The 57671-nt window shown below is 49.5% G+C and carries 53 protein-coding genes (1 of these 53 running past the window's edge); 40 read left to right on the top strand and 13 right to left on the bottom strand.

The window, feature by feature from the left end; translation table 11 throughout:
• The 7 genes from odhB to glnS form a co-directional block, all read left to right on the top strand.
• A protein-coding gene (gene odhB / locus WG68_RS16600; RefSeq protein WP_046558846.1) for a 2-oxoglutarate dehydrogenase complex dihydrolipoyllysine-residue succinyltransferase crosses the window boundary here: on the top strand, positions 1-945 show its 3' portion. The gene continues 267 nt to the left of window position 1, outside the view; 945 of the gene's 1212 nt are visible here — the last part of the coding sequence; its start codon lies beyond the left edge, outside the window; its stop codon occupies positions 943-945.
• A 147-nt stretch (positions 946-1092) separates the two neighbouring features.
• A complete protein-coding gene (gene sucC / locus WG68_RS16595) occupies positions 1093-2259 on the top strand; it encodes an ADP-forming succinate--CoA ligase subunit beta (protein ID WP_046558845.1) in 1167 nt (388 codons plus the stop codon).
• A 10-nt stretch (positions 2260-2269) separates the two neighbouring features.
• Entirely contained in the window at positions 2270-3142 is an 873-nt protein-coding gene (gene sucD / locus WG68_RS16590) for a succinate--CoA ligase subunit alpha (protein WP_046558844.1), read from the top strand.
• 215 nt (positions 3143-3357) lie between these two features.
• On the top strand, positions 3358-6330 hold the full coding sequence (locus WG68_RS16585; RefSeq protein WP_046558843.1) for a TonB-dependent receptor domain-containing protein: 2973 nt from the start codon (positions 3358-3360) through the stop codon (positions 6328-6330).
• Between the two features lie 148 nt (positions 6331-6478).
• Positions 6479-7267: a hypothetical protein gene (locus WG68_RS16580; RefSeq protein WP_046558842.1), complete on the top strand. Its 789-nt coding sequence runs from the start codon at positions 6479-6481 to the stop codon at positions 7265-7267.
• A gap of 31 nt (positions 7268-7298) precedes the next feature.
• Positions 7299-8927, top strand: a complete 1629-nt coding sequence (locus WG68_RS16575) for a tryptophan halogenase family protein (RefSeq protein WP_052749148.1) — start codon at positions 7299-7301, stop codon at positions 8925-8927.
• Between the two features lie 133 nt (positions 8928-9060).
• Positions 9061-10725, top strand: coding sequence for a glutamine--tRNA ligase (gene glnS / locus WG68_RS16570; RefSeq protein WP_046558841.1), 1665 nt, complete (start codon positions 9061-9063; stop codon positions 10723-10725).
• Positions 10726-10817: 92 nt separating this feature from the next.
• Here glnS and WG68_RS16565 read toward each other — a convergent pair whose 3' ends face one another.
• Positions 10818-11012 (bottom strand): DUF3185 family protein, encoded by a 195-nt coding sequence (locus WG68_RS16565; RefSeq protein ID WP_046558840.1) that lies wholly within the window; start codon positions 11010-11012, stop codon positions 10818-10820.
• Positions 11013-11194: 182 nt separating this feature from the next.
• On the opposite strand from WG68_RS16565, the gene WG68_RS16560 reads away from it, so the two are divergent.
• The 9 genes from WG68_RS16560 (at position 11195) to WG68_RS16520 (ending at position 18078) form a co-directional block, all read left to right on the top strand.
• Positions 11195-12049 carry a type 2 periplasmic-binding domain-containing protein gene (locus WG68_RS16560; RefSeq protein WP_152663142.1) on the top strand — a complete coding sequence of 285 codons (855 nt, stop codon included), beginning with the start codon at positions 11195-11197 and terminating at the stop codon, positions 12047-12049.
• Positions 12050-12074: 25 nt separating this feature from the next.
• Entirely contained in the window at positions 12075-12698 is a 624-nt protein-coding gene (locus WG68_RS16555) for a LysE family translocator (RefSeq protein WP_046558838.1), read from the top strand.
• A gap of 19 nt (positions 12699-12717) precedes the next feature.
• A complete protein-coding gene (locus tag WG68_RS16550; protein WP_046558837.1) occupies positions 12718-13245 on the top strand; it encodes a hypothetical protein in 528 nt (175 codons plus the stop codon).
• A complete protein-coding gene (locus WG68_RS16545; protein WP_046558836.1) occupies positions 13245-13613 on the top strand; it encodes a hypothetical protein in 369 nt (122 codons plus the stop codon). Before WG68_RS16550 ends, WG68_RS16545 begins: the two co-directional genes overlap by 1 nt.
• Positions 13614-13632: 19 nt before the next feature.
• Complete coding sequence (earP, locus tag WG68_RS16540) at positions 13633-14841, top strand: elongation factor P maturation arginine rhamnosyltransferase EarP (protein WP_235357761.1); 1209 nt, start codon at positions 13633-13635, stop codon at positions 14839-14841.
• A 13-nt stretch (positions 14842-14854) separates the two neighbouring features.
• Entirely contained in the window at positions 14855-15415 is a 561-nt protein-coding gene (efp, locus tag WG68_RS16535) for an elongation factor P (protein WP_456059090.1), read from the top strand.
• A gap of 76 nt (positions 15416-15491) precedes the next feature.
• Positions 15492-15974 (top strand): YehS family protein, encoded by a 483-nt coding sequence (locus tag WG68_RS16530; protein ID WP_046558834.1) that lies wholly within the window; start codon positions 15492-15494, stop codon positions 15972-15974.
• Entirely contained in the window at positions 15975-16526 is a 552-nt protein-coding gene (locus tag WG68_RS16525; protein WP_046558833.1) for a PH domain-containing protein, read from the top strand. It begins immediately after the preceding gene.
• The gene (locus WG68_RS16520; RefSeq protein ID WP_052749147.1) at positions 16513-18078 is read left to right on the top strand and encodes a PH domain-containing protein; all 1566 of its coding nucleotides are present in this window, start codon (positions 16513-16515) and stop codon (positions 18076-18078) included. Before WG68_RS16525 ends, WG68_RS16520 begins: the two co-directional genes overlap by 14 nt.
• 18 nt (positions 18079-18096) lie before the next feature.
• On the opposite strand, the gene WG68_RS16515 is transcribed toward WG68_RS16520, so the two are convergent.
• From WG68_RS16515 to WG68_RS16495, 5 genes are all read right to left on the bottom strand, one after another.
• Positions 18097-18759, bottom strand: coding sequence for an exonuclease domain-containing protein (locus WG68_RS16515; RefSeq protein WP_046558832.1), 663 nt, complete (start codon positions 18757-18759; stop codon positions 18097-18099).
• Positions 18760-18761: 2 nt separating this feature from the next.
• Positions 18762-20588 (bottom strand): DUF294 nucleotidyltransferase-like domain-containing protein, encoded by a 1827-nt coding sequence (locus WG68_RS16510; RefSeq protein ID WP_046558831.1) that lies wholly within the window; start codon positions 20586-20588, stop codon positions 18762-18764.
• Positions 20589-20607: 19 nt separating this feature from the next.
• Positions 20608-21135 (bottom strand): hypothetical protein, encoded by a 528-nt coding sequence (locus WG68_RS16505; protein WP_046558830.1) that lies wholly within the window; start codon positions 21133-21135, stop codon positions 20608-20610.
• A gap of 92 nt (positions 21136-21227) precedes the next feature.
• The gene (locus tag WG68_RS16500; protein WP_046558829.1) at positions 21228-23009 is read right to left on the bottom strand and encodes a sodium:solute symporter family protein; all 1782 of its coding nucleotides are present in this window, start codon (positions 23007-23009) and stop codon (positions 21228-21230) included.
• 5 nt (positions 23010-23014) lie between these two features.
• Positions 23015-23278 (bottom strand): DUF4212 domain-containing protein, encoded by a 264-nt coding sequence (locus tag WG68_RS16495; protein WP_046558883.1) that lies wholly within the window; start codon positions 23276-23278, stop codon positions 23015-23017.
• A gap of 155 nt (positions 23279-23433) precedes the next feature.
• Here WG68_RS16495 and WG68_RS16490 point away from each other — a divergent pair, with 155 nt between their 5' ends.
• A complete protein-coding gene (locus WG68_RS16490; protein WP_046558828.1) occupies positions 23434-26985 on the top strand; it encodes a PAS domain-containing hybrid sensor histidine kinase/response regulator in 3552 nt (1183 codons plus the stop codon).
• Positions 26986-27014: 29 nt separating this feature from the next.
• Here WG68_RS16490 and WG68_RS16485 read toward each other — a convergent pair whose 3' ends face one another.
• Both WG68_RS16485 and acs read right to left on the bottom strand, forming a co-directional pair.
• Positions 27015-27689: a LuxR C-terminal-related transcriptional regulator gene (locus tag WG68_RS16485; protein WP_046558827.1), complete on the bottom strand. Its 675-nt coding sequence runs from the start codon at positions 27687-27689 to the stop codon at positions 27015-27017.
• Between the two features lie 103 nt (positions 27690-27792).
• Positions 27793-29748, bottom strand: a complete 1956-nt coding sequence (gene acs / locus WG68_RS16480; RefSeq protein ID WP_046558826.1) for an acetate--CoA ligase — start codon at positions 29746-29748, stop codon at positions 27793-27795.
• Between the two features lie 230 nt (positions 29749-29978).
• Here acs and WG68_RS16475 point away from each other — a divergent pair, with 230 nt between their 5' ends.
• Entirely contained in the window at positions 29979-31160 is a 1182-nt protein-coding gene (locus tag WG68_RS16475; protein WP_046558825.1) for a DcaP family trimeric outer membrane transporter, read from the top strand.
• A gap of 76 nt (positions 31161-31236) precedes the next feature.
• On the opposite strand, the gene rne is transcribed toward WG68_RS16475, so the two are convergent.
• A complete protein-coding gene (gene rne, locus WG68_RS16470) occupies positions 31237-34440 on the bottom strand; it encodes a ribonuclease E (RefSeq protein WP_046558824.1) in 3204 nt (1067 codons plus the stop codon).
• A gap of 482 nt (positions 34441-34922) precedes the next feature.
• Between rne and rluC the strand changes: the two genes are divergently transcribed.
• Together rluC and WG68_RS16460 are read left to right on the top strand one after the other, a co-directional pair.
• Complete coding sequence (gene rluC / locus WG68_RS16465) at positions 34923-35876, top strand: 23S rRNA pseudouridine(955/2504/2580) synthase RluC (protein ID WP_046558823.1); 954 nt, start codon at positions 34923-34925, stop codon at positions 35874-35876.
• Positions 35877-35892: 16 nt separating this feature from the next.
• Positions 35893-36537: an HAD family hydrolase gene (locus WG68_RS16460; protein WP_046558822.1), complete on the top strand. Its 645-nt coding sequence runs from the start codon at positions 35893-35895 to the stop codon at positions 36535-36537.
• A 46-nt stretch (positions 36538-36583) separates the two neighbouring features.
• Here WG68_RS16460 and WG68_RS16455 read toward each other — a convergent pair whose 3' ends face one another.
• The gene (locus WG68_RS16455) at positions 36584-37189 is read right to left on the bottom strand and encodes a Maf family protein (protein ID WP_046558821.1); all 606 of its coding nucleotides are present in this window, start codon (positions 37187-37189) and stop codon (positions 36584-36586) included.
• 149 nt (positions 37190-37338) lie between these two features.
• Between WG68_RS16455 and yceD the strand changes: the two genes are divergently transcribed.
• The 19 genes from yceD (at position 37339) to prpF (ending at position 55410) form a co-directional block, all read left to right on the top strand.
• Positions 37339-37866, top strand: coding sequence for a 23S rRNA accumulation protein YceD (gene yceD, locus WG68_RS16450; protein ID WP_046558882.1), 528 nt, complete (start codon positions 37339-37341; stop codon positions 37864-37866).
• Positions 37867-37881: 15 nt separating this feature from the next.
• Positions 37882-38046 carry a 50S ribosomal protein L32 gene (gene rpmF, locus WG68_RS19455; protein WP_019675618.1) on the top strand — a complete coding sequence of 55 codons (165 nt, stop codon included), beginning with the start codon at positions 37882-37884 and terminating at the stop codon, positions 38044-38046.
• Between the two features lie 6 nt (positions 38047-38052).
• Positions 38053-39093, top strand: a complete 1041-nt coding sequence (gene plsX, locus WG68_RS16445; RefSeq protein ID WP_200897620.1) for a phosphate acyltransferase PlsX — start codon at positions 38053-38055, stop codon at positions 39091-39093.
• Between the two features lie 6 nt (positions 39094-39099).
• Complete coding sequence (locus WG68_RS16440) at positions 39100-40059, top strand: beta-ketoacyl-ACP synthase III (protein ID WP_046558820.1); 960 nt, start codon at positions 39100-39102, stop codon at positions 40057-40059.
• A gap of 34 nt (positions 40060-40093) precedes the next feature.
• On the top strand, positions 40094-41035 hold the full coding sequence (gene fabD / locus WG68_RS16435) for an ACP S-malonyltransferase (protein ID WP_083981942.1): 942 nt from the start codon (positions 40094-40096) through the stop codon (positions 41033-41035).
• Positions 41036-41037: 2 nt separating this feature from the next.
• Positions 41038-41784 carry a 3-oxoacyl-ACP reductase FabG gene (fabG, locus tag WG68_RS16430; RefSeq protein ID WP_046558818.1) on the top strand — a complete coding sequence of 249 codons (747 nt, stop codon included), beginning with the start codon at positions 41038-41040 and terminating at the stop codon, positions 41782-41784.
• Positions 41785-41911: 127 nt separating this feature from the next.
• Positions 41912-42148: an acyl carrier protein gene (gene acpP, locus WG68_RS16425; RefSeq protein ID WP_046553717.1), complete on the top strand. Its 237-nt coding sequence runs from the start codon at positions 41912-41914 to the stop codon at positions 42146-42148.
• A gap of 80 nt (positions 42149-42228) precedes the next feature.
• A complete protein-coding gene (fabF, locus tag WG68_RS16420; protein ID WP_046558817.1) occupies positions 42229-43467 on the top strand; it encodes a beta-ketoacyl-ACP synthase II in 1239 nt (412 codons plus the stop codon).
• A 79-nt stretch (positions 43468-43546) separates the two neighbouring features.
• Positions 43547-44332, top strand: coding sequence for an aminodeoxychorismate lyase (pabC, locus tag WG68_RS16415; protein WP_046558816.1), 786 nt, complete (start codon positions 43547-43549; stop codon positions 44330-44332).
• Positions 44329-45354, top strand: coding sequence for an endolytic transglycosylase MltG (gene mltG / locus WG68_RS16410; protein ID WP_046558815.1), 1026 nt, complete (start codon positions 44329-44331; stop codon positions 45352-45354). The genes pabC and mltG overlap by 4 nt, the downstream gene beginning before the upstream one ends.
• Positions 45347-45988 (top strand): dTMP kinase, encoded by a 642-nt coding sequence (gene tmk, locus WG68_RS16405; protein ID WP_046558814.1) that lies wholly within the window; start codon positions 45347-45349, stop codon positions 45986-45988. The genes mltG and tmk overlap by 8 nt, the downstream gene beginning before the upstream one ends.
• Positions 45981-46910: a DNA polymerase III subunit delta' gene (gene holB, locus WG68_RS16400; RefSeq protein ID WP_046558813.1), complete on the top strand. Its 930-nt coding sequence runs from the start codon at positions 45981-45983 to the stop codon at positions 46908-46910. Before tmk ends, holB begins: the two co-directional genes overlap by 8 nt.
• Positions 46898-47224 carry a PilZ domain-containing protein gene (locus tag WG68_RS16395; RefSeq protein ID WP_046558812.1) on the top strand — a complete coding sequence of 109 codons (327 nt, stop codon included), beginning with the start codon at positions 46898-46900 and terminating at the stop codon, positions 47222-47224. Before holB ends, WG68_RS16395 begins: the two co-directional genes overlap by 13 nt.
• 18 nt (positions 47225-47242) lie before the next feature.
• Positions 47243-48031 (top strand): TatD family hydrolase, encoded by a 789-nt coding sequence (locus tag WG68_RS16390; protein WP_046558811.1) that lies wholly within the window; start codon positions 47243-47245, stop codon positions 48029-48031.
• Between the two features lie 542 nt (positions 48032-48573).
• On the top strand, positions 48574-49257 hold the full coding sequence (locus WG68_RS16385) for a GntR family transcriptional regulator (RefSeq protein ID WP_046558810.1): 684 nt from the start codon (positions 48574-48576) through the stop codon (positions 49255-49257).
• 1 nt (position 49258) lies between these two features.
• Positions 49259-50149: a methylisocitrate lyase gene (prpB, locus tag WG68_RS16380; RefSeq protein WP_046558809.1), complete on the top strand. Its 891-nt coding sequence runs from the start codon at positions 49259-49261 to the stop codon at positions 50147-50149.
• A 60-nt stretch (positions 50150-50209) separates the two neighbouring features.
• Positions 50210-51340, top strand: coding sequence for a bifunctional 2-methylcitrate synthase/citrate synthase (gene prpC, locus WG68_RS16375; protein ID WP_046558808.1), 1131 nt, complete (start codon positions 50210-50212; stop codon positions 51338-51340).
• 5 nt (positions 51341-51345) lie between these two features.
• Positions 51346-53931 carry a Fe/S-dependent 2-methylisocitrate dehydratase AcnD gene (acnD, locus tag WG68_RS16370; protein WP_046558880.1) on the top strand — a complete coding sequence of 862 codons (2586 nt, stop codon included), beginning with the start codon at positions 51346-51348 and terminating at the stop codon, positions 53929-53931.
• A 291-nt stretch (positions 53932-54222) separates the two neighbouring features.
• Positions 54223-55410 carry a 2-methylaconitate cis-trans isomerase PrpF gene (gene prpF, locus WG68_RS16365; RefSeq protein ID WP_046558807.1) on the top strand — a complete coding sequence of 396 codons (1188 nt, stop codon included), beginning with the start codon at positions 54223-54225 and terminating at the stop codon, positions 55408-55410.
• Positions 55411-55473: 63 nt separating this feature from the next.
• On the opposite strand, the gene WG68_RS16360 is transcribed toward prpF, so the two are convergent.
• The 3 genes from WG68_RS16360 to WG68_RS16350 are packed head-to-tail and all read right to left on the bottom strand — an operon-like array spanning position 55474 to position 57034.
• Positions 55474-55746: a DUF2442 domain-containing protein gene (locus WG68_RS16360; protein WP_046558806.1), complete on the bottom strand. Its 273-nt coding sequence runs from the start codon at positions 55744-55746 to the stop codon at positions 55474-55476.
• 11 nt (positions 55747-55757) lie between these two features.
• Positions 55758-56024 (bottom strand): DUF4160 domain-containing protein, encoded by a 267-nt coding sequence (locus tag WG68_RS16355; protein WP_046558805.1) that lies wholly within the window; start codon positions 56022-56024, stop codon positions 55758-55760.
• A gap of 44 nt (positions 56025-56068) precedes the next feature.
• Positions 56069-57034 carry an integron integrase gene (locus WG68_RS16350; protein WP_046558804.1) on the bottom strand — a complete coding sequence of 322 codons (966 nt, stop codon included), beginning with the start codon at positions 57032-57034 and terminating at the stop codon, positions 56069-56071.
• A gap of 268 nt (positions 57035-57302) precedes the next feature.
• On the opposite strand from WG68_RS16350, the gene WG68_RS16345 reads away from it, so the two are divergent.
• The gene (locus WG68_RS16345; RefSeq protein ID WP_046558803.1) at positions 57303-57533 is read left to right on the top strand and encodes a hypothetical protein; all 231 of its coding nucleotides are present in this window, start codon (positions 57303-57305) and stop codon (positions 57531-57533) included.
• Positions 57534-57671: the final 138 nt, after the last annotated feature.

The following is a 57671-nucleotide window of genomic DNA, read 5'->3' as shown; positions in this document are numbered from 1 at the left end:
AGCAAAGATGATACTAAAGCTGAAACTACAGCCAAGTCTGACACTAAGTCAGACGATAGCAATGATGATGCGTTAAGCCCTTCGGTACGACGGATGATTGCTGAGAAAGGCTTAGATGCCAGCAAAATTAAAGGTACTGGCAAAAACGGCCGGGTAACCAAAGAAGATGTAGAAAAATTTGTGGCAGGTGCGCCCGCCAAGGCCGCAGCGCCGGCTGCCCCTGCAACAACTGCCGTTGCCGGTGATCGCAGCCAGAAGCGGGTACCGATGACCCGCTTGCGTAAAACCATTGCTAACCGTTTACTGGAAGCAAAAAACTCTACGGCCATGCTAACCACTTTTAATGAAGTGAACATGAAACCTATTATGGACCTGCGCAAGCAATACCAGGACGTGTTTGAAAAGCGTCACGGTATCCGGTTAGGCTTTATGTCGTTCTATGTTAAAGCGGTTACCGAAGCGCTGAAACGTTTCCCGGAAGTTAACGCGGCTATTGATGGTGATGACATTGTTTATCACAATTATTTCGATGTCAGCATAGCGGTGTCGACGCCTCGTGGTTTGGTTACACCGGTGCTGCGCGATTGCGACAAAATGAACCTGGCTGAAATTGAAAAAGCCATTAAAGAACTGGCGCTGAAAGGCCGTGATGGCAAGTTGCAAATGGATGATTTAACCGGCGGTAACTTCACCATCACTAACGGTGGTGTGTTTGGCTCGTTAATGTCTACGCCAATTATCAACCCGCCACAATCAGCTATTCTGGGTATGCATAAAATTCAGGATCGGGTGATGGTTGTCGATGGCAAGATGGAAATTCTGCCTATGATGTACCTGGCATTATCTTATGATCACCGGATCATCGACGGTAAAGAGTCGGTTGGTTTCCTGGTAACCATTAAAGAGTTACTGGAAGACCCAACCCGTATTTTACTGGATATTTAATTATTTAGAAAAAGTGCACAAAAATGCTGTTGTTTTTTGACAACAGCATTTCGTAATACGCCGGTTGGCACTATAATATGCGCCGATCGAAACATCAGGCTGCACCATAATGGGCAGCTTCCATTTTCAAATGAACGGAAATTAGCCATGAATTTGCACGAGTATCAGGGTAAACAACTGTTTGCCCAGTATGGTTTGCCTGTATCTAAAGGCATCGCCGCAGCTACTGTAGAAGAAGCGGTAGCAGCTGCAGATAAAATCGGCGGCGATATGTTTGTTGTCAAAGCTCAGGTTCACGCAGGCGGTCGCGGTAAAGCGGGCGGTGTGAAGCTGGTTAAAAGTAAAGAAGACATCAAAGCTTTCGCAGAAAAATGGCTTGGCAAAAATCTGGTCACTTATCAGACTGACGAAAAAGGTCAGCCGGTTAGCCGTATTCTGGTTGAACCTTGCACTGATATTGCACAAGAGCTGTATTTAGGTGCAGTAGTAGATCGCTCTTCACGTCGAATTGTGTTTATGGCCTCTACCGAAGGTGGCGTGGAAATTGAAACTGTTGCCCACGAAACGCCAGAGAAAATTTTAAAAGCGGCGATTGACCCTTTGGTTGGTGCTCAGCCATATCAGGGCCGTGACTTAGCTTTTAAACTGGGCCTGCAAGGCAAACAAGTTAACCAGTTCGTTAAAATTTTTATGGGCCTGGCGCAACTTTTCAAAGACAAAGATTTAGCCCTGCTGGAAGTAAATCCTTTGGTTATCACTCCTGCCGGCGATCTGCACTGTTTAGATGCCAAGCTGGTTATCGATGGTAACGCGTTGTATCGTCACCCTGAATTGAAAGCCATGCAGGACCCTTCACAAGAAGATCCACGTGAAGCGCATGCAGCTTCATGGGAGCTGAACTATGTTGCCTTAGGTGGTGACATTGGCTGTATGGTTAATGGCGCAGGCCTGGCCATGGGTACCATGGATATTGTCAAACTACACGGTGGCCAACCTGCTAACTTTCTGGATGTTGGCGGCGGCGCAACCAAAGAGCGCGTAGTCGAAGCGTTTAAAATTATCCTGTCTGACACTGCGGTTAAAGCCGTTTTCATCAACATTTTCGGCGGTATTGTCCGTTGCGACATGATTGCAGAAGGTGTTATCGGCGCGGTGAAAGAAGTTGGCGTTAAAGTACCGGTAGTGGTGCGTCTGCAAGGTAACAATGCAGAAGTTGGTGCTAAAGTGCTGTCTGAAAGCGGCCTGAATATCATCGCTGACACAGACCTGACCAGTGCTGCCAAGCAAGTGGTTGCAGCAGCGGCTAAGGCATAAGGGGTAAGTAATGAGCGTATTAATTAATAAAGACACTAAAGTAATTTGTCAGGGCTTTACTGGTGCCCAGGGTACTTTCCATTCTGAGCAAGCGATTGCTTATGGCACTAAAATGGTTGGCGGTGTCACCCCGGGTAAAGGCGGTCAGACGCACCTGGGCCTGCCAGTGTTTAACACTGTACAAGAAGCGGTAGATGCGACCGGCGCAACAGCTTCTGTTATTTACGTACCTGCAGCCTTTTGTAAAGACTCTATTCTGGAAGCGGCGAACAGCGGCATTCAGTTAATTGTCTGTATCACTGAAGGCATTCCTACGCTGGATATGCTGGATGCGAAAGTCAAATGTGATGAGCTGGGCGTAACTTTAATTGGTCCTAACTGCCCGGGCGTTATCACGCCAGGTGAATGTAAAATTGGTATTATGCCAGGCCACATTCATATGCCAGGTAAAGTAGGTATAGTGTCGCGTTCAGGCACCCTGACTTATGAAGCCGTTAAGCAAACCACTGATTACGGTTTTGGCCAGTCTACCTGTGTTGGTATTGGTGGCGACCCAATTCCAGGCTCTAACTTTATCGATATTCTGAAGTTGTTCCAGGAAGATCCGCAAACTGAAGCCATCGTCATGATTGGTGAAATCGGCGGTTCGGCGGAAGAAGAAGCGGCTGCTTATATCAAGCAGCACGTGACTAAGCCTGTAGTGTCTTACATTGCTGGTGTAACTGCACCTGCCGGTAAGCGGATGGGCCATGCCGGCGCTATCATCTCTGGTGGCAAAGGCACTGCAGATGAGAAGTTTGCTGCATTGGAAGATGCCGGCGTTAAAACCGTAAAAAGTCTGGCAGATATTGGCCAGGCACTGAAAGAGTTAACTGGTTGGTAACATAAGCCATGTTAAAAAAACCGCCTGCTGGCGGTTTTTTTATGTTTAACAGGCAAATATCAGACGAGAAGCGGTAAATTGGCGGTAAACAGACATTTTTGATTGCATTTCATTTTTCAGCCACTAGTATAGTTTCAGGTGTCAGTTGAACTTTCACAGACTTGCGTGGTCTGTCTGCGCCAATCAATATAAGAATAAACTATCAGGAAGCTGCTATGAAAAACTTTGCACCACTTTCCAGGAAAAAACCTCTAGCAATAGCGGTCAGCTGCGTGCTGGCGTCATCCATGTTCAGCCTGCAAGCGCAGGACCAAAGTACCGAAACTGAAAAAGCGGAAGAAAAAACCGAACGTATTCAGGTGGTCGGTTCACGTATTCGCAATGACGGCCTGGACCAGGCCGCACCTATTGAAGTAATTAGCGCCAGTATGGCCGCCAGTCAGGGCATTAGTAACCTGGGCGAGTTGCTGCGGAATTCCACCGTTGCCGCCGGTTCTAACCAGATAACTTCTGCAGCCTCTACCGCCTTTGTGACTGAGGGTGGTACCGGCTCTGAGAATATCTCACTGCGTGGTTTAGGTGCTAACCGTACCTTGGTTCTGTTAAATGGTCGCCGGGCAGGTCCTGCCGGTACCCGGGGGCAGGTATCGTCTTTTGATCCTAACGTATTACCATTATCGGCAATTGACCGGATTGAAATCTTAAAAGATGGTGCGTCATCCTTGTATGGCTCTGACGCCGTCGCCGGCGTTATTAATATCATTACTAAAAAAGGTGACGAAGGCTCGGTTAATTTTAATACCTCGCAACCTACCGAAAGTGGTGGTGAAAACTTCCAGCTAAATGGTACTTATGGTAAAACCTTTGGCCGCGGTTCGTTCCGGGTTGTTGGTGACTACAAAATACAAAAAGAGTTGGCTAAGGGCCAACGCAGCTTCTTTAATTGTGCTGAGCGTTATATATTCGATGCAGCAACGGGTGAGCGGGCAGACCCGATTGACCCGCGTACCGGCAGTGCCCATTGTAATGATTTACTATGGGGCCATGTTTGGTTATATGACTATCAAGGGGCGGGTGGTAACGTTCCAGGCGGTGCTAAAGCACAGTTTGATTATGACGGTAACTTAGGTAACTTTATCCCGGGTTTTGCCACTGATCCGAGTAACCCTGATTTTATGGTAACGCCGCCAGGTTGGTTCCCGGTTGCCTATGACCGTACCTCTGATGCTGTCGCTAATGCCGACCACCCGTTTCAGGATCTGGAAACGTTAACTCCGGAAACAGAACTTATTACCGCTTATGCTCAGGGTGACTATGAGCTGAGTGACAGCGTTATGTTGTATGGTGAGGCGTTGCTTAATCGCCGCACCACTAAAAACAATGGTTACCGTCAGTTCTGGAGTTACAAGTACAACGAAGACTTTTTCGCTGGTGACCCGTTAAGTGCCGGTTGGACGGGCGCCCAGTGGTTAAGCCCGACGCCTATTACTGATCATTCCGGTGGCAAAGTAACCGTTGATTACCGCCGCTTTGTCTTAGGTTTAAATGGTGATGTCGGTAACTGGTTCTGGGATGTATCGTACCAAGACAGTCATAGTGATGGTGACTATCAAACAAAATTAATTTATGAGGATGCAATCTCACCTTATAACTTTGCCTCTGGCTCTTGTGTCGGAGAAGTGACGACAATCCGTGGCGTACCTTGTGTTGATGTGCCCTGGTTAGATCCGCAGTTCCTGGCGGGTAATATCACCGGTCAGGTACGTGACTTCCTGTTTGGCCAGCAAACCGGTAATACCGTGTATAAACAGCAGTCGCTGGAAGGTTATATTACCGGTGATTTATTTGAGCTGCCGGCCGGACCTATCGGCATGGCAGTAGGTGCCAGCTATCAGCGTGACTCTATCAAAGATACCCCGGGACTGGAAACCTTACGTAATAATACCTGGGGCCAATCTTCAGCCGGCATTACCGAAGGTAGCCACAACACTAAGGCGGTATTTACCGAGCTGCAAATTCCATTCCTGCGTGACATGCTGTTCGCCGAGGCGCTAGATTTCACCGTCTCAGGCCGCTACACCGACGTATCGTCTTATGGTAGCGACTATACCTATAAAGCAGGGGTAAACTGGCAGATTGGCCAGGGTTTCCGGGTTCGGGCCTCACGTGGTTCATCATTCCGCTCGCCAGCGCTGTATGAACTGTATTTAAACAACCAAACCAGCTTTGTTGGCCAGCGTACCATTGACCCCTGTATTAATTGGGGGGCTGGTTTAGCTGCGGGGACTACCGGTGAGATTGTCGCCAACAACTGCGCAGCCGATGGCATACCCGCTAACTTTGGTGGCGGTGCCATTTCTGCAACCGTTACCACAGGTGGTGGCGCGGGTCAGTTAGGTGCAGAAACCTCTGTTGCTAAAACCTTAGGTTTAGTCTGGATCCCAGAATTTGCCGATTTTAGTGCATCTATAGATTATTTTGATATACAAATTACCGGAGAAGTGACTAACTTAACTGCCGCTCAGATAGTAGGTAACTGTTATTTCTCAGAAAACTTTGGAACTGAACCGTTGTGTAACCAGTTTGACCGTGACCCAACAGATTTACGGATCACTGATGTTCGTGGCGGTTACCTCAATATTGCTACCCAAGTTAACCGTGGTTTCGACCTGACCTTAGGTTACCGGGTGGATACACCAATCGGCCAGTTGAGTGCGACTTACCAGCATACGCGGCAGTTAGAAGCGTCGCAGCAGCTGTTTGCTACCAGCGAACCAATTGACAGAACCGGTGAGTTCGGTCGGCCAAGAGATGTGGGTAATCTGATGGTTGCCTTGGATTATGAAGACTGGACCTTTAACTGGACCGCGCGTTATGTTGGTGAAGTATCGAACTACACCCGCTATGGTCAGGGTGAATACCGTGATACCACTACTTACCGTGGTGACGAGGTTAAGGTGGTATTACATTCTGATGCAGTGATTTATCATGCTTTCTCGGTCACGAAAGACTTCCGTGATGCCGGTGTTGATGTCACTTTCGGGGTTGCTAATGCCTTTGACAAAGAGCCACCACGGGTTAGCGCTCCTGGTGGGTCTGGGATATCCCGACAGGGCACTGCTGCGTTCTATAGCCAGTATGACTGGTTAGGGCGTCGGATGTTCCTGAATATGTCTTACCAGTTCTAAGCTAAGCTTTACGTTGTTGAAAAATGCCGGCATAAGTCGGCATTTTTATTTACAAAGCAGTTTAAAACAGGGTAAAACCACTTAAAGGCTTTTTATGCAGAACGTTGCTTAGCACCGGACAAACCGAGATAAATCAAAAGAGAGTGACATGCCGACTATCCACGCTAAACCTGACACCCTGAATGCTATCAATGCTAATTTTCAGCAAACCGCGTTACCTCAGTCAGTTTTTTTAAACTCAGTACCAAAATGTGGTACTCATTTGCTGAAAAACATTTTCAGAATGTTTGTACCTGTGGCTCAGCAGTATGATAAACAGTTTATTCAAATCCCCATTTTACAGCAGCATCTGGCCGCTTTTAGCAGCGCTGAACCAAAACTTAGCTGGGGCCATTTATTATTCTCTGACAGCTCAGCATTGGCATTAAAAAATGTACAGCAGCTGATTATTGTGCGCGACCCCTACGATTGGGTGCTGGCGCGGGCGCGTTTTTTTCTGTCGGATAACTTTCAGGGCTCGATGGAGCATTTAAAGGGCGGCAAAGTTACTATCGAACAAATGCTCAATATGATGATTTTTGGTATTTACCAGAAAGCCCCCACCCTGAATGAAATTTATACCCATAATGCGGTAGCCTGGCTGGGCACCGGTAGTAAGCTGGTCAGGTATGAAGAAGTGATTAAACATCTGAAAGCGCTGGATACGCCGCAGGCTGAAGCCTACTTTACCGACTTACTGCAACCATTAGGTTTACCAGCATTGCCTGCCGACTGGCAAGCGCGGGTGCTGGCAGGTTCAGATAAAGCGCAAAGCGGCACTTACCGTGAGAACCTGGCGGGGCAAAAAGTAGAACTGCCAGCAGTGTTACCTGATATGCAAAAGCAGTTGGTCGAGTATGCGGCACCGGGTTTACGGCGCCTGCTGGGGTATTATTAACAGAAGCAACAGATGATTGCGGAGCGCGCCAATGCAACAACGTAAAGTAGTAATTGTCGGTGGCGGATCAGCCGGCTGGATGACCGCAGCGTATTTAAATGGCGCCCTGAATAAACAGGGAACTGAGCAAAATGTGCTGATTGAATTATTGGAATCGCCTGACATTCCAAGAATTTCAGTCGGTGAAGCCACCATACCGTCGATGCGCCATTTGCTGGCGGTAGTCGGGGTGGATGAGCTGGCGTTTATGAAGGCGACCGATGCCACTTTTAAGCAGTCGATTAAGTATTGCAACTGGCTGCATAACGACAACAGTTTTTATCATCATCCTTTTACCAGTATGCGGGTGCAGCCCCTTGACCGGGCTGGTAGCGACTGGCTGAAAAGCGATCGCAGCATTCCGTTTATGGAAACCTGCTCCGCTCAACCCATTATTTGTGAGATGGGCTTAGCACCGTTAATGCTGCAAAAATGGGATATGGGCTCCCGTTTAAACTATGCCTATCATATGAACGCGCAGAAGTTTGCGGATTATCTGCGAGATTTTTCTACTGCGCGTGGTGTGGTGCACACCCTGGCAAATCTCACCGGGGTTGAAATGCTTGGCCCGGAAAAAATTGTGGCGGTAACGACCGATACGCAACAGCGGCTGACTGCCGATTTGTTTGTCGACTGCACTGGCTTCAAAGCAAAATTGATTGAAGAGCAACTTGGCGTCGGTTTTGAAGATTGCTCGCAGTGGCTATTGTGCGACCGGGCTATCACTATGCATCTGCCCTATGACAAGTTTTACCCTGGCATGGTCAGGCCCTATACCACCGCCACCGCGCTTTCCGCTGGCTGGATCTGGGATATCCCAATGCAAAATCAGCGATCTGTCGGTTATGTACATTCCAGTCAATTTATCAGCATTGAACAGGCAGAGCAGGAAATGCGGGCCTATCAGGGACCAGGTACCGAGCAGCTGAACGCGCGGGTGGTTAATTTTAAAGTAGGTCGGCGTCAGGGCAACTGGCGTGGTAATTGTGTTGCTATCGGTTTGTCGGGGGGCTTTATTGAACCGCTTGAGTCCACCGGTTTATATTTAAGTGATCTGGGTGCTGTATTGCTGGCAGAACATTTTCCTTATGATGATCAGGATATGGCGGTGTTGGCCGCTCGCTATAACCGGCTGATGGCTAATAGATTCTACGAAATTCTTGATTTTATTAACATGCATTATTGTATGACTAAGCGCAGCGATACGGCTTTTTGGCGCGAAGTGCAAAAGCCAGAACGGATCACTGAGCGCTTAAAGGCCAAACTGGCTTATTGGCGGATTAAACCACCCAGTGCCCATGATTTTCAGGATCAATGGTACCCCGGCATGGCCGCGATGGCATCGGGATCCGGCGCAGGTGCCGATCCCCGTGCGGCTATTGATACCGGTGGTTTATGGAACCACGAGAGCTACGAGTGCATTTTATATGGGATGGACTTTTTAGCTGAGGAATGTGAGCAACGTTATGGTACAAACCGGCCAGCAACCGGCGTGCATCCGGCGATTATGCAACGTTTACAAATAGCCAGGCAAAAGTTACCGCCGCATGCCATCTGGCTGAACCGGGCGCTGGGCATGGCAGAATATCCAATGGCTTACCGGCCCATGGGGTGGGTATAGTGCCAGCTTTTAAACGTTTAGCAGAGTGGCGGCCGTGATTTTTCGTTATCGGCATTAGCTACTGACGCAGGCGGTGTTATAATGCCAGCCATTACTGACCCCTTTATTTGTGATAACAAGGACACCTGACATTATGGCGGACGTAGAACATCGCCCAACAAACTTTATCCGGCAAATTATTGATGCGGATCTGGCCAGTGGCAAACACGCGGCTGTGCAAACCCGTTTTCCGCCTGAGCCAAACGGCTTTTTACATATTGGTCATGCAAAATCAATTTGCCTGAATTTTGGCATTGCCGCTGATTATCAGGGGCAGTGTAATTTACGTTTTGACGATACTAACCCTGAAAAAGAAAATATCGACTTTGTTAATTCTATTCAGCAAGACGTGAACTGGCTTGGCTTTCAGTGGAATGGCGAGGTTCGCTATTCATCGGATTACTTTGACGCACTGCACGATTTTGCAGTTGAGCTGATCAGCAAAGGCCTGGCTTATGTGTGTTTTTTAAATGCCGAGCAAATGCGCGAGTATCGCGGTAATTTAACCCAGCCAGGTAAGAACAGCCCAACGCGTGATACCTCAGTTGAGGAAAATCTGGCGTTATTTGCCAAAATGCGTGCCGGCGGCTTTAAAGAAGGCGAGTGTTCACTGCGGGCAAAAATCGATATGAGTTCCAGCTTTATCTGCATGCGTGACCCGGTTATTTACCGGGTTAAGTTTGCTCATCACCATCAAACCGGTGATAAGTGGTGTATTTATCCGATGTACGACTTTACCCACTGTATTTCGGATGCGCTGGAAGGAATTACCCATTCGCTTTGCACCCTGGAGTTTCAGGATAACCGGCGCCTGTACGACTGGATCCTTGATAACATCAGCATTGCTTGCCATCCGCAACAGATTGAGTTCTCACGCTTAAATCTGGAATATGCGGTAATGAGCAAGCGTAAGCTGCAAACGTTGGTGGAGCAAAAAGTCGTGACCGGCTGGGACGACCCACGGATGCCGACCATTGCTGGTTTGCGCCGCCGCGGTTATACGCCGGCCGCTATTCGCGAGTTTGCCAAACGCATCGGCGTTACCAAGCAAGATAACGTGATTGAAATGAGTGCGTTAGAAGCCTGTATCCGTGAAGATTTAGACGCGGCCGCCCCCCGGGCGATGGCGGTGTTAGATCCGCTTAAAGTCACCATTACTAATTATCCGGCTGACGGGATAGAGTGGCTTGATGCGCCTAATCATCCAAAAGACGACAGCATGGGTAGCCGTAAACTACCTTTTGCGGCAGTGGTGTACATTGACCGGGCTGATTTTCGCGAAGAAGCCAATAAGAAATACAAGCGCCTGGTGCTGGGCAGTGATGTCCGGTTACGTAACGCCTACGTTATTCATGCCGATGAAGTAGTGAAAGACGCTGATGGCAATATTGTCGAGTTAAAATGCAGCTACTTACCAGAAACCCTGGGGGAGAACCCGGCAGATGGTCGTAAGGTACGTGGTGTTATTCACTGGGTGGCAGCGAGCAACGCCATACCGGCTGAGTTTCGGGTGTACGACCGGCTGTTCAGTGTGGCCAACCCGGCAGCTGAAGAAGACTTTTTAACCGTGATTAACCCGCAATCTCTGGTTGTTAAACACGGTGTTGCTGAGCCGTCGTTAGCCACTGCAGTGGCTGAGCAGGCGTATCAGTTTGAGCGGGAAGGCTATTATTGTGCCGATCGTGACTCAGCCAGCGATAAACTGGTGTTTAACCGTACTGTTGGTTTGCGCGATAGCTGGGGCAATTCAGAAGAGTAAAATTAATGCTGCAGCAGCCCGTTAACCCGGGCTATAGTTGATAAAGTAAAGGCCACAATAGTGGCCTTTACTTTTAATAAGTCAAAACATTGCTATTTTTTCAGTAAGGCACCAAGACCAATAATCACGGCCAGGGCACCACCGACTAAGTACCAAACTGCGTTGTCTGTGGGACTGCCGGTGACTAACTCTGAAATTTCTGACGCTGCAGAGTTATAAGCGTTGTAACCAAAATAAAGTAGAACCGCACCCACAACCAATAATGCCAAACCAATAATTTTATTCATAACGTTCTCCTTTGTTATCCATACCAGTCTAGCTAATGGTTTAATTAAAGCAAATCAGTATGTTATAAAGTTGACGTAAAAGCTAAATAAATATCATCATTTTATCATTAATTAGTAGGGCGTGAGTATCACTGAACTGTTACCTTCTAACAAACGTAGCAAGACAACAAGGAGCTATCACAGTGTTAAACGTAAAGATGGCAATACTGTTCGTTGCGTTAATCACCACCGGCCTGCTGTGTCAGGCTGAACCTGTGCGTTATCCTGCTGTAGCCAACCAGCAAGCCCCCCGTTCTGTATACCCGCTGGCGCTGTTAGAGCAAGCACTGGCCTACTCAGGCAAAGGCTATCAGTTACAAAGCTCGGCTGAGCCGATGTCAAAATCCCGGGCTATGGTGTTTTTGCGCGAGCGCCAGGAAATTGATGTGTTGTGGACTATGACATCGGTTGAACGGGAACTGGAGTTGCTGCCCATTCGCATCCCAATATTTAAAGGCCTTAGTGGCTACCGGGTATCATTGATCCATCAGGAAAATCGTGATGCTTTTGCTGCCAGACATGCGCCTGTTACTATTCGACGTTTGTTATATGCTCAGGGCCATGACTGGGTTGATACGAAAATTTTGCGCTTAAATGGTTTAAATGTTATTGAGGCAGCTCGCTACGATAACATTTTTAGCATGTTACAGCGACGGCGGGTAGACGCGGTGCCACGTAATGTGCTGGAGATAACCGATGAAGCCAGTTTACTAACGGCGCAGCAATTAGTTATTGAACAAAACTGGCTTATTTACTATCCGTCGGCCAGCTACTTTTTTGTTAATTCTGACAATCAGCAGCTGGCGATTGATATCGAACAGGGGTTGCAGAAGATGCTGGCTGATGGCAGTTTCGAGCAATTGTTCCAACAGTTTTTCTCACGTCAGCTGGCTGAACTGAAGCTGGAACAACGACAAATAATTAAGCTGGATAATCCACTTTTACCCGCACAAACACCGCTGCAAGACCCTCGACTCTGGTATTATCCGGCTAAGTAATTTTTGCCGATAGTAAAGAGCACATATGGAACTGTTTTTAGCGGTGTTATTTTTTGCGTTTTCGACGACCATAACGCCCGGCCCAAATAATGTGATGATTATGTCATCCGGCGTCAATTACGGTATTAAACAGAGTATGCCGCACTGGCTCGGCATTTGTCTGGGTTTTCCATTGATGGTGTTGTTGGTTGGTCTGGGGTTTGGGGTGGTGTTTGATCGTTATCCACATCTTCACCAACTGATTAAAATTGTCGGCACCTTGTATTTAATCTGGTTAGCATGGCACATCGCCAGCGCCCGGCCAGAAACCATTGCTACCGGCAAAAGTAAGCCATTGAGCTTTATTCAGGCGGCATTGTTTCAATGGGTCAATGGCAAAGCCTGGGTGATGGCCTCCGGAGCTGTGGCAGCCTTTACGTCAGTAAGCGGGGTCTATTGGTATCAGGTGCTGGTTATTACCCTGGCGTTTCTGTTAGTAGCGTTTCCCTGCGTTGGCCTCTGGCTGGTATTTGGTGCCGGTTTGCGTAAAATGCTGACGCAACCACTGGTGCAGCGGATCTTTAACATTTGCATGGGCTTGATCCTGTTGCTGTCGGTGCTGCCAGTGATCATTGAAATCTGGCGTTACTACTTCACAGCAGCAAGTTAAGCCTGCTAAGGTAAAGGTGATGAATGGCACTGAAGAAAAAATAAAACTGGAACACGAAGCTGCCCGCATTTTTATGCGGTTGTATCAGCAACGCTTTGGCATAAAAATGCGCCATATCTGGCACAATGAGCCAGCCAGGCCTGATGTCTCCTGTTATTACGACAATACTAAGCTCGACCTGGAAATTGCTCATTTATATGGCAGTGAAGTAGAAGCCATGCATATTTTAGGCAGAGCCATCAGCGCAGAAACCCACCGTGAACTGATGGCACTGTTACGCACACCGCCTGAGCATCGGCTACTTACCGCATTAAACCGTATTATCAGTAGTAAAGCTGAGAAGCGCTACCAGAGTGATCATGTCTGGTTGGTGATCCGCAATGCTAACCCGTTGTGGACACGTCAGGATATGTTGTCACATCTTGATAAATTGCATATGCCAAAACGTCATCCCTTTCAGCAAATCTGGTTAGTGGGCGATATGGCAGGTGAGTCGGGCATTTTAGCCATCTATCCGGCTGATATCAGACAGCAGGATGGCTCCTGATGCTGACATTCTATTATAGGTTAGCCAGCATCTTGCGACCGTTACAAACGCTATGGTTTGGATTAGCCATTATCTGCCTGGGGTGGCTGGTTTACCTGTTACTGCGTGCTCCTGTTGAGGTAAGCCAGCGCTGGCAGTTAACTGCATTAGTCAGTTTTGCATTTTTGCTCAATATGATGCTGCTAACGTTGTTGTTTGCAACGCCAATAACTGCTGTAGCGCCAACGGCGTTCTGGCCCAGGCTGCAATATCGACTGCGATACCTGCTGCATTATTGTCTGGCCTGGGTGGTGACCGTGCTTTTTCTGCTCATTTTATGGCTGTTTCTGCGTATCACGCTCGGTATAATAGTACCTTTACTACTTTAAGCTGTATCACGGGTGGCGTTTGAATCAATCTATTCTAAATCAACAGAAAGCTCAGCCACAATGCTGGCAAATTTTTTGCTCGGTAGTTGATAACTTTGGCGATATTGGCATCTGCTGGCGTTTAAGCCGTCAGCTGGTCGCCGAGCATGGCATCAGGGTGCAGCTACTGGTTGATGACTTAACCAGCTTTTTGCAAATTTGTCCGCAAATATCGCCCACGCTGGCACAGCAAGTTGTGTTGGGGGTAGAGGTATTACACTGGCCGAATGAGCCTGTTGATCCGCTGCATTGGCAGCAATTTCCTGCGGCAGACGTGGTTATTGAAGCATTAGCCTGTACCATCCCTGCTGCCTATCAGCAGCAAATGGCCCGGCAGCAGCCGCCACCATTGTGGCTCAATTTGGAATATTTATCGGCAGAGCAGTGGGTAGAGGGCTGCCATGGTTTAAGCTCACCACAGCCGCAGGTGGCCTTGGACAAGTTCTTCTTTTTCCCCGGTTTTAACAACAAAACCGGTGGTTTGTTATACGAGCAGCAACTGCTGACACGACTGCAGAGCTTTACTGCAGATAGCGCCGCGGTGCAACGCTTTTGGCAACAGCTTGGGGTTAATGGCAGCGAATATCAGTTGAAAATTTCAATGTTTGCTTATGGCCATCAGCAGCTAGACAGCTTGTTACAGCAATGGCAGCAGCACGCGGGCAGGGTGCTTTGCTTAGTTCCGCACGGTGAGCTGGCAAACGAGCTAACTAGACAGTATCCGGAATTACTTTGCACTGACATGCTTCAGCTGGGACAGTTAAGCATCAAAGTTATACCGTTTCTGGCTCAGCCAGATTACGATTTACTGTTGGCCGCCTGCGATCTGAACTTTGTGCGCGGCGAAGATTCCATTATCCGGGCGCATTGGGCGGGCCGGCCTTTTGTCTGGCAAATTTACCGCCAGCAACAAGCCGCGCATTTGATTAAGTTGCAAGCCTTTCTCGATAGTTATGGTCAACAGATGCCTGCCGCTTTGGCTCAGGTAGTACAACAGTTTTACCTTAGCTGGAATAACGATGACTATCTTGGCACTACATGGCGCGATTTTTCGCAGCAATTGCCACAAATTGCCGCTTACAACCAGCTGTGGCGCCAGCAATTAATGGCAAATGGAGATCTTGCCAGCAACCTCGTGCACTTTGCCAAAAAAAAATTTATAATAACGCCCAATTTTTCCCAACAATGAAGATATTTCAATAATGATGAAAACAGCCCAAGAACTGCGCGCCGGTCAGGTTATTATGGTTGGCACAGAACCAATGGTGATTTTAAAAGCCGAGTTTAATAAATCTGGCCGTAACTCTGCCGTGGTTAAAATGAAAATGAAAAACCTGCTCAATGCCCAGGGCATGGAGACGGTATACCGTGCAGATGATAAATTCGAGCAGGTGCTGCTGGAAACCAAAGAAGTAACTTATTCTTACTTCTCTGATCCGATGTACGTGTTTATGGATTCTGAGTATAACCAGTTTGAAATCGAAGCTGAAAACATGACCGAAGCACTGAAGTACCTGACAGACGGGATGGAGTGTTCAGTGGTATTCTACAACGAGCGGGCTATTTCTGTTGATTTGCCAACCGTTGTGGTTCGTGAAGTGGTATACACTGAACCTGCAGCCAAAGGCGACACCACGGGTAAAGTGATGAAACCAGCGAAGCTGGACACCGGTTTTGAGTTAATGGTACCTGCTTTCGTGGATATTGGTGACAAAATTGAAATTGACACCCGCACCGACGAATACCGTAGCCGCGCGAAGTAATTTTTTATGCATAAGCGATAACAAAGGGCGCGTTCTGCGCCTTTTGTTGTTTTATAGCCAATAACAGGATTGCACTGTGACCAATAATGACGTGTTACGCCGCTTGCGGTATGCCTTTGACTACAATAACAGTACCATGAGCGATATTATGGCGCTTGGCGGGCAAACGCCCAGCCGTGAGCAAATGATTAGCTGGCTGAGTAAAGATGATGACAGCGAATTCGGTGCTATGGCCGATGTCGATTTAGCCCGCTTTTTAAATGGCCTTATTATCCATAAGCGCGGCCGCAAAGATGGGCCGCAAGCTGAACCTGAGCAACGGCTTAATCATAATATTATTTTTCGCAAGCTGAAAATTGCGCTCGATTTTAAAGATGACGATATTATGGCTGTGATGGCTTTGGCTGATTTCAGGTTAAGTAAGCCTGAGCTCAGTGCGTTTTTTCGCCGCGCCGACCATAAACATTTCCGGGCATGTCAGGATCAGGTACTACGCAACTTTATCAAAGGTTTACAGTTAAAATACCGGCCGGGTAGTAATGCTGAGATAGCGGAATAAATGACTGAGCAAAGTAGCTTTACCAATCTGCAAATTAACAGTGAGCAGCTGGCGCCGCTGGCGACATTGCAACTGGAGCCCCTAGCCAGAAGCTACCGGTTGTTGCGACAAGGCGTCAATGCAGCAGTTTTTACCCTGTTATTGCTGATGGTAGTGCTGCTGTGGTGGCAACCCTGGTGGGCATTGCCTGCCAATGTGCTGCAGCTGGTGGAACATGCGCTGTGGCTGCTGCCGTTAGTTGGGCTGCTGCGCGCGCTTTTTTGCTGGCAGGCCGATAAGTGTAAACACTTTGCCCTGCGTGAGCATGATATCAGTTACAGTTCAGGTATATTTTTCAGAAACATCATTACCCAGCCGGTTGTGCGGGTGCAACATATTGAACTAAAACAAGGGCCACTGGAACGCAAAGCCGGACTTGCGCGTTTGCAGCTATTTAGTGCCGGTGGCGCATTACACACCTTTGAAATTCCGGGCCTGCTGCTTGCGCAAGCACAGCAAATCCGCCAGTTTGTATTGCAGCACAAGGATGCCCTGCAAGATGAGCAACAATAGCGAGCTGGCAACGGAGCCGTTACCTCAACTAAGCCAACCGTCTGCACAGGCGCAGTGGCAACGGGTGTCGGCCATCGGTATTTTGTATTTTGCGCTGGGCGTGTTGCGGTTTTTTCTTGGTCAGTTTGTGTATCTGATCCCGCCTTTTATTCTGCTGTTTAACCGGATCAAAGAAAACCCCGCAGTGGCACTGGGCCTGGTTATCGGTGTGTTGCTGTTAGTTAGCGTATCAGCATTATTAAAGTTTTATTACTTTCAATACCGCTTGTCGGCCGGCACCGTAGAAATTCGCTCTGGCGTACTGAGCAAAAAATACCTGAACTTACCTTTTAGCCGCATTCAGAATATTAAACTGGAGCAACCACTGTTCTACCGGCCCGGTGATTTTGTCTGTCTGCAGTTGGATACCGCAGGCTCAGTAAAGCAAGAAGCCCGGCTGGTTGCCTTACGCCGGCCTTTTGCCGAAGCACTGAAGCAACACATCCTTGATGTGCGCGAGGTTGATGCTGCACCAATTACCCGGCATCACCAGGCTACAGACACCAGCAATGCGAATGCTGAGCAGTTGCTGAACAGGCGTAGTCTGGCCGATTTGGTAATACACGGCATCAGCAATAACCGTATCTGGTTGTTTTTAGGGGTAGCTGCGCCCTTTTATAATCAGCTGGCGGATAAACTGTTACAGCTGTTGCTATTGGCTGGTATTGATTTAGCGGTGATGTTCGATCCTGCGCAGCAGTCATGGCTGTTAATCGGGCTGTATGCACTGTCACTTACCCTGTTTATGATGTTGCTGTTTACCTTATTCTCGGTATTGGGGTCGGTGTTGTCTTTTTATGGTTTTACCCTGCATAAAAAACAGGGAAATTATATCCGGCGCAGTGGCTTACTCACCCGGCATGAAGTGGGTATGAAATTATCGCGCCTGCAATGGGTGGCGTTAAAACGTGACTGGCTGGATATGTTGTTAGGCAGGGTAAACCTGAGTTTTGAGCAAATTAATGGCCAGCAGCAACAATTTGCCAGCAACCAGAAAATTATGGTGCCATCGGTTACCCCAACTGAAGCACAGCAGCTGCTGGACGATGCTTATCCGGATAATCAACTTAACCAGCTGGCATTTGCGCAGATAAGCCGGCGTTTTATCTGGCGCTACCTGTTATTGTATTGGTTGCCAGTGGCATTAATTGTCCCGGCATGGCTATGGCAGCAGCAGTATCAGGTGCTGGCGCTGTTTAGCTTGTTGCCGTTAGCGTTCTGGGCGCTGCTTATTGTGATGCGCTGGTACCGTTATGGTTATGCGCAGGATAACCATTACTATTATATTCGCCGCGGTTACTTTGGCGTTGATTATTACTGCCTGGCGAAGTACAAGCTGCAGCAGGTGCAATTTAAACAAAGCTGGTTAATGCGCCGCTCTGGCTTGTGCTCGGTGAAGTTGGTGCTGGCCTGTGGGACGCTGGAGATTCCGTTTATGGCGCAGACCGCCGGTAGCACATTGCTGGAGCAGGGGCTTTATCAATTGCAAAGCAGCAAAAAAGCCTGGATGTAAGTTGGTGCCAGGTACCCGTTAACGACTTTGCAGCTGCAGATCGGACAGGGTAATATCGGCATGACTGTGTTTTAACTGGCTTAATAACAGCAAGGCACAGCTATAGGCATCGGCCAGCGCATGATGCTGGCCACTTTGCGGTAGTTTGTGCCGGGCTAAACATTGCGGCAGGCGCAATGCATCTTTTTTCATAACGATCCCCTGTTTTTGCAGGCGGTACAGCTCAATATTCAGGGTATCAATAAAACTGAACTTAGGTGCCTTACCGAAAATACGTTGGCTGGCCACTTCCAGAAAACGCAAATCAAGCTGGCAATGGTGAGCAACAAAAATATAGCCAGCATAATGCTGCAGCAGCTCCGTCAATACCTCCGCTAAATCCCGGGCATGACTAAAATCTTTATCATGCAAGCCATGAAATGCCGCACTTTGGCCAACACTGACCGGGCTGTTAACTAAATAGTGACGGGCGTCACTTAGCACTATCTCATAGTGTCGTACCGGCACCCAACCAAGGCTCACAATATGATCCTGTTTGGCATTTAAACCAGTAAGCTCTAAATCAATTACCAGAAACGGACAATCGGCGGCGCGGATATTGCCGGCAGGCAAGGCTACCTGGTTAAAGTTTTGCACAATGTGGCTAAGTGGGGTGGTTTTATTGTTTAACCAGGCCAGCATGGTTACAACTCCCGACAGAAGCGATGTTTTAATGACGACTGGGCATCATTAATCACCGTCAGGCTGTCTTTTAACTGATGGCGCTGCAAACCCGATAATACATTGGGGTCGAGTAAGTTGCTGACATCACGGCCCTGCAGCAAATCATGCTGATGTTTATCCCAGCGCAGCTGGGCCAGCACATCAAAGGCATCTGATAAATTTTGGGTATCCTTGCTGTCCATCACGCCTTTAGCGGCTAATTGTACCAGGCGCTGGCGGGTATTGACTTCACTAATACCGGCTGACAGGGCATATACCCTGACAATATCGGTAATTAAGCTAATGCCACGTTTTTTCAGATCCAGGCCTTTCTTCTGTTTACCATCATGCTCCAGAATAAAATTACGCAGAAAGCTTAATGGCGCGGTGCGTTGCAGGGTAGTTTGCGCCAGATGATACAAAAACAGCGCATTCTCATGAGTTTTAGCCAGAATATCCTGCTGCAGCGCGTTAAACAGGCCTTTACTGCCTTCAATCACCCGTAAATCGAAGAAGATACTGGATTTTAGCAGCGCCTCAGGCGTCGGGCTGTTAACCCATCTGGCAAATTGCCCCGACCAGCCTTTTAAACTGAGCCGCAGCGCACTGTTTGACGCCATAATATTACCAGGACACAGAATAATGCCGCAGCGCGCCAGGCCCTGACAAACAAATTCGGCCAGGGCGGCAAAATAATCGGCTATCTCACCAACCGGCTCCTTTTCTAATAGTAAGGCGTTATCCTGATCGGCATTTAAGCTTTGATCCATCCGCCCTTGCGAGCCAAACGCCAGCCAGCTGAATACACAAGGTGCTGGGCCCAGCTGTATCTGAGCCAGTTTAATCAGGCGCTGGGTCAGGGCATCGGTAATAGTAGTGATAATATGGCCGGCTTCATGTGCCGGTACCTGTTGCTTTCCCAGAGTTAACGCCAGGCCACTGATCTGGCTGGCGCAGTGCTCTAAGCCATCTATGCTGGTTTGGCGATGAATTTCGCCGATCAGGTAAACGGGATGATCTTGCTGTGAGCGAATAATATCGGTTGCGGTAATCATGGAATAACTTTGTTGTTTATCCAGCACCGGCAAATGGTGAATATTATGCCGGCTCATCAGTTGTACCGCTTCAAACAAATAGGCATGTTTATCGATGGTATAGGGTTTGGGGGTCATCACCTGTTGCACCGGGGTTTGCGCCGCTAAGTTTGCGGCCAGTACCCGGCTGCGCAAATCCCTGTCGGTAATAATACCGATCAGTTGTTCGTCCTGCTCCACTAACAGCGATGATACGCGTTTTTCAGTCATTAAACTGGCGGCTTGCTGCACGCTTTGGTCGCCGCTGATAGCGATTTTATGCGCATGGACAATATCGCTGATTTTCAGAGTAAAGCGGGAATTATTTTGCTGCGCTTTATACTGATGCAAGCGCCGGCCAAATAGGCGCTGGAAAAAGATATCAATATTTTTGTATTGATAACGCAATTGATGAAAGCCCTCAGCGGTTAACCAATATAGCAGACCATCTTCTTCACACACCAGGTTGTCATTATCAGTTAGCCCGGTTAATAGCAATTGGTAGCCGTAAAAATCGCCTTCTTCTAATTTGGTCAGTAAGGTCTGCTGGTCGCTGTACAACGCAAAAATGCCAGTCCGGATGATCATTAACCGTTCTGTATTAAGTTGCACTGTCTCGCCACGTTGACAGTAATACACGCTAATGTGTCCTGCCAGCCGGGCTAATTCCTGGCTGCTAAGCTGCTCAAACGGCGTGGTGCCCGCCAAAAATGTAGTAACTTCTGCAATTTCCATAAGACCTCAGCATTTTAGGTTAGCCAGACTGGCGCGAACATAGCGCCACGATAAGAGGGTCATTGTTGGCCAGCTTTTGCCAACCACTGCCAATGGCCACGCCTGGTGCCGGGATCACTAACTGTTCAGTAAAATCAGCCCGGGCCTGCTGCTGACAATGCACCACCTGAGGTACCCGTTTGGCCGAAAGCCGGCGTTCAAAAAAATACAGGTCGACCAGCCAGATAGCATTGTTACGCTGATTGGGGGCGGCGTTGGCGATATCCGCCGCGATAAAGCGCAGCGTTTGTGGATAAACATAACTCCAGGGGCGCCAGGGCGCCTGTTGTTCAACGGTACGCACCACTACTACACCCTCTGGCAATAAGCCAGCTTGATGCTGATACCAGTTGTATTCACTTTGCACCTGAAAACCCAGCATGCCGATAGCGGCAAACACAGGTATCAGCCAGCGCGGCGCTTTTTTCCTGCTGATAAACCGGATGGTCAGGGCGATGCCAGCTGCGCCTAAACCGGCAAAAATAGTCGCGATTAATTCCCACAACATAGGGTAATCCTGCTTAGTGTCTTTACTTAAAAAAGCGGGCTTTCAGTTGAAAGCCCGCTACTACTTCAACGTATTGTTGTTTCCACTATAACTTAGTGATCAACCGCCTGGCCAGCGCCGCGCGGGAAGCGCACGCTTTCTACCAGCTCCTGGATGCGCACTGGTGGTGGCGCAGTCAGAGATGAGACGGTAAAGGCAACTGCAAAGTTGATCATGGCGCCTACCGCACCAAACGATAATGGTGATATGCCATAACCAGTGCTACCGAACAGCCAGTTGTCTGGTGTGTTAGCAAAGGTAGCGGTGCCCGGGATAAAGAACCAGCCCAGATACAGGAAGATATACACACAGGTTGAAATTAAACCTGCCAGCATACCGGCAATAGCGCCATAGTTGTTTACCCGCTTGGAGAATATACCCATCATCAGCGCCGGGAAGATAGACGCTGCGGCAATACCAAACGCCAGCGCAACGGTCTGCGCGGCGAAGCCGGGGGGGTTCATGCCAAGCCAGGTAGCGACCACAATAGCGACCCCCATTGAGATCCGGGCGGCCATTAACTCACCTTTTTCACTGATATCCGGCTTAATCGAGCCTTTAATAACGTCATGACTGATGGCGGAGGAGATAGCCAGCAACAAGCCTGCAGCGGTAGATAATGCCGCCGCCAAACCACCGGCTGCAATTAAACCGATAACCCAGCCAGGTAAGTTAGCAATCTCCGGGTTAGCCAGTACCAGGATGTCGTTATTAACCACTAACTCGTTGCCGTTCCAGCCACGCTCTGCTGCAGTAGCAGCAAAGGCAGGTGTGTCGTTATACACCTGGATCCGGCCATCACCATTTTTATCGTCAAACTTAATTAAACCGGTGGTTTCCCAGGTTTTCATCCAGTCTGGCCGTTCCGCATACAGGATGGAGTCGGCTGTTGGACCCGCCGGGTAAATGGTGGTCATCAGGTTTAAACGCGCCATTGAAGCAACAGCTGGCGCCGTTAAGTACAACAGGGCAATAAATACTAAGGCCCAACCGGCAGACCAGCGTGCATCAGCGACTTTAGGTACGGTGAAAAAACGAATGATAACGTGCGGTAAACCAGCGGTACCAATCATCAGCGACAGAGTAAACAGTACCATATTCAGTTTGTTATCAACATCAGCAGTATAGTCCCGGAAGCCCAGTTCGCGGACTACTTCGTCCAGCTTAGCCAGTAATGGCATGCCAGATTCAATATGGTCAGAGAATAAGCCCAGTGGCGGCACAAAGTTACCGGTTAGCTGCAGTGAAATAAATACCGCAGGAATGGTATAAGCGATAATCAGTACCACATACTGCGCCACCTGAGTGTAGGTGATACCTTTCATGCCGCCCATAACAGCGTATAAAAACACGATAACGGCGGCAATAATCAGCCCCATATCGCTGCTGACTTCTAAAAAGCGCGAGAATGCTACCCCGGCACCGGTCATCTGACCGATAACATAGGTAACAGAGGCAATAATTAAACAAGCTACCGCCACCAGACGGGCACCGGTACTGTAAAAACGGTCACCGATAAAGTCAGGTACGGTAAACTTACCAAATTTACGCAGGTAAGGTGCCAGTAACATCGCCAGCAGCACGTAACCACCAGTCCAGCCCATTAAAAAGGTAGAATTGGCATAGCCACCGGCAGCGATTAAACCGGCCATAGAAATAAATGAGGCTGCTGACATCCAGTCGGCAGCCGTGGCCATGCCGTTCACTACCGGGTTTACCCCGCCGCCTGCCACATAAAACTCTTTAGTGGTGCCAGCCCGGGCCCAGATTGCGATTGCGATATAGAGGGCGAAGGAGCCGCCAACAAATATCAGGTTAATTGCAAATTGACTCATCCTGCTTACTCCTCGTCCACGCCGAATTCCTTATCGAGTTTGTTCATTCTCCAGGCGTAGAAGAAGATCAAAGCGATAAAGGTTAAAATAGAACCCTGTTGCGCAAACCAGAAACCCAGGTCTGTGCCTCCCACTGCAATGCCTGACAACATTGGCCTTAGTAAAATGCCAAAGCCATAGGACACCAAAGCCCAAATCGCCAGGCTGATAATGATCAGGCGAAGGTTCGCCTGCCAGTATGCCTTAGCGTTACTTTTATGGTCCGCCATCATATTTCTCCTTTAGTTATTTTTATCGAGCATTGTTAATCTAGCAGTAGTTGGTTAGTGCGCCAGCCCGACTTTAGTCGAAGCCTGCCGGCCAGAGATTGACAGCAGAGGTGTTGCGGCTCAAAGTATCGATATTGAGATTGTAGGAGAAAGCAGTGACGGCATGGACTGTAGCCTTATTGGCGCTGATTTACGTCGGGGGTTTGTTCTGGATTGCCAACTGGGGTGAACGGCATGCTGATGACCGCCTTATACGAAAGTATGGGGGGCTTATTTATAGCCTGGCACTGGCCGTGTATTGTACCTCCTGGACTTACTACGGAGCAGTGGGTACTGCCGTGACCCGTGGCTGGGACTACATACCCATTTATCTTGGGCCCGTTTTGTTGTTTGTTTTTGGCCAGCCGTTTTTATTTAAACTTTTATATGTTTCTAAAAAACAAAACGTTACCTCCATAGCCGATTTTATCGCTGCCCGTTATGGTAAGCGGAAAAACATTGCCATGTTCTCGGCAATTATTTGTCTGATAGTGGTTGTGCCCTATATTTCGCTGCAATTAAAAGCGGTAGCCAGTTCTTATCAGGTGTTGCTGGGCGGTGATTTTGCTGACAGCGCCGTGCACTGGTATCAGGACAGTGCTTTGCTCAGTGCTGTGGCTATGGCCTTTTTTGCTATTTTGTTCGGTACCCGCAAACTGCATTTAACCGAGCAAAATCGTGGCGTGATGGTGGCGATTGCCTTTGAATCTGTGGTCAAGCTTTTTGCGCTGTTAACCCTGGCGATTGCCGTTTACGTGTTTATTCTGGATAAAGAGCAAAACGTGCTACAGGCCTTTGCCGCCCATGCCAGTCAGCAGCAAGCGCAATACACTACTTCAGGGCTGGTGGAGTTTATTACTAAAACTATTCTGGCGATGGCCGCAGTGTTTTTATTACCACGCCAGTTTCACGTTGCCTTTGTTGAGAATGTCTCCGTTCATCATCTGCGCCATGCCAGACGTTGGTTCTCGGGTTACCTGTTGCTGGTAACGATAGTTGTAGTGCCGATAGCGGTAGCCGGTATGCAAATGTTTCCCACTCTGTTGTCTGAAGCCGATAGCTTTGTGTTACGCATCCCGGCTCAGTCGGGCTGGAATAGTTTAAGTGTGCTGGTTTTTATCGGTGGTTTCTCTGCTGCCACCTCGATGATTATTATCGCCACCCTGGCACTCAGTACCATGATTAGTAACGACGTGGTGATGCCAAGCTTACTGCAAACTAATCATCGCAAGGGCATGCCGCACGACTACAGTATGTTGATTTTACTGGTACGCCGGGCCATGATTTTACTGGTAATGGGCTTATCTTATTTCTATTACCAGATATTTGCCCGCAGTTATGAACTGGCTGAAACCGGCCTGCTGGCCTTTGCCCTGGCAATTCAGCTGGCACCGGCCGTGCTGGGCGGGCTGTACTGGCGTCGTGGCAATGCCTGGGGCGTTTATGCCGGCCTCAGTTTAGGCCTGGTACTGTGGTTTTATACCCTGATGCTGCCGCAGCTGGTTAATGCCGGAGTGATCAACAGCGATATTATGCAGCAGGGTTTATTTGGTCTGATGTGGTTGTCGCCTACCGCCATGTTTGGTATTACGCTTGATAGTTTAAGTCATGGCGTCTTGTTGTCGCTGGGTTTTAACATCCTGGCGTATTTGCTGGTGTCGTTGCTGACTTACGTCAATCTGCAGGACCGGCTGCAGGCGGTGGCTTTTGTAAAACCGAATTTACCAATAGATCATCAGGATACACCCGCGCGGCGCATCCGCATTCATAATGCCGATTTGAAAATTCTGCTGGAGCGGTTTGTCGGCAACAGCCGGGCTATTGAGTGCCTGGCAGAATTTGGCCGTAAACAAAACCTGAGTTTACAGCTGGATGACTTGCCCAGTGTCGGCCTGGTTGAACATGTTGAACGCGAACTGGCCGGCGTTATCGGCGCCTCTTCTGCATCGGCGATGGTCAATGCGGTGCTGGAAGGACGGCAGCTTGGTTTTGAAGATGTAGTCACCCTGTTTGACGATACTACGCAGGCCATTCAATTCTCGCGTAAAATTCTATTTTCCACTCTGGAGCATTTAAGCCAGGGAGTCAGTGTGGTCGACCGCGAATTGAAATTGGTGGCCTGGAATAAAGCCTATCTGGAAATGTTTAGTTATCCTGAAAGTATGGTGCGGGTTGGCCGGCCGGTAGCAGATATTGTTCGCTTAAATGCCGAACGAGGGCTCTGCGGCCCGGGTGATCCGGATGAGCATGTTGAAAAACGGATCAGCCATATGCAAAAAGGTACCGCTCATGTGTTTCAGCGGGTCAGACCTGACGGCCGGGTCATTGAAATGCGCGGCAACCCTATCCCGGGGGGCGGCTTTGTCACCAGTTTTACTGATATTTCTGAGCATGTAAAAGCCGTACAAGCGTTGGCAGAAGCTAAACAACATCTGGAAGACCGGGTGCAGGACCGTACCCAGACTATCTCGGATATGAATCAGGAACTGTTGGCTGAAGTTGCCAGGCGGCGGGAAACTGAGCAGCAACTATTACAGGCAAAAGCGGAAGCTGAAGCCGCTAATGCCTCAAAAACCCGTTTTCTGGCATTGGCCAGCCATGATATTTTGCAGCCGTTAAATGCTGCCCGCTTATTTACTGCCGCCCTGAGCGGTGCCCAGGAAAAAGCTCAGCAAAAAGCTATTCTCAGCCAACTCGACAATTCGTTAAAAGCATCGGAAGAGCTCATTTCAACCTTGCTGGAAATTGCCAAACTGGATGACGGCAAGTTGAAACCGGATGTGCAGCCGGTGGCGTTGCAGGAATTATTATCGCAACTGGCCGATGAATATAGTTTAGTGGCCAGCCAGAAAGGCCTGGGTTTAAAAGTACGGATAGCGGCCAATCATGTACAAACTGACCCGACCTATTTGCGGCGAATTTTGCAAAATTTGCTGTCAAATGCGATTAAATATACGGTTAAGGGGCGCATTTTAGTCGGCTGCAGAAAGCGGGGTGATAAACTGGTGGTGCAGGTATGGGATACCGGCCCGGGGATTGCCAGTCAGGATCTAGAACGGATTTTTGAAGATTTCTACCGGATAGATGCCACTGCCAAAGGCCAGCAAGGGGTTGGGTTAGGGCTGGGCGTGGTGCACCGGATGGCGAAATTACTGGGGCACCCACTTGATGTACGCTCCAGGCCGCGGCATGGAACGCTGTTCAGCATCAGTTTACCGCTGGTACAACAAAGCCAGCGCGTCAGCCTGCCGTTGCCGGGGCAAAGCACACAACGGCCATTACCGGGGCTGACAGTGGTTTGTATTGATGATGATGCGGCTAACCTGGCCGCTCTTAAGGTGTTGCTGGAACAGTGGCAAATAGCCGAGGTAAGTTGTTTTTATGACGATGCAGAATTACTGGCGTATGCCCAGCATGCGCCTGCGCCTGATGTCATGCTGATTGATTATCAGTTGGGTCAGCATGTGAATGGTCTGGATTTATATCAGCAAATTAAAGTGTACTGGGGAGATGTAGGTGGCATCCTGGTATCTGCGTCACCGCAAGCTGATTTGGCGGCACAGGCTAAAGCAGCAGGCCTGATGTATCTGGCCAAGCCGATTAAACCTGGCGCACTGCGCGCCAGTTTGAATCATTTTAAAATGCTGAAGAGGGGTAATCTGTTGTAACAGGTTATCACGCTAACGCGCGTCACAGCTTAGTGCTGTTTTGCCATGGCACGGTCAACTGGTGGCTCTAAGGTCAGACGCTGGGCCTGAATAACCACCTGGGTGCGGTTAGTGCAACCCAGTTTTCGAAAAATAGCCGTGATATGTGCTTTGACGGTGGCTTCGGAAATATGTAAATCATAGGCAATTTGTTTATTTAACCAGCCTTCGGTTAAGTAATACAACACCTTATATTGCTGCTGCGTTAGCTGGGCAACTTTTGCCGCTAAATCTAAATCCTCGCCGGCACTTTGCTGCTGAAACACCGCTTTGTGTAAGTTAGCCGGTACCCATAGTTCACCCGCTAGTACCGCATTTAATGCCGTGCTGATATCCACCGGGTTAGCGGATTTGGGAATATAGGCCGATGCGCCAAAGGCAATAACCCGGCGAATAACGTCCAGCTCTTCACTGGCAGAAATGACCACTATTGGCAGGCTGGGGTAGTTCTTGCGTAACTGAATTAACCCCAGAAAACCGCAATTGCCGGGCATATGCAAATCCAGCAGCAACAGATCAGTATCCGGATGTTGCTCCAGTGCCGTGCAGGTGCTATCGAAACTGTCTGTTTCAATGGTCGCCTTAGTGACAAAGGTACTGCTTATCGCATTAATCAGCGCATTGCGAAACAACGGATGGTCGTCTGCAACGATAAGCTTTGCCATATCAATCCTCCGGTAAGGTCCAGCATTGTAATTATTATAAAGGCCGCAATAGCGGCCTTGTTTGCTGCAACTTGAAACAACGTTAGTGTACGCTGTTTTTGCCTTACTTACGATTTAAACGGTTATTCACTAAAATTTCAACTACTGATGGATCAGCCAGAGTAGAAATATCGCCTAACTGGTCATGTTCGTTAGCGGCAATCTTGCGTAATATGCGCCGCATAATCTTGCCTGAGCGGGTTTTTGGCAGGCCAGCGGGCGCCCATTGCACTAAATCCGGGGTCGCGATAGGGGATATCTCTTCCCGTACCCAGGCCCTGATAGCCTTGGTAAGTTCATCACTGGGTTCAACACCAACCCGAGGCGTAACATAGACATAAATACCCTGGCCTTTAATCTCATGCGGGTAACCGACCACAGCCGCTTCAGCAATCGCATCGTGCGCTACCAGGCAGCTCTCTATCTCAGCAGTGCCCAAACGATGGCCGGAAATATTCAGTACATCGTCTACCCGTCCAGTCAGCCAGTAGTAACCATCCTCGTCGCGCTTGGCACCGTCCCCGGTAAAATAGACCCCCGGATAAGTACTAAAATAAGTTTGTTCAAACCGGTCATGATCGCCATACAAGGTGCGCATCTGGCCAGGCCAGCTGTCCAGGATCACCAGGTTACCCTCCGCGACGCCGGCAAGCTGATGCCCTTCATTATCAACAATGGCCGGTTTAACCCCAAAAAACGGCCGGGTAGCTGAGCCGGGCTTTAATGCTGTAGCTCCCGGCAGCGGCGTAATTAAAATACCGCCGGTTTCTGTCTGCCACCAGGTATCGACGATAGGGCATTGGCTAAGCCCGACTTTTTCGTAATACCAGTTCCAGGCTTCCGGGTTAATTGGCTCGCCAACACTGCCCAGGGTTTTCAGCGAGCTTAAGTCTGCGCCTGCCACCGGGCTGTCGCCGTGGGCCATCAGAGCCCGGATAGCCGTCGGGGCTGTGTACAGAATATTGACCTGATACTTATCGACAATCTGGGCAATACGTTTGACGCTGGGGTAGGTGGGAACCCCCTCAAACATCACGCTGCTGGCGCCATTGGCCAGTGGCCCGTAGATAATATAACTATGGCCGGTGACCCAGCCTACATCGGCGGCGCACCAGTAGATATCGCCGTCATGATAATCAAACACATATTGGTGGGTCATGGCGGCATACACCAGATAGCCGCCGGTGGTGTGCAGCACGCCTTTGGGTTTACCGGTTGAACCTGAGGTATATAAAATAAACAGCGGGTCCTCGGCATTCATTGGCTCGGGTTCACAACTGTTGCTCTGGCTGGCGACCAGCTCGTGATACCAGACATCGCGGCTAGGGTGAAAATCGATATTTTTGCCGACATGCTTGACGACGATGACATTCTGGACCGGGCTGGCACTACCCAGATGGCCCAGCGCCGCGTCAGTATTGTCTTTTAAATGGGTTGCTCTGCTACCACGCAGCGCTTGATCAGAGGTGATCACTAACTTGGAATCACAGTCGACAATCCGGCTGCCCAGGGCGTCAGGCGAAAAGCCGGCAAATACCACGGAGTGCACGGCACCAATCCGGGCGCAGGCTAATAGCGCTACAGCGGCTTCCGGGATCATCGGCAGATAGATGGTGACCCGATCACCTTTTTTAATACCCAATGATTTCATACCATTGGCCAGGCGGCATACCTGATCATACAGTTGCTGATAAGTGACTGTTTTCTGCACGCCAGGCTCATCACCTTCCCAGTAAAACGCAACCTGCTCAGCGCGGCTTTTAAGATGACGGTCTAAACAATTATAGCTGGCATTCAAGCTGCCATCGCTGTACCAGTTCACTTTTACCTTGCCAAGTTCAAAGCTGGTGTCTTTAATCTTGCTGTACGGCGTGATCCAGTCAAGGCGTTTACCTTGTTCAGCCCAGAATGCGTCAGGCTGCTCAATCGACTGACGATACATCTGCTGATAAACGTCATCTGTGATATGTGTTCTGGCGCTGGCCTTCGCACTTACCGGATAAAGACTTGGATGTGACATAGTTTCCCCTGCGGATCTGCTTTATATATAAGAATTTTAACCTGGTTACTTTCTATCTAAATCAGGCGTTAAATGAAATTAGACCATAGTCTAGCCAAGCATTGGCTATTGCGCGAACTGCGACTAAAGGCTAATTGCGAACTAACAGACTGTCGCCCAAAGTTGAACATGATCAAATCTAAATAATGCACAACAGATGTTATTACAATAATAAAGATGGAGAACTTCAGATGAGACAAAGAAAGACTTTCAGTACCCTTGCTACCGCCATTGCGCTGGCGCTGGTTGCCGGTAGTGCCCAGGCGAGCACGGGCTTTAGTATAGGCGATACCAATGTCACCTTTGGTGGCTTTGTTAAGCTTGATGCCATGACCACTGATTCTGACGGCGAAATTGCCGCTTTGGGCCGTGATTTTTATGTGCCGTCGTTAACGCCAATTGGTGGTGCCAGTACCAATCGTTTTGATATGCATGCCCGGCAGAGCCGATTCTTTTTCGGCACTTCAACCGATTTAGGCAACGGTGAAAAGGTTACCGGCCATATCGAATTCGATTTTATGACCAGTAACAACGGCAATGATGAGCGCACCACCAATGGTTACAGCCCGGTGATGCGGCATGCTTTTATTAAATATAAAAACTGGACGCTTGGCCAGACATGGTCAAACTTTATGGATTTGGCATCGTTACCAGATACCCTCGATTTTGTCGGTAATCCGGATGCGGCTGTTTTTATCCGCCAGGCTCAGGTTCGTTATACCCATGGTAACTTTGCTTTTGCCGTTGAAAACCCGGAAAGTACCATTACGCCTTTCGGCGGTGGTGCCCGTATTACCACCGATGACAATGCTACGCCTGATTTTACCGCCAGCTACAGCCTGACCACCGATTGGGGGGTATTACGGGTGGCCGGTTTAATGCGCCAGATCAGTATTGACGGTGTCTACAATGGGGTAGATTACGAAGATGATGTAACGTCCTACGGTTTGTCCGTCAGCGGTAAGGTCAATTTTTCCAATAAAAACGATCTGCGTTTTACCTTTAATACCGGTAAAGGCCTGGGCCGTTATGTTGGCTTAAATACCACCAATGGCGCGGTATTAAATGGTAATGGTCCGAATGCCGGACTGAAAACTATCGATGTAACCGCTTATTCTGTGGCCTATCGCCATTTGTGGAATGATCAGTGGCGCTCTACCGTGCTGTATTCGGCGCTGGATATTGATAATGACACAGCTTTAACGGGTATGGCGGCGAATAAGCGAACGCATAGTTACAGCGCTAACCTGCTGTACCAGGTTAATAAAAAGCTGATGGTAGGTGCTGAGTACAAATATGCTAACCGGGAACTGGAATCCGGTATGGACGGTGCAATGAACCGTTTGCAGTTCAGTGCTAAATACGATTTCTAACAATAAAAAAACCAGCGGTTAAGCTGGTTTTTTTGCAAGAGATTGTAAAAAGTCCCCCGCTAGCGGGGGATTTTTTTTATTCTGCTTTATCAGGTTTAGTCATTGGTGCACTGGCTGCCTGACGGGCAAAAGCAGAACCGGCTGGCCGGCTTGAACTGCTAACCGCAGGCCGTTCGCTGGCACTGGCGGCTACCTGGCTGTTGTCTGCTGCGCTGTCTGCAGTTACTGCTACCGCAGCGGCGGCAGGCTTGGCCATATCAGCGACTACCATATTGCCGAAGCGACTGCCGGCTTTAGCCGGTGCTGCTTTAGCTACAGCTGCTTTTGGCTTGGCTGCTGGCTGAGCTGGTGGCACCGCAGCTATCACTTCGGCAGGTGCCAGGTTAAGCTCAGATTGCGCTGGCACACTGGGTTCCGCTTTAACATCCGCTAGGGTAGTCTCCGCTTTTTGTGCCTTGCCGTCAGCTGCGCTATCGTCAGCTGCGTCTGCTACCTTGCGTTTCGCACGCGGCCGGCCAGGCTTGGCCCTGCTTTTGCCTGCGGCTGGTTTGCTGTCGCCGCTATCTGTGGTTGCAACTTCAGCTTCTTTTGCAACTTCTGCAGTGTCTGGCGTTGCTGTGGCAGGCGCCGGGCTGGTTACTGTGGCTTCAACCGCTTCAACCGCTTCAACCGCTTCAACTGCAGCAACAGTGTCGCTGTCGGTTTCTGCTGCTGTAGAACCATCCGCCAGCTCCTGCTGATCTTTCTTCCGTTTCTGGCCTGCTGCCCGCAAATGGCGCGGCGAGCGCCGGTTGCGGCTACGTGGTTCTGCCGTTTCGGTTTCTTCCTGCTCGGTTACCGTGGCGGCTTCTGTTGTTTCCGGCGCTGAGGTTTCTGGCTCCGTTGTTTCAGTCGCGTTCTGCTCCGTTACTGGTGAAACATCGGCAACTTCTGCTGGCACGCTGGTTTCTGCTACTGCTGCCGGCGCTGGGCTGATGTCTGTTGCCTGGCTGGTTGCCACTACAACAGTGTTATCCGCCGCAGGCGCTGCTGCGGTAACTTGTTCAACTGCTACCGCTGGCTCAGCAATGATAGCTGGCTTGGCCGCTGTGTTCAGCTCGGTTGCTGCGTTATCTGCTGGCTGAGACATCCGCACAGATTTACGCATATTACGCCGTTGACGCCGCTCTGCTGCAACGCTGCGTTCTTTTGGCTCTTCGCTTACGACATCCGCTACCGGTTCCGCAGTTAGCCGCTCAGCGTGTGGCTTACGACTATCTGGCTGACGGTTGCTCCGCTCTTGCACAGGACGTGCTGTACGTTCCTGTTTTACCGGAGTTTCAGCAGCGACGATCGCGTCATCTTTCTCTACGCTGCGTTCAACAGCCTGATCCGGGCGACGGCGTTTATTATTCCGGCGACGGTTACTATCGCTTTTACCATCGGCGCGGCTGCTATCTCGATTAGCATCGCGGCTACCGTCACGAGCAGCATCACGGCCAGTATCGCGAGTAGCGCGGCTACCATCACGCGGCGCTCTGCCATCTTCCTTGCGGGCGGTATGTTGCTTACTAGGCGTTTTACTGTGTTCGGTTTTTGGTTCGCTACCGGTAATTAACCCTTTAAACCACTTGCTCAGTTTACTAAATAAATCAGGCTCAGCATTAACCACTGGCGCTACTACTGGTGCAGTGCGGGCAGGGGCGGTCTGGGCAATATTAATAGCTGAAACTGCGGGCTTTTCTTTTACCACTTCAACACTGGGCTGATAAGGCTTACTGATAACCTCAGGCGCTTTCACCATGTTGTAGCTAACGTCATCCAGCTCTTCATCAATCCGGATGCGTGATACTTCATAGTTAGGTGTTTCCAGGTGTTCATTTGGAATAATGAAAATCTGAATGCCGTTGCGTTTTTCAATGCGCCGCACTGATTCGCGCTTTTCGTTCATTAAATAGGTGGCAACCGAGATAGGCACCTGAGCATGGATCTGGCTGGTGTTATCTTTAATCGCTTCTTCTTCAATTAAGCGCAAAATGGATAGCGCAGAGCTTTCGGTACCACGAATAGTGCCGCGGCCATGACAGCGCGGACAAACGTGACCGGCAGACTCACCCAATGACGGGCGCAGGCGCTGCCGTGACATTTCCAGTAAGCCAAAGCGCGAGATCCGGCCAATTTGTACCCGGGCCCGGTCGTGTTTAACCGCATCTTTCAGGCGGTTTTCTACTTCGCGCTGATGCCGTACTGGCGTCATATCGATAAAGTCGATAACAATTAAACCGCCTAAGTCACGTAAGCGTAACTGGCGGGCAATTTCATCGGCTGCTTCCAAATTGGTATTAAAGGCGGTTTCTTCAATATCGCCACCTTTGGTCGCTTTTGAGGAGTTAATATCAATAGCAGTAAGGGCTTCAGTACCGTCGATAACAATAGAACCACCTGAAGGTAGCCGTACTTCACGGCGAAAGGCGGTTTCAATCTGGGTTTCAATCTGGTAGTGCATAAACAGCGGTACTTCACCGTCGTACATTTTTACCCGGTGGGCAAAGTCAGGCCGGAACTGCTGAATATAGACTTTAGCTTCTTCAAAAATCTTCGGGTTATCAATCAGGATTTCACCTACATCGCGGCGCAGGTAATCGCGAATGGCGCGAAATACCACGTTACTTTCCTGGTGAATTAAAAAGGGCGAAGGGCGCTTGGCGGCTTCGTCGGTAATCGCTGACCAATGCTTTAACAAGGCCTTTAAGTCGTAATCCAGCTCTTCGTAAGATTTACCTACGCCGGCAGTACGGACAATTAAACCCATGCCATCAGGCATTTCTAACTGGCCCAGCGAGTCTTTTAATTCCTGGCGCTCATCACCTTCTATGCGGCGGGAAATACCACCGGCACGAGGGTTATTCGGCATTAATACCAGGTAAGAGCCGGCTAAACTGATAAAGGTGGTTAGCGCGGCGCCTTTCTGGCCCCGTTCTTCTTTATCGATTTGAATAATAACTTCCTGGCCTTCTTTAACTACCTCTTTAATATTGGGGCGGCCGTCGAAGCTGTAACCTTTAGGAAAGTAATCGCGGGAAATTTCTTTTAATGGCAAAAAACCATGCCGATCAGCGCCGTAGTCAACAAAGGCGGCTTCAAGGCTGGGTTCAACCCGGGTGATTTTACCTTTGTAAATATTCGCTTTTTTTTGTTCATGGCCCGGGCTTTCAATATCCAGGTCATACAGTTTTTGGCCATCGACCAAAGCAACGCGGATTTCTTCTTCCTGAGTTGCATTAATTAACATTCTTTTCATTGTTGGGTGACTCTATTAGCAGCCACAACGCAACCTTACTGGGCACCTGGGTGTTCAGATGTTATCAGGCATCAAATAATGCAGTCTCACGACTGGGATACCTGAGGGAACCAAATTGTCACTATTTACAGTACAGTTATCTGTTTTCGTTTGAATCTGAAACACACCGCCGTTCGGCGTTGCGCTATAGCAAATTTCTCATGTTGCTCAGGTCACTGGAAATTGTGTTTTGCCGTTGTTGGTAACAGATTACGCAACATTACCTCAGGCAAATGGCGTTAATTAAACGCCGGGGCTATAAAAACGTTGGTTTTCACCACGAATTCGGTATGATCACATCCCCTGACGGTGCCGCACAATTTCTCTTATGTCACGTTGAGCGCCCTAATTGCCACATTTTGGCATAATTAGCCGGGTGATTATCCCACTAATATGCACCGGATAGCAACTTAAAAGTAATTTTAGCAGAGTATTTAGAACCCATGACAGATGGAATCAAATTACCGATACAAATGATTGAAATCGAAGATGATTATATCGGTCAACGAATAGACAATTTTTTACTGGCGCGGCTCAAAGGTGTGCCAAAAAGTGTTATTTATCGGGTTTTAAGAAAAGGAGAGGTTCGAGTTAACAAAAAACGGATCAAACCTGAGTATAAGCTGCAGCAGGCGGATATCGTGCGGGTGCCGCCATTAACGGTTGCTGCCGAGCCGGACCGGGTGTCAGTTAAGCTTAGCCTGGTCAGTGAGCTGGAAAGTCATATTCTGTTTGAAGACAGTGACCTTATTGTATTGAACAAGCCTTCCGGCATGGCGGTACACGGTGGCAGTGGCTTGCAATTCGGGGTGATAGAAGCGATGCGGGCATTGCGGCCGCAAGCGAAACTACTGGAATTGGTGCACCGTTTAGACCGCGATACTTCAGGCTGTTTGCTGATCGCCAAAAAGCGCTCGGTACTGACCCACTTACATGCGCAGCTGCGCGATAAAACGGTCGAGAAAAAATACTGGGCGCTGGTTAGCGGTGACTGGGACAATAAAGTGCGTAAGGTGACTGAGCCGCTGCGTAAAAATACCCTGCAATCGGGCGAGCGGGTGGTAAAGGTAGACGAGGTCAATGGTAAGCCATCGGAAACCCGTTTTCGGATTTTACAACGTTATCAGGAGGGTACTCTGGTTGAAGCCTTTCCAGTAACCGGCCGCACCCATCAAATCCGGGTGCATACCGCCTGTAAGGGGCATCCTATCGCTTGTGATGATAAGTATGGCGACAACGACTTTAGCAGCCAGATGCAGCAGCTGGGCTTAAACCGGTTATTTTTACATGCCAAAAGCCTGAGCTTTATTCACCCCAACAGCCAGACCACCATGCGAATTGAAGCGCCGTTAGATGCGCAGCTGGATAAAGCCCTGACAAAATTAACGAGAAAATAGTTTAGGTAAAAGTCATATGGCAGAAGTAAAGTTAGTTATTTTCGACTGGGACGGCACGGTTATGGATTCGATAGGTCGTATCGTATCTTCGATGCAGGCTGCCGCTGAATCTACCGGTATAGTGGTACCCAGCAGCCATGCCGTAAAGCAGATTATCGGCCTGAGCCTGGACCCGGCCTTTGCCGTGTTATTTCCTGACACTAATGCTGAGCAGCGCAGCCAGTTATTTGCACACTATCGTGATCACTACACCATTTATAACACCACCCCCAGCCCGCTGTTCGACGGTGCTGAGCAGGTGTTAAAAACCCTGGCGGAGCAAAATATCCTGCTGGCGGTCGCTACCGGTAAAGCGCGCCATGGTCTGGAACGGATGTTTGCCGAAACCGGCCTCGGCCACTACTTTGTTACCAGCCGCTGCGCTGATGAAGCGCAGTCAAAACCTCATCCGGATATGCTGCTGCAAATCAGTAAACAGCTTGGCATCGAACCGGATCAGGCCATTATGGTAGGGGATACCAGCCACGATATGAAAATGGCGCAGGCAATAGCAATGCCCAGAGTAGGCGTTACCCATGGCGTGCATGGCGCAGAGGTGCTGGCACAATTTCAACCCAAAGCCATTATTGATAACTTACCGTCGCTGTTATCCTATATTTAGCCATAAAGCATTAGCCATAAAGCATTAACCATAAACCGCTGACCAGCTAAGCGCCAGCGGTTAACAGGTTTACCCCCTCATTACGCAACAGCTGTAGCAGTTTAATTAAGGGCAAGCCAATCAGGCTATTGGGGTCGTCACCTTGCAATGCGCTAAACAGGCTTATGCCTAAACCTTCGCTTTTAAAGCTGCCGGCACAATCCAGTGGTTGCTCGCGCTCCACATAGGCAATAATTTCTGCGCTGGTCAACGAGCGAAAACAAACAGTAAATGGCTCAACCACGCACTGACAGTGGCTTGTTGCGGCGTTAATTAACGCCAGACCGGTTAAAAAAGTGACACTGTGGCCACTAAACTGGCTCAGCTGGGCAATGGCATTTTGCCGGGTATGTGGTTTACCAATAATCTGGCCGTTAAATAGCGCCACCTGATCAGCGCCAATGACCAAACCCTCTGTTAAGCTCGCAGCAACCGCATGGGCTTTTGTTATGGCCAACCGGCTGACCAGGGCTGTTGCAGCTTCATCCGGTAGCGCGGTTTCATCGACCTCAGGTTTAATTGCCGTAAAGTGCGGTGTTAGCTTTGCCAGTAATTGCTGCCGGTAAGGTGATGTAGATGCCAGATAGAGCGCCGGCAGGCTGCATTTAGCCATATATTCCCCGAAAACAGCTGCACAAAAACTTATTATGCCAAGCAAAAGGTACTTTCACCAAGCACCGTTTGCCAGCAGCGGATAAAAAGCAGAAAAATCTGCTGGAACCCTTTGACAGCAGGGGTTGGGTTCTATATGATGCGCGCCTTATGCAAAAAGTGAAAATACCTGTTACCTTAGATCCGGTTAAAGCTGCACAAAAGCGGTCTATTTTTGACGGCATAGTGCCGCTGCAAACCCTTACCCGGTTAACTGAGAGTCTGGTTGAAAAACAAGGCGACGTAGCAGTAAGAATTGAATGCGGAACTGACGAACAAGGCCTTGCCGTATTACAAGGTGAGGCTGCGGTTCAGGTTGTCGTATGCTGCGAGCGTTGTGGCGAGCCGATGACGCTGGCATTAGACAGTCGTTTTACGTATACCCCGGTGAAAGGGGATGATGATGCCGCTCTGGCGTTAATTCCGGAGCGTTACGACATAATTGTTCGTGACGAGCACGGCGAAATAAATTTACGGCAGTTGGTTGAGGATGAACTTATTCTGGCATTACCACTGTTTCCGATGCATGATGCAACAGACTGCAATATCAGTGCTGATGCAATGAGTTTCGGTGACATAGGGCCAGAACCAGAAAAACCAAACCCCTTTGCCATACTGCAAGAACTGAAAAAAAAGTGATTTAGGAGAAATACCATGGCTGTTCAGCAAAACAAAAAATCTCGTGCACGTCGTGACATGCGTCGCTCACATGATGCGTTAACTGGCCCTACGCTGTCAGTTGATTCAACTACGGGTGAAACGCACCGTCGTCACCACATTACTGCCGATGGTTTCTACAAAGGCCGTAAAGTAAAGTAAATCTGGATGCACCTGGTGCAGCCATTAAAGATTAAACTTGCTTTAGATATGATGGGGGGCGACCATGGCCCCCTTACTACTATTCCTGCAGCCCTGGCAGCGATAGCGGAATTCCCTCATTTAGAACTTGTGTTGTGCGGTGACCCTTTGTTACTGGAACAGCAACTCGTTTTCTATAACAGCTTTCCTCATCCTCAGCTGTGTGTAGTTGCCAGCAGTAACGATGTTGCTATGGCCGATAAGCCCTCTGTTGCCCTGCGCAATAAACGTGAATCATCGATGCGCCGGGCGCTGGACTTAGTTGAGCAGGGCACTGTGCAGGCGTGTGTCAGCGCTGGTAATACTGGTGCTCTGATTGCGATGGCCCACTATGTGCTAAAAATGCTGAACGGCGTGGAACGCCCAGCGCTGATCAGTGGTTTACCCAGCTGTAAAGGCAACCCGGTGTATATGCTGGATTTAGGCGCAACCGTTAACTGTGACGCTGATACCTTATTTCAGTTTGCTGTGATGGGCGCTGTGATGGCCGAAGAAGTGGTGGGTATTCGTTTTCCCAAAGTCGCTTTGTTAAACATGGGCGAAGAGGAAATTAAAGGTTCAGATCAAATTAAACGGGCTTCGCAATTACTAACCAGCTGCAACGACATTAACTACATCGGTTATATTGAAGGCGATGATATTTTTTCCGGCAAGGCCGACGTTATTGTCTGTGATGGCTTTGTCGGTAACGTGGCATTAAAAACCTGTGAAGGCGTGGCCAAACTGATTTTGCGCCGTTTTGAAAGCAGCATGCGACAACGAATGAGTGCGCAGCTTTTCGGCTGGTTACTGAAACCTTTTATAAAAAGTCTTTATCAGGGAGTGAACCCCGACCACTATAACGGCGCAAGTCTGATAGGATTGCGCGGAATTGTAGTGAAAAGTCATGGAAATGCGACAAAAGACGCATTTTTAAGTGCCATCCGACAAGCAGTGTGCGAGGTTGAACGCCAGGTGCCTGCTAAAATTAAAGATCGGTTGGAACACGTATTAATTGATAAAGCATAGGCTCGCATGTACTCACGCATTATTGGTACCGGGAGTTATTTCCCGTCACACGTTCGCACCAACGCCGATCTGGAAACCATGGTGGAAACCACCGATGAATGGATTATTGAGCGAACAGGTATAAAAGAGCGGCGGATCATCGGTGCTGACGAAACTGTCGCTACCATGGGCGCCCAGGCTGCACTGCAGGCGATTGCTGCAGCGGGCATCGATAAAAACAGCATCGATATGATTATCTGTGCCACCACCAGCGCTGCCAGGGCCTTACCCAGTGCGGCTTGTGAAATTCAGCGCGAGCTGGCTATCCCTGCTATCCCTGCTTTTGATATTGCGGCCGCCTGTGCCGGCTTTTGCTATGGCCTGAGTGTGGCAGATCAATATATTAAAACCGGTATAGCCAAGCGCATTATGGTGATTGGTTCTGATTGTCTGTCGCAATTAATCAGCCCGGAAGACCGCTCCATGGTGATTTTGTTTGGTGATGCGGCTGGTGCGGTATTGCTGGAAGCTTCAGCAGAGCCGGGTATTTTATCAACCCATATTCATGCCGATGGCAAATACTCTGAATTACTGTATGTCGATAACCCTATTCGCGGTGATGAGCACTCGGTGCACAACTCCTGGGGCAGCATGAAAGGTAATGACGTGTTTAAAGTGGCCGTTAACAAGTTATCTCAGGTGGTCGAACAAACGCTGAGTGCCAATAATATGGATAAATCCGAAATTGACTGGTTGGTACCGCATCAGGCAAATTTACGCATTATCTCTGCGGTCGCCCGCAAACTGGATATGTCGATGGATCAGGTGGTGATTAACCTTGACCGTTATGGCAATACCTCTGCTGCGACTGTGCCAACGGCATTAGATGAAGCGATACGGGATGGCCGGATCAAACGTGGCCAGACATTATTGCTGGAAGCCTTCGGCGGCGGTTTTGCCTGGGCTTCTGCGCTGGTTCGGTATTAAATTTACATCGCTGATTTAAAATGCAGGACAAACAATGACTCAAAAACTTGCAATCGTATTCCCCGGACAGGGTTCACAAAGTGTCGGTATGCTTAATGAGCTGTATCAGCATGATATCGTTAAAAGTACCTTTGCCGAGGCCTCTGCTGCGCTGGGTTACGATTTATGGGCGTTAGTGGCAAATGGTCCGGAAGCGGATTTAAACGAAACACAGCGTACACAACCGGCGTTATTGACAGCGTCAGTAGCGGTTTGGCGTTTATGGCAGCAGCAAGGCGGCACTACGCCTGCTTATCTGGCAGGCCATTCCCTGGGCGAATATTCCGCGCTGGTTTGTGCAGGCGTGCTCAGTTTGGGGGCGGCAGTAAAGCTGGTTGAGCAACGTGGTCATTATATGCAACAGGCAGTACCGGCCGGAGTTGGCGGTATGTCGGCTATTATTGGCCTGGACGATGCTGCCATTGCTAAGGCTTGTGCAGACGCGGCGCAGGGTGAAGTGGTGGCGCCGGTTAATTATAACTCGCCAGGGCAGGTAGTCATTGCCGGCCATAAAGCCGCGGTTGAGCGGGCTGGCGAGTTGTGTAAAGCTGCTGGTGCCAAGCGGGCGTTACCTTTACCGGTGAGTGTGCCATCGCACTGTGCCCTGATGCGCCCGGCCGCTGAGCAGCTGGCCACCGATTTAGCGGCGCTGAGTTTTAACCCAGCGCAAATACCGGTTGTCAATAATGTTGATGTTAGTGTGGCAGGTAGCAGTGATGCCATTAAAGATGCGCTGATCCGCCAGTTATATAGCCCGGTGCGCTGGACAGAAACCATAACCTGGCTGGCAAGCCAGGGTGTGACGGATGTGATTGAATTAGGTGCGGGCAAAGTACTTAGCGGCCTGATTAAACGTATTGATAAAAATCTTAATAGCAGTTCGGTGAACGATCAGGCATCTTTAGCCTCGGCGCTAACCCAGCTGACACAGGAATAACGATGACAAACTTACTCTCATTAGAAGGCAAAGTGGCCCTGGTAACTGGTGCCAGCCGTGGTATAGGCCGGGCGATTGCTGAACAATTAGCTGCTTTGGGCGCCAAAGTGGTGGGTACTGCTACCACTGAAAAGGGCGCAGCGGCAATTTCTGCCTATCTGGCTGATAAGGGCAAGGGCCTGGTGTTAAACGTTACAGACACCGATTCTATTGAACAATGTTTAGCGGAAATAAAAAACCAGTTTGGCGAAATTGATATTTTGATTAATAATGCCGGCATTACCCGCGACAATTTATTGATGCGGATGAAAGATGACGAGTGGTTTGACATTATTCAAACTAACCTGACATCGGTGTTTCGGTTAAGCAAAGCAGTATTGCGCAGCATGATGAAAAAACGGTATGGTCGTATTGTGACCATTGGCTCGGTAGTGGGTTCAATGGGTAATGCTGGCCAGACTAACTATGCCGCGGCAAAAGCCGGGGTGTTAGGCTTTACTAAATCACTGGCACGCGAAGTAGCGTCACGGGGTATTACGGTAAATGCGGTAGCACCAGGCTTTATTGATACTGATATGACAAAAGAGCTATCAGACGAGCAAAAAGAAGCTATATTCTCGCAGGTCCCGGCTAACCGGCTGGGCCAGCCAGAAGAGATAGCGGCGACAGTAGCCTTTTTAGTCTCGGCACCGGCAGCCTATATTACCGGTGAAACAATTCACGTTAACGGCGGGATGTATATGCTGTAAGCAAAGCAGGTTTGACCAGCAAAAAATGCTGGCAAGCATGCTTGCAACAGTTGCAGCTTACGCATAAACTAGCGCCACACAAAATTGCACGAATTGTTGCGATTTATATGAGAAAAAGGAAGAAAAGATGAGCAACATCGAAGAACGCGTTAGAAAAATTATCATTGAGCAGCTAGGTGTTAAAGAAGACGAAGTGAAAAACGAAGCGTCTTTCGTAGATGATCTGGGTGCCGACTCACTGGATACCGTTGAGCTGGTAATGGCGCTGGAAGAAGAATTCGATACTGAAATCCCTGACGAAGAAGCTGAGAAAATCACAACGGTTCAGTCGGCGATTGACTATATTAAAGCCCACGCTGAGTAAGCGAAAAGCTTGTAAAACGGGTAGCTAAGCTACCCGTTTTCGTTTCAAGACAGATAAAATTTGCTAAGACGGAGGACACGATGGCAAAACGTCGTGTGGTAGTGACCGGTCTGGGAATGTTAACGCCACTTGGCAATGACGTCACCAGCAGCTGGCAGGCTTTGCAGCAAGCCAAAAGTGGTATCAGTTTTATCGAACATTTCGATGCCAGTGCATACACTACAAAATTTGCAGGGTTGGTCAAAAACTTTGATATCGAACCTTATTTTCCGGCCAAAGAAGCCAAGAAAATGGATTTGTTTATCCAGTATGGCGTGGCCGCAGGTATGCAGGCATTTCGCGATTCCGGACTGGAAGTCACTGAACAAAACGCGCCGCGCATTGGTGCAGCCATTGGCTCTGGGATCGGTGGTTTAGGCTTAATTGAAGAAAATCATATTAAGTTACTGAACAGCGGCCCTAAGCGTTTATCTCCATTTTTTGTACCCTCTACTATTATCAATATGATTGCGGGTCATCTTTCTATTAACCTGGGGTTACAGGGACCCAATATCAGTATTGTCACAGCCTGTACTACAGGGGTGCATAATATTGGCCAGGCTGCGCGGATGATTGCTTACGGTGATGCCGATGCCATGATTGCCGGTGGAGCTGAAAAAGCATCTACTCCGATGGGCATGGGCGGTTTTGGTGCAGCCAGAGCCTTGTCTACCCGTAACGACGCGCCTGAGCAAGCCAGCCGCCCCTGGGACAAAGACCGTGATGGTTTTGTGCTGGGCGATGGTGCCGGCGTTATGGTAATAGAAGAGTACGAGCACGCCAAAGCCCGCGGCGCCAAAATTTACGCTGAACTGGTAGGTTTTGGTATGAGCGGTGATGCTTACCATATGACGTCGCCGCCAGAAAACGGTAAAGGTGCTGCACTGGCAATGAAAAATGCCCTGAATGATGCCGGGGTAAATCCGGAGCAGGTGCAATACATTAATGCCCATGGTACGTCGACGCCGGCTGGTGATATTGCTGAAACCATGGCGATTAAATCGATCTTCGGCGCTAAGCCGGCTAATTTAATGGTCAGCTCGTCTAAATCGATGATGGGCCATTTGCTTGGCGCAGCCGGTTCGGTTGAATCGATTATCACGGTGTTGTCATTGCAGGATCAGCTGGTAACGCCAACTATCAATCTGGATAACCCCAGCGAGGGTTGTGATCTGGATTATGTGCCGCATACTGGCCGCCAGGCTAAGCTGGAATATGCCTTGTGTAACTCCTTCGGGTTTGGTGGTACCAACGGCTCTATCCTGTTTAAGCGGGTGTAGCCGAGGTGTGTTTAGTACAAAGGCTGCTGCGGCAGCCTTTGTTTTATCTGCAATTTAAGGCATACTCGGCCTTATTTCCTTGTCGTTATTCAGCCACGTGACCAACACTATCAGTATTAACGACCGTTGCTTTTTATATGGTGACGGCTTTTTCAGCACTGTCCGGGTCGTTAAAGGTGTCGCCCAGTACTGGCCTTTGCATCTGGCCAGGTTGCAAGCGACGGCGGCGCGGCTTGGCATTACCGTGCCAGACTGGCGTCAGGTAACCCAAGCGGTTAACGATGCGCTGGGCGCGGCTAACGCTGATAATCAGGTGCTGAAAATTCAGATTTCCCGCGGTGAGGGCAACCGGGGTTACAGCCCGGTTGGTATAGCGCCAGCCAGTATTTATATCAGCCTCAGCCCGATGCCCGATTATCGCCACTGGCAACAGCAAGGCGTGAAACTGGCGCTAGCCGAGCTGCGCCTGGCGGTGCAACCGGCGTTGGCTGGCTTAAAACATTGTAACCGGCTGGAGCAGGTATTGTTAAAGCAGGAAGCCAGCAAACGCGCGGTGGATGACTTACTGGTGTGCGATCAGCAAGGCTATGTTACCGAAGCTATTGCAGCTAACCTGTTTTTGCACCGCGCTGGCCGCTGGTATACGCCAGAGTTAAACCGGGCCGGCGTTGCCGGGGTGATGCGCAGCCAGCTGCTGCATTTCAGGCCGGATATCGAGCTGGTTAACTGGCAAATGTCTGAATTGGCTGATGTCGATGCTATGGTACTGAGTAATGCACTGATGGGGCTGGTGCCTGTGCAATCTTACAATAACCACGCGCTGAACCTGGCGCTGGCCAAAAGCTGGTGCAACGAAGTGTTATGATAAAGAAACTGGTTTTATTACTGTTGTTAGCTGTGATCGCTGTGATCGCTGCGGCGCTGACGCTGAATTATGGCATTAAACAGCTTGAGCAACGACCACTTACCCTAAGCGAACCCTACATTATCGTGGCCTCTGGCAGCAGTGCCCGCGGCCTGTGTCAGCAGTGGCTGCAGCAGGGCCAGCTTAACGCCTACGATTGCCAGTTATTGCGGCTGTATTTAAAATGGCAACCCGAATTAGCCAAAGTGCGGCAGGGTACCTACCGTACGCCTGCAACACCCACCTTATTATCATTACTCCGGCTGTTTGCCAGCGGCGATGTCGCCCAGTTCAGCCTGACCTTTATTGATGGTGAAACGGTACAGCAGGCGCTCGGTCGTTTGCAGGCGGCGGACTATTTGCAGCAAGACATCAACAGCACCAGTCAGATGCTGGAATTGTTGCAGTGGCCTGACGATTGGGGGGCTAAACCCGAACATCCGGAAGGTGTCTTGTTTGCCGACACCTATTTTTACACGGCAAACAGTGCCGCCAGTGAACTGGTTAAGCGCGCACAGCAGGCGCTAATGCGTCAGCTCGATCAGGCGTGGCAGCAACGTCAGGCTGAGCTGCCGCTGCAAAATCGCTATCAGTTGTTGATTATGGCGTCTATTATTGAGAAAGAAAGCGGTTTACTGGCAGAAAAACCGCTGGTAAGTTCGGTGTTTATCAACCGCTTAAATCGTAATATGCGGCTGCAAACTGATCCAACTGTTATTTACGGTTTAACAGAATACAGCGGCCGCATAACCTATGCAGATTTACGCAATCCGCATCCTTATAATACCTATCGCCACCATGGGTTGCCGCCGGGGCCTATCTCGCTGGTTGGCGCCAGTGCTTTGCAGGCTGCAGCACAGCCAGATAGCAGTGACTATTTTTATTTTGTCAGTCGTGGCGATGGCTCGCATGTGTTTTCCCAAACACTGCAGCAGCATAATGCGGCGGTAAGAAAATATATTTTGGGAAAAAGTAATGACTAAAGCCGGTAAATTTATTGTGGTTGAGGGGCTGGAAGGCGCAGGGAAAAGCAGCGCTATGGCAACGATCCGGAACTGGTTACAACAACAGCAACTGACGGTGGTCTGTACCCGGGAGCCAGGCGGTACGCCGCTGGCAGAAAAACTGCGGACCCTGGTCAAGCAGGTTGATGATACCGAGTTATTAGCGCCGGAAACGGAGTTGCTGCTGATGTATGCGGCACGGGTACAGTTACTGACCAATGTGATCCGGCCGGCATTGGCTAACGGCAACTGGGTGCTGGCTGATCGGCATGATATGTCGTCCCGCGCTTATCAGGGCGGCGGCCGCCAGCTGGACGAACAGCTGATTAACAACTTGCGTCAGACTGTGCTGGGCAGCACCCGGCCTGATTTAACTCTGTATCTTGATATTGACCCGGCAATTGGTTTAAGCCGCGCGGCCGAGCGGGGCGAGCTGGATCGGATTGAGCAGGAGCAACTGGCGTTTTTTATCCGCACCCGGCAAAAGTACCAGCAGATAGCCGCCACCGAACCAGATATTGTCACCATAGACGCCGCCATGCCGCTGGCCGAGGTGCAGCAGGCGATTGTTGCAGCCCTTAACCGCCATTTGCTGGGCGGGCTGCATGGCTGAGTTGTATCCGTGGCTTAGTGGTGCCTTTAGCCAGTTGCAGCGGCTTGTTGCTAATGGCCAGCTGGCGCATTCGCTGGTATTTTACGGCGCGGCAGGTATTGGTAAAGGCACGCTGGCGGCGGCGCTGGCCGCCTTATTGTTGTGTAAAAACCGCCAGACAGCTGGCGCCTGTGGCAGTTGTAAAAGTTGCCTGCTGCGCCAGGCTGGCAACCATGCCGATTTACTGATCTTACATAGTGAAACTCAGCATATCGGCGTAGATGCTATTCGTCAGCTCAGCAGTTTTAGCCATGGCTCAGCACAGCAGCAAGGCAATAAGGTGGTGATTATCCCGGTGGCTGACAGCATGACAGAGGCCGCGGCCAATGCACTGTTAAAAACGCTGGAAGAACCGCCCCATGGTTGCTTTATTATTCTGGTTACCGATAACTACCCACAATTATCGGCCACTATCCGCAGCCGTTGTCAGCAGTGGCCGTTACGTGCAGCGGATGCCGCCCAGGTTGCACAGTGGCTGAGCCAGCAAGCCGGGGCGCAGCAACCATTGCCAGCCAAATTACTGGATTATTGTCAGGGGGCACCGTTAAAAGCGCTGCATCTGCTGAACACTAACGGCAGCGACAGCCTGGATGCGGCGCTGGCATTGCTGGACGATTTTTTTAATGGCAAACTGGAATTGGCAGTTACCTGTAAGCAGCTTGATGCCAACCCGGAGCTGGCCGGCATTCTCGGCTTTTATTTGCGCCAGCGTCTGGTACAGCCGCTGGAGTTTATGCGCCAGCAGGCCGCTTTATTGGCTTATCAGCGTTGGTGTCGTGACGCCGCTCAGATAATAGGGCAAAATAGCGTACTGGCGTTAACGGCTTTACTGACCGAATTAAAACCTTTGTTGCAACAACAGGAGACAAAATGGAAGAACTGACCCTGGGCTTTAGCGACAGCAAAGAGTTGTATCGCTGCTATATGCCTTTTTTTAAAAACGGTGGGTTATTTATCCGCTCGGCCCGGCAATATAAAATGGGCCATTCGCTGGCGCTGAGCGTCACCTTACCTGATTCGTTGGAGCCGATAGTGGTAACCGGCAAAGTAGCCTGGGTGGCACCACATGGCTCGCAAAGTGCCAACCCGGCAGGTATCGGGGTAGCGTTTATCGACGATAAAGCTAACCTGGCAGGACAAATTGAAAAGTTGCTCGGTGGCATGCAAAACAGCACTGATCCCACTTACACGATGTAACAGTTTTAAGAGGTTGTTTTGTTTGTAGATTCTCATTGTCATCTGGACCGGTTAGAACTGGATAAGCTCGGCTTGAGCCTGCAACAGGTTATTGAGTCAGCGCTTGAACGCCAGGTTGAACATATGCTGTGTGTTTCGGTAAGTCTTGCTGAGTTTGCCGCTATGGCCGAGGCGGTATCGTCTTTTCCACAGGTGTCGGTGTCATGTGGTGAACATCCGCTACATCAAACCGGTACCGTTGAGCCACAGCAGTTGCTTAGCTTATGTCAGCTGGCGCAGGTGGTCGCCGTGGGTGAAACCGGGCTGGACTATTTTTATGCACCAGAGTCGAAACTGGCCCAGCAAGATGCTTTTGTCAGCCATATTGAGGTAGCGCGTCAGGTAAGCAAACCGTTAATCGTGCACACCCGGGATGCGCGCAGCGATACTATCGCTTTGTTAAAATCGCACCGGGCTGAGCAGGCGGGCGGGGTACTGCATTGTTTTACCGAAAACTATGAGATGGCTAAAGCAGCACTGGATTTAGGTTTCTATATCTCCATCTCGGGTATTATGACTTTTCGCAATGCCGATGAACTGCGCAGCGTGGTGAAAAAGCTGCCGTTAGATCGTTTGTTAATTGAGACAGATTCACCTTACCTGGCGCCTGTACCCTACCGTGGCAAAACCAACCAACCGGCTTATGTTACGGCGGTAGCATCGGCGATTAGCGAGCTGCGAGGTATTAGTCTCGAGAGCCTGGCTGCCCAGACCACCGCTAATTTTTACCGGTTGTTTCCATTGTGTAAAGCTGACTTAAGCGTTTGATTTACATTGCTTGTTTAGGTTGGCGATAATACTGAAGTGACAGATAAAAGAAGCCCAGAACCAATCCGAATTGTTCTGGGCCTAGGGGAATGGCTCATAGGGAATGAGCCGTGCGCTATCGAAAAAGTATTTCAGTTCAGGTAACTGCAAGTGTAGTAAAGCTAATTCACTTTTGCCTGTTGCAACATTGGTCTGACTGCCTTTTTTTTCAAAAGTTACCCACCGCTTCCGCTCAGGTTATACCCAGCTTATCCCCTGTTTTGAGCCGCCGTCAGGCATGATTACAGTCTTTGCTCGTTTTTAGGTGCAACGCTTGGTTATAAGCAGTCTGCTTACTTAACAGCATTTTAATGAAAAAAAAGTCTAAAAATAATCGCAGTTGAATTATCGGCGCGACATTTTGCTGTTGCAAAATCGTGTTGCCTACTAGCGATATCACTACGACTTTAGGCGTATATTGTCGACAATTTTAGCGTGCGCCGCTTGACATAGCGCTGTAAGAAGCATAAAAAGGGCACATTAATTATTTATGTCGACAATTTATGCATCTGTCTCATCCTGCTTTGCGTCAACCTGTTACTGCTGCCGATCGGGTTTTGCAGGAAATTCAGCGGGCCATTGTGGAAGGGGATATTGCTGCTGGCAGCAAGATCAGCGAGCCCGAACTGGCGCGACGCTTTGACTTAAGCCGGGCGCCACTGCGCGAAGCGCTGGCCCGCTTAGAGCGTTGCCATTTAATTGAGCGTATTCCGAATGCCGGTGCTCGCGTGGTTAAATTGTCGACAACTGGTCTGCTGGCGCTGTATCAGTTACGCGAGAATCTGGAAGGGCTGGCCTGTAAACTGGCGGCTGAGCACATGACAGATGCTGAAATAACTGAAGTACGGCAATTATTAGATCAGCATCTGGCCTCACAGCGGGTACGCGAGGGCGAAAGTTATTATCAGGAAGCCGGCGATCTGGATTTCCACTACCGCGTGATCCTGGGAAGTAAAAATAGTTATTTAATCAATATTTTATGCGATGAGTTGTACTACCTGGTGCGCATGTACCGGGTGCAGCTTGGCATGAACGGACCACGGGTATCCCGTGCGTTTGACGAACATAAAGCTATTATTAATGCCATTGCTAACCGCGATGGTGAGCTGGCCGATTTACTGATGCGCCGGCATATTGCTGCATCGCGGCGTAATATCGAATTACAACTTGAGCAAACAGGAACCTGATATGGCTAATACACTGACCGCTGGCGCCAAATTTCGCGCCGCTATTACCGCAAACCAACCGTTACAAATTGTCGGCACCATTAATGCGTACTCCGCGATGATGGCAGAGCGCTGCGGCCATCAGGCCATTTATCTGTCGGGAGCAGGCGTGGCTAATGCTTCTTTTGGCTTGCCAGATTTGGGCATGACCTCATTAAACGATGTTTGCGAAGACATTCGGCGCATTACCGCCGCCACCAGTGTTCCGCTGCTGGTGGATGCCGATACCGGCTGGGGTGGCGCTTTTAATATTGCCCGTACCGTGAAAGAAATGAGCCGTGCTGGCGCGGCCGGTTTTCATATTGAAGATCAGGTAGCGCAAAAGCGCTGTGGCCACCGGCCGAATAAAGAAATTGTTTCATTGGACGAAATGGTAGACCGGGTTAAAGCCAGTGTGGATGCCCGTGACGATGCAAGCTTTTTTATTATGGCGCGCACCGATGCTTTGGCCCAGCAGGGGTTAGAGGCGGCACTGGAGCGGGCATTAGCCTGTGAAGCGGCCGGCGCCGATGCTATTTTTGCCGAAGCGGTGCACACCCTGGAGCAATACCAGGCTTTTACCCAGGCGTTAAAAGTACCGGTACTGGCGAATATTACTGAATTTGGCCAAACGCCACTGTTCAATAAAACCGAGCTGGCCAGTGTCGGGGTAGCCATGGTGTTATACCCACTGAGTGCTTTTCGGGCAATGAACAAAGCGGCGCTGCATGTGTATCAGTCTATTCTGGCCAATGGCGATCAGAAGGCGGTAGTAGATAGCATGCAAACCCGCGCCGAATTATATGACTTTTTAAATTATCACAGCTTTGAGCAAAAACTCGATGCGCTGTTTACTGACGGTAAAAACAAATAAGCCGCACTAAAGCGCACTCCAGACCCATTAGCTGAATTAAACGAAATAGGAAACACGATTATGGCAAATGCAAAACCCCTTACCGGTGCCGGCCTGCGCGGCCAGGTAGCAGGCAAAACCGCGTTATCTACCGTAGGTAAAACCGGCTCAGGCTTAACCTATCGCGGTTATGACGTAAAAGATTTAGCGGCCCACTGCGAGTTTGACGAAGTAGCCTACCTTATTTTAAAAGGCGAGTTACCCACAAATGCTGAGTTATCAGCTTATAAAACCAAACTAAAAAGCCTGCGCAGCCTGCCACAAGCTTTGAAAGATGTGTTAGAGCGTATTCCTGCCTCAGCGCACCCGATGGATGTAATGCGTACCGGTTGCTCTATGTTAGGCAACCTGGAAACCGAGCACAGTTTCAGCGAGCAGCAAGATGCTACCGACCGCATGCTTGCACTGTTTCCGGGCCTGGTAAACTACTGGTACAACTACAGCCATCACGGCAAACGGGTAGAGGTGGAAACCGATGCTAACTCTACCGCTGAACAGTTTTTGTGGACCCTGCACGGCGAAAAACCGACGGCGCTGCACACTGAAGTGATGGAAGCGTCGCTGATTTTATATGCCGAGCATGAGTTTAACGCCTCTACCTTTACCGCCCGGGTATGTGCTTCTACCCTGAGTGATATGCACTCTTGTATTACCGGTGCTATTGGCTCGTTGCGCGGGCCACTGCATGGTGGTGCCAATGAAGCGGCGATGGAATTAATTGAAGAGATGCAAAACCCGGATGATGCCGAGCAAAAACTGCTGGGTATGTTAGAACGCAAAGAAAAAATTATGGGCTTTGGCCATGCGGTGTATTCTGAGTCAGACCCGCGTAATGCGGTGATTAAAGCCTGGTCAGAAAAGCTGGCTAAGGCTAATGGCGATAGCCGTTTGTATGATGTCTCTGAGCGTTGTGAAGCGGTAATGTGGCGCGAGAAGAAGCTGTTTTGTAATGCCGACTTTTTCCATGCCTCAGCTTATAACTATATGGGTATTCCAACCAAGCTGTTTACGCCTATTTTTGTTTGCAGCCGCTTAACCGGCTGGGCGGCCCATGTGATGGAGCAGCGCGCCGATAACCGCATTATCCGGCCAAGTGCTGACTATGTTGGCGTAGAGCCACGCAGTGTGAAACCGATTGCTGAGCGCGGGTAACTATGATGAACAGCGAATACCGAAAAAAACTGCCCGGCACCAACCTGGAGTATTTTGATACCCAGGCTGCTGTCGATGCCATTGAACCTGGCGCTTACGCCAAGCTGCCTTATACCTCTCGGGTATTTGCCGAGAACCTGGTGCGCCGCTGCGATAAGGCCAGCCTCAGCGATTCGTTAAAGCAATTTATTTATCGCAAGCGCGATTTAGACTTTCCCTGGTTTCCGGCGCGGGTGGTCTGCCACGATATTTTGGGCCAGACTGCATTAGTCGATTTAGCCGGTCTGCGTGACGCCATAGCGGCAAAAGGCGGCGATCCGGCCAAGGTTAACCCGGTAGTGCCTACCCAGTTAATTGTTGATCACTCATTAGCGGTAGAACATGCCGGTTTTGAAGCCGGTGCCTTTGATAAAAACCGCGCTATTGAAGACCGTCGTAACGACGACCGCTTCCACTTTATTAACTGGACCAAAAAAGCCTTTAAAAATGTGGATGTGATACCTCCGGGCAACGGCATTATGCACCAGATAAATCTGGAGCGGATGTCGCCGGTGATCCATGTAAAAGACGGTGTGGCTTTTCCGGATACCTTAGTGGGTACCGACAGCCATACGCCGCATGTAGATGCGCTGGGCGTGATTGCCATTGGCGTAGGCGGCTTAGAGGCGGAAAGTGTCATGTTAGGCCGTGCCAGCTGGATGCGCCTGCCCGATATTATCGGTGTGGAGCTAACCGGTAAAGCGCAAAGCGGCATTATGGCCACCGATATCGTGCTGGCACTGACTGAGTTTTTACGCAAAGAAAAAGTGGTGTCGGCCTATCTGGAGTTTTACGGCGAAGGTGCCAGCAGCCTGAGTTTAGGCGACAGAGCCACCATCTCTAATATGACGCCGGAATACGGCGCTACCGCCGCCATGTTCTCGATTGATCAGCAAACACTGGATTATTTAACCTTAACCGGCCGCGACAGCGCCCAGGTAAAACTGGTTGAAACCTACGCCAAAACTGCCGGGCTCTGGTCTGACAGTTTAAAAACAGCAGAGTACGAGCGGGTACTGACCTTTGATTTATCCAGTGTTGGCCGCACTATGGCCGGGCCCTCTAACCCCCATGCCCGCCTGGCTACCAGCGATTTAACGGCCCGTGGTATTGCCGGTAAGTATGAGCTTGAGGAAGGGAAAATGCCTGATGGCGCTGTGATTATCGCCGCCATTACCAGCTGTACCAATACCTCTAACCCGCGCAATGTGATTGCGGCCGCCTTACTGGCCCGTAATGCCAATAAGCTGGGTTTAAGCCGTAAACCCTGGGTGAAAACCTCACTGGCACCCGGCTCTAAAGCGGTGCAGCTGTATCTGGAAGAAGGTAAGCTGTTAACCGAGCTGGAGCAACTGGGCTTTGGCATTGTCGGCTTTGCCTGTACTACCTGTAACGGTATGAGCGGCGCGTTGGACCCGGTAATTCAACAGGAAGTGATTGAACGCGATCTGTACGCCACGGCGGTGTTGTCCGGTAACCGTAACTTTGACGGTCGTATTCACCCTTATGCCAAGCAGGCGTTTTTAGCCTCGCCAGCGCTGGTGGTGGCCTATGCCATTGCCGGGACTATCCGTTTTGACATTGAAAAAGATGTGCTGGGTTATCACGAGGGTAAAGCCATTACCTTAAAAGATATCTGGCCGGATGATGCTGAAATTGATGCGGTAGTGGCCAGCAGCGTTAAGCCTGAGCAATTTCGCCGGGTATACGAGCCTATGTTTGCTGTAGAAGTGGATTATGGTGACAAAGTTACTCCACTGTACGACTGGCGGCCACAAAGTACTTATATTCGCCGCCCGCCATACTGGGAGGGGGCATTGGCTGGTGAGCGCAGCTTAACCGGCATGCGGCCGCTGGCGCTGTTGCCGGATAACATTACCACTGACCATTTATCACCGTCCAACGCTATTATGCTCGACAGTGCCGCCGGTGAGTATTTACATAAAATGGGCTTGCCGGAAGAAGACTTTAACTCGTACGCTACCCATCGCGGCGACCACTTAACGGCGCAACGCGCTACCTTTGCTAACCCTAAACTGGTTAATGAAATGGCCGTGGTAGATGGCAAGGTAAAACAAGGCTCGCTAGCCCGCATTGAGCCAGAGGGCAAAGTCACCCGCATGTGGGAAGCCATTGAAACCTATATGGCGCGTAAGCAGCCACTGATTATTATTGCCGGTGCTGATTATGGCCAGGGCTCGTCGCGCGACTGGGCAGCCAAGGGCGTGCGCTTAGCCGGGGTAGAGGCCATTGCCGCTGAAGGCTTTGAGCGGATACACCGCACTAATCTGGTAGGAATGGGGGTATTACCGCTGGAGTTTATGCCGGGTACTAACCGGAAAACCCTGCAGCTCGATGGCACCGAAATCTATGACGTGATTGGCGAGCGTACTCCCCGCAGCACCCTAACCCTGGTGATTCGCCGCACTAATGGTGAGAAGCTGGAAGTGCCGGTAATGTGCCGCTTAGACACCGCAGAAGAGTTGTCGATTTATGAAGCCGGTGGCGTACTGCAGCGCTTCGCCCAGGACTTTTTGCAAGGGGCGATTTAGCTAACGGTTCAAAAGTACGCAGAAATTGCTGCGATTACAACGCTCTGAACTGCTTGTCACAGCAACTCGTCCTTTGCCTTCGGCAGGACTCAGACACTCTGTGACAACATTTCAGAGGTTCTAATCTTCGCTGACAGAGTGCATTGGTTCCTGAAGGGAGAGCCGATGTCTCTTTATGTTATCACAGAGTGTTTGAAGGAGTGCCGCTGGCACGACTGAGTTGCTGTGATGAGCAGAAAGAGATTTTCGGCTCGGACTTAACAGATGAACGAATAGAACAGACAGGTATTTATGACCACACCACAAATTAAAATTCCCGCAACTTACATGCGTGGCGGCACCAGCAAAGGCGTATTTTTTAAACTTAACGACCTGCCAACGGTTGCCCAAGTGCCAGGCAAAGTGCGCGACAACTTGCTGCTGCGGGTAATTGGCAGCCCGGACCCTTACGGCAAACACACTGATGGCATGGGCGGCGCTACCTCGAGTACCAGCAAAACGGTGATTTTAAGCAAAAGCAGTAAGCAGGATCACGATGTTGACTACCTGTTTGGTCAGGTCGCGATAGATAAACCCTTTATCGACTGGAGCGGCAACTGCGGTAACTTAACCGCAGCAGTGGGCTCGTTTGCCATCAGCAATGGCTTGGTGGCTGCCGAGCGTATTCCGCAAAACGGCATTTGCACGGTGCGCATCTGGCAGGCGAATATTCATAAAACCATTATTGCCCATGTGCCGATAACCAATGGTGAAGTGCAGGAAACCGGTGATTTTGAACTGGACGGTGTAACCTTTCCCGCCGCCGAAGTGGCCATTGAGTTTTTAAACCCGGCGGCCGATGCAGGCGAGGGCGGTGGCGCGATGTTTCCAACGGGTAACTTAGTGGATGAGTTAGAGGTGCCGGGTATTGGTACCTTTAAAGCTACCCTGATTAACGCCGGTATTCCGACTATTTTTGTTAATGCCGCCGATATCGGTTACACCGGCACTGAATTGCAGGAAGCGATTAACGGTGATGACGCTGCGCTGGCCCGCTTTGAAACCATCCGTGCCTATGGTGCGGTGAAAATGGGCTTAATTAGTGATATCAGCCAGGCAGTCGCCCGGGCGCATACGCCAAAAATTGCCTTTGTGGCCCCGCCACAAAGCTATGTGTCGTCTAGCGCTAAGCAAGTAAATGCCAACGACATTGATTTGCTGGTACGGGCGCTGTCTATGGGCAAACTGCACCACGCCATGATGGGCACGGCAGCAGTGGCCATAGGCACAGCTGCGGCTATTCCTGGCACTCTGGTAAATATTGCTGCCGGTAGTATCGCGCGCGAAGCCGTAAGCTTTGGTCATCCGTCTGGCACCTTACGTGTTGGTGCTGCCGCTGAGTTGATAAATGGCCAGTGGACAGTAACCAAAGCCATTATGAGCCGCAGCGCGCGGGTGTTAATGGATGGTTGGGTTAAAGTGCCGGGTGATTGTTTCTAAGCAGTACAAGTCATTCAAGTAACTGAACAGGGCGCTGCAGCGCCCTGATTTTTTGCGAACGGTTCAACCACCGCTATTGGCCAGCAATTCAGTATGCTGTTGGTGACGTTGGCAATGCCGATAAACAAATTCTGGTGCGAGATCGACCCCAGCACGCCATTCCACAGTGTCAAAAGACACAAATACCTCATTAAAGGCAGAGGTTTCTTTCAAGCGTTTAAATACGCCAAAGTCCAGATAAGGTTTCATATCCAGAATGCCTTGTTCACCATTAGCAAATTCAATTACTAATTGATAGTTTTCCCGTGCGGTTACCCGTGTTACTGCCGGATGCATTATTAAACCTCTTATTGCAGTGGCTGGATTTTAAAAGGCTCCTCGCCATTCATCACCAGAGCCCAATCGGCGATCAGTTCCTCTTTATGAAGTTCCGCCCATGCCAATACAAGCTTTGTTTGCCTACCTGGGAGGGTACCCCGCATAAGTTCACCCTTTTGAATGTCTATGGTTGCTCTGTAATCGCCATAGTAAACATGAAAATGCGCTGGCGGATGTTCTTTAGGAGCATAATACATTCGTATAATAATGCCATAGAACATTGAGATTGTTGGCATCGTTACTTTCCTTTTTCAGTATAGCGAAAGCTATCTGTTTTTACCTAAAACAATTGTGACAATGGGCTTTTTACGCCACTGGCACCACGATTAAGCACGTGGGTATAAATTTGGGTGGTACGAACATCGCTATGACCTAGTTGCTCTTGTACGGTACGGATATCGGCGCCAGCTTCCAGCAAGTGAGTGGCGAAGCTATGACGTAAGGTGTGGCATGTCACGTTTTTGGGAATAGCCACTTTGCTGGAGGCGATTTTAATTTCTCGTCTCACGCAGCTTTCATCTAAGTGATGGCGGCGTAATAGTTTTGATTCAGGATCAACACTTAACTGCAGTGAGGGAAAGAGATACTGCCAGCCAAACTGCCTGGGGGCGCCCGGATTCTTGCGGGCCAGTGCATAAGGCAACCATACGCCCGCATACTCAGGGTTGGCCAGATCTGCCTGGAAATACTGCAACACAAACTGACTTTGTTGTTTTAGGGTTGGCACCAATTCCGGTGCCATTGTAACCCGTCGATTTTTATTGCCCTTACCTTGCCACACCATTACCGACAGATAATCGTAATCAATATCCTGCACTCTTAGCCTTACTGCTTCCATTAAACGCAAACCACTTCCGTACATTAACTGGGCAAGTAACTTATATTTTGGGTCAATGACACGAAGTAACGCAGCAACTTCTTGCCGGGTGAGTACGACAGGTAACTTAGGTGAAAGTTGTGAGCGATTAAAGTTTAAATCCAGCGATAATGGCTGTTGCAATACTTTGCTGTATAAAAAACTTAGCGTATTAAGCGCACTAGCCTGAGTGCGGGGTGCCACATTACGCTGATTAGTTAAATAACTAAGAAAACGCTCTACATCCTGGTCATTCAGTTTGGTGGGATGCTGCTTGTTGTTGTACAGAATGTACATTTTTATCCAGTAAACATAACTCTCAACCGTTCTTTTTGCATAACGTTTAGCATACATAAATTCGGCAATATGTTGTAAAAATGGCGAAGACATGTGCGAACCCTTAAAATAAATTGACATGTATGTATATACAGTAGTTGGTGAATTTAATGTTAGCAAGTTAATCGCAAGGGCTTTACACGCTTTCAACACAAGTTGTTGCATTTTTTGAAAAAAAACTTGTTGATTTACGGTAGGTTATTGGATAGTGTTATTTCATTTACAAAACATAGAAGGGAATTTACACGGTTTGAAAGCGTGTACGTTCCAAACTATTAAGCTGTTAGCTGTATGATGATTCAAGCTCGGAGGCAAATTCAGAATGAAAAGGGATAGCAAAGTATTTTTAGCCGTGGCTGTAATTCTTAGTATTATCAACTTAATTGATTTCATTTTTTACGGTCAGAAAATTGGATATCTAGCTTTAGCTATAGGGTTTTCATTAATGGCATTTGGCACTTATAGAGATAACAATATCGCATCGTTATTCGGTGCTGTAATTGTTATTTGTGGATTCACTGCCAAGTGGTTTCTTGATTATGATTTATTCTAAAGCTGGTACTTTTAATGTGCTCGGCATACTTTAACGCAGCTAACAAGCGCCTTAAACATCGCGGCCTGCGGCCGCTGGACTCGCAACAAGTTGCTCGCCGTTTAGGCGCGCGTTAGCAGGTGCTCGGGTTTTAACGGT

The organism is Arsukibacterium ikkense (assembly GCF_000987775.1).
In the GTDB taxonomy this organism is placed as follows: domain Bacteria; phylum Pseudomonadota; class Gammaproteobacteria; order Enterobacterales; family Alteromonadaceae; genus Alishewanella; species Alishewanella ikkense.
This window is presented reverse-complemented; position numbering and strand designations above follow the sequence as displayed.

Excerpts from the sequence above, each read along its gene's own strand:
- WG68_RS16580 (WP_046558842.1), top strand. The coding sequence starts at position 6,479 with ATGCCGACTATCCACGCTAAACCTGACACCCTGAATGCTATCAATGCT.
- fabG (WP_046558818.1), top strand. The coding sequence starts at position 41,038 with ATGACAAACTTACTCTCATTAGAAGGCAAAGTGGCCCTGGTAACTGGT.
- WG68_RS16525 (WP_046558833.1), top strand. The coding sequence starts at position 15,975 with ATGACTGAGCAAAGTAGCTTTACCAATCTGCAAATTAACAGTGAGCAG.
- WG68_RS16385 (WP_046558810.1), top strand. The coding sequence starts at position 48,574 with ATGCATCTGTCTCATCCTGCTTTGCGTCAACCTGTTACTGCTGCCGAT.
- rpmF (WP_019675618.1), top strand. The coding sequence starts at position 37,882 with ATGGCTGTTCAGCAAAACAAAAAATCTCGTGCACGTCGTGACATGCGT.
- WG68_RS16345 (WP_046558803.1), top strand. The coding sequence starts at position 57,303 with ATGAAAAGGGATAGCAAAGTATTTTTAGCCGTGGCTGTAATTCTTAGT.
- WG68_RS16355 (WP_046558805.1), bottom strand. The coding sequence starts at position 56,024 with ATGCCAACAATCTCAATGTTCTATGGCATTATTATACGAATGTATTAT.
- WG68_RS16565 (WP_046558840.1), bottom strand. The coding sequence starts at position 11,012 with ATGAATAAAATTATTGGTTTGGCATTATTGGTTGTGGGTGCGGTTCTA.
- WG68_RS16585 (WP_046558843.1), top strand. The coding sequence starts at position 3,358 with ATGAAAAACTTTGCACCACTTTCCAGGAAAAAACCTCTAGCAATAGCG.
- acnD (WP_046558880.1), top strand. The coding sequence starts at position 51,346 with ATGAACAGCGAATACCGAAAAAAACTGCCCGGCACCAACCTGGAGTAT.
- WG68_RS16350 (WP_046558804.1), bottom strand. The coding sequence starts at position 57,034 with ATGTCTTCGCCATTTTTACAACATATTGCCGAATTTATGTATGCTAAA.
- mltG (WP_046558815.1), top strand. The coding sequence starts at position 44,329 with ATGATAAAGAAACTGGTTTTATTACTGTTGTTAGCTGTGATCGCTGTG.
- acpP (WP_046553717.1), top strand. The coding sequence starts at position 41,912 with ATGAGCAACATCGAAGAACGCGTTAGAAAAATTATCATTGAGCAGCTA.
- WG68_RS16575 (WP_052749148.1), top strand. The coding sequence starts at position 7,299 with ATGCAACAACGTAAAGTAGTAATTGTCGGTGGCGGATCAGCCGGCTGG.
- WG68_RS16505 (WP_046558830.1), bottom strand. The coding sequence starts at position 21,135 with ATGTTGTGGGAATTAATCGCGACTATTTTTGCCGGTTTAGGCGCAGCT.
- WG68_RS16360 (WP_046558806.1), bottom strand. The coding sequence starts at position 55,746 with ATGCATCCGGCAGTAACACGGGTAACCGCACGGGAAAACTATCAATTA.
- glnS (WP_046558841.1), top strand. The coding sequence starts at position 9,061 with ATGGCGGACGTAGAACATCGCCCAACAAACTTTATCCGGCAAATTATT.
- sucC (WP_046558845.1), top strand. The coding sequence starts at position 1,093 with ATGAATTTGCACGAGTATCAGGGTAAACAACTGTTTGCCCAGTATGGT.
- WG68_RS16545 (WP_046558836.1), top strand. The coding sequence starts at position 13,245 with ATGCTGACATTCTATTATAGGTTAGCCAGCATCTTGCGACCGTTACAA.
- fabF (WP_046558817.1), top strand. The coding sequence starts at position 42,229 with ATGGCAAAACGTCGTGTGGTAGTGACCGGTCTGGGAATGTTAACGCCA.
- WG68_RS16510 (WP_046558831.1), bottom strand. The coding sequence starts at position 20,588 with ATGGAAATTGCAGAAGTTACTACATTTTTGGCGGGCACCACGCCGTTT.
- rluC (WP_046558823.1), top strand. The coding sequence starts at position 34,923 with ATGACAGATGGAATCAAATTACCGATACAAATGATTGAAATCGAAGAT.
- WG68_RS16500 (WP_046558829.1), bottom strand. The coding sequence starts at position 23,009 with ATGAGTCAATTTGCAATTAACCTGATATTTGTTGGCGGCTCCTTCGCC.
- WG68_RS16485 (WP_046558827.1), bottom strand. The coding sequence starts at position 27,689 with ATGGCAAAGCTTATCGTTGCAGACGACCATCCGTTGTTTCGCAATGCG.
- plsX (WP_200897620.1), top strand. The coding sequence starts at position 38,053 with ATGCACCTGGTGCAGCCATTAAAGATTAAACTTGCTTTAGATATGATG.
- WG68_RS16495 (WP_046558883.1), bottom strand. The coding sequence starts at position 23,278 with ATGGCGGACCATAAAAGTAACGCTAAGGCATACTGGCAGGCGAACCTT.
- efp (WP_456059090.1), top strand. The coding sequence starts at position 14,855 with ATGATGAAAACAGCCCAAGAACTGCGCGCCGGTCAGGTTATTATGGTT.
- rne (WP_046558824.1), bottom strand. The coding sequence starts at position 34,440 with ATGAAAAGAATGTTAATTAATGCAACTCAGGAAGAAGAAATCCGCGTT.
- WG68_RS16515 (WP_046558832.1), bottom strand. The coding sequence starts at position 18,759 with ATGCTGGCCTGGTTAAACAATAAAACCACCCCACTTAGCCACATTGTG.
- WG68_RS16395 (WP_046558812.1), top strand. The coding sequence starts at position 46,898 with ATGGAAGAACTGACCCTGGGCTTTAGCGACAGCAAAGAGTTGTATCGC.
- WG68_RS16460 (WP_046558822.1), top strand. The coding sequence starts at position 35,893 with ATGGCAGAAGTAAAGTTAGTTATTTTCGACTGGGACGGCACGGTTATG.
- WG68_RS16555 (WP_046558838.1), top strand. The coding sequence starts at position 12,075 with ATGGAACTGTTTTTAGCGGTGTTATTTTTTGCGTTTTCGACGACCATA.
- WG68_RS16520 (WP_052749147.1), top strand. The coding sequence starts at position 16,513 with ATGAGCAACAATAGCGAGCTGGCAACGGAGCCGTTACCTCAACTAAGC.
- acs (WP_046558826.1), bottom strand. The coding sequence starts at position 29,748 with ATGTCACATCCAAGTCTTTATCCGGTAAGTGCGAAGGCCAGCGCCAGA.
- yceD (WP_046558882.1), top strand. The coding sequence starts at position 37,339 with ATGCAAAAAGTGAAAATACCTGTTACCTTAGATCCGGTTAAAGCTGCA.
- prpC (WP_046558808.1), top strand. The coding sequence starts at position 50,210 with ATGGCAAATGCAAAACCCCTTACCGGTGCCGGCCTGCGCGGCCAGGTA.
- sucD (WP_046558844.1), top strand. The coding sequence starts at position 2,270 with ATGAGCGTATTAATTAATAAAGACACTAAAGTAATTTGTCAGGGCTTT.
- prpF (WP_046558807.1), top strand. The coding sequence starts at position 54,223 with ATGACCACACCACAAATTAAAATTCCCGCAACTTACATGCGTGGCGGC.
- WG68_RS16550 (WP_046558837.1), top strand. The coding sequence starts at position 12,718 with ATGAATGGCACTGAAGAAAAAATAAAACTGGAACACGAAGCTGCCCGC.
- holB (WP_046558813.1), top strand. The coding sequence starts at position 45,981 with ATGGCTGAGTTGTATCCGTGGCTTAGTGGTGCCTTTAGCCAGTTGCAG.
- WG68_RS16475 (WP_046558825.1), top strand. The coding sequence starts at position 29,979 with ATGAGACAAAGAAAGACTTTCAGTACCCTTGCTACCGCCATTGCGCTG.
- WG68_RS16455 (WP_046558821.1), bottom strand. The coding sequence starts at position 37,189 with ATGGCTAAATGCAGCCTGCCGGCGCTCTATCTGGCATCTACATCACCT.
- fabD (WP_083981942.1), top strand. The coding sequence starts at position 40,094 with ATGACTCAAAAACTTGCAATCGTATTCCCCGGACAGGGTTCACAAAGT.
- tmk (WP_046558814.1), top strand. The coding sequence starts at position 45,347 with ATGACTAAAGCCGGTAAATTTATTGTGGTTGAGGGGCTGGAAGGCGCA.
- prpB (WP_046558809.1), top strand. The coding sequence starts at position 49,259 with ATGGCTAATACACTGACCGCTGGCGCCAAATTTCGCGCCGCTATTACC.
- WG68_RS16440 (WP_046558820.1), top strand. The coding sequence starts at position 39,100 with ATGTACTCACGCATTATTGGTACCGGGAGTTATTTCCCGTCACACGTT.